The organism is Stenotrophomonas sp. CC22-02 (assembly GCF_004365115.1).
In the GTDB taxonomy this organism is placed as follows: Bacteria; Pseudomonadota; Gammaproteobacteria; order Xanthomonadales; family Xanthomonadaceae; genus Stenotrophomonas; species Stenotrophomonas forensis.
Genome location: NZ_SOCO01000001.1, coordinates 621905 through 678091, shown reverse-complemented (window position 1 = coordinate 678091; position 56187 = coordinate 621905). Strand labels below are relative to the sequence as shown.

General features: G+C 66.5%; 53 protein-coding genes. 22 read left to right on the top strand and 31 right to left on the bottom strand.

The genetic code is table 11. The features are described 5' to 3' along the window. Nucleotides 1-133 precede the first annotated feature (133 nt). The gene (locus N440_RS03255; protein WP_133934067.1) at nucleotides 134-1108 is read left to right on the top strand and encodes a LysR family transcriptional regulator; all 975 of its coding nucleotides are present in this window, start codon (nucleotides 134-136) and stop codon (nucleotides 1106-1108) included. Between the two features lie 3 nt (nucleotides 1109-1111). Here N440_RS03255 and N440_RS03250 read toward each other — a convergent pair whose 3' ends face one another. The 6 genes from N440_RS03250 to N440_RS03225 all read right to left on the bottom strand — a co-directional run bounded on the left by N440_RS03250 (nucleotide 1112) and on the right by N440_RS03225 (nucleotide 7362). Continuing rightward, on the bottom strand, nucleotides 1112-1612 hold the full coding sequence (locus N440_RS03250) for a GNAT family N-acetyltransferase (RefSeq protein ID WP_133934066.1): 501 nt from the start codon (nucleotides 1610-1612) through the stop codon (nucleotides 1112-1114). A gap of 13 nt (nucleotides 1613-1625) precedes the next feature. Beyond that, entirely contained in the window at nucleotides 1626-2063 is a 438-nt protein-coding gene (locus N440_RS03245; protein WP_133934065.1) for a hypothetical protein, read from the bottom strand. A gap of 70 nt (nucleotides 2064-2133) precedes the next feature. Beyond that, complete coding sequence (locus N440_RS03240) at nucleotides 2134-3876, bottom strand: GGDEF domain-containing protein (protein WP_133934064.1); 1743 nt, start codon at nucleotides 3874-3876, stop codon at nucleotides 2134-2136. A 160-nt stretch (nucleotides 3877-4036) separates the two neighbouring features. Further along, the gene (locus tag N440_RS03235; RefSeq protein ID WP_053449071.1) at nucleotides 4037-5062 is read right to left on the bottom strand and encodes an AI-2E family transporter; all 1026 of its coding nucleotides are present in this window, start codon (nucleotides 5060-5062) and stop codon (nucleotides 4037-4039) included. Nucleotides 5063-5143: 81 nt separating this feature from the next. Continuing rightward, nucleotides 5144-6211, bottom strand: coding sequence for a sensor domain-containing diguanylate cyclase (locus N440_RS03230; protein WP_049458899.1), 1068 nt, complete (start codon nucleotides 6209-6211; stop codon nucleotides 5144-5146). A 116-nt stretch (nucleotides 6212-6327) separates the two neighbouring features. Continuing rightward, the gene (locus tag N440_RS03225) at nucleotides 6328-7362 is read right to left on the bottom strand and encodes a LacI family DNA-binding transcriptional regulator (RefSeq protein WP_133934063.1); all 1035 of its coding nucleotides are present in this window, start codon (nucleotides 7360-7362) and stop codon (nucleotides 6328-6330) included. Nucleotides 7363-7457: 95 nt separating this feature from the next. On the opposite strand from N440_RS03225, the gene N440_RS03220 reads away from it, so the two are divergent. The 5 genes from N440_RS03220 to N440_RS03200 are packed head-to-tail and all read left to right on the top strand — an operon-like array spanning nucleotide 7458 to nucleotide 12093. Then, nucleotides 7458-8510 carry a sugar phosphate isomerase/epimerase family protein gene (locus N440_RS03220; RefSeq protein WP_133934062.1) on the top strand — a complete coding sequence of 351 codons (1053 nt, stop codon included), beginning with the start codon at nucleotides 7458-7460 and terminating at the stop codon, nucleotides 8508-8510. A 27-nt stretch (nucleotides 8511-8537) separates the two neighbouring features. Then, the gene (locus N440_RS03215; protein WP_133934061.1) at nucleotides 8538-9755 is read left to right on the top strand and encodes a nucleoside permease; all 1218 of its coding nucleotides are present in this window, start codon (nucleotides 8538-8540) and stop codon (nucleotides 9753-9755) included. A gap of 12 nt (nucleotides 9756-9767) precedes the next feature. After that, nucleotides 9768-10892: a Gfo/Idh/MocA family oxidoreductase gene (locus N440_RS03210; RefSeq protein ID WP_133934060.1), complete on the top strand. Its 1125-nt coding sequence runs from the start codon at nucleotides 9768-9770 to the stop codon at nucleotides 10890-10892. A gap of 19 nt (nucleotides 10893-10911) precedes the next feature. Further along, a complete protein-coding gene (locus tag N440_RS03205) occupies nucleotides 10912-11778 on the top strand; it encodes a sugar phosphate isomerase/epimerase (protein WP_133934059.1) in 867 nt (288 codons plus the stop codon). An 18-nt stretch (nucleotides 11779-11796) separates the two neighbouring features. Further along, nucleotides 11797-12093, top strand: a complete 297-nt coding sequence (locus tag N440_RS03200) for a cytochrome c (protein WP_040008546.1) — start codon at nucleotides 11797-11799, stop codon at nucleotides 12091-12093. Between the two features lie 30 nt (nucleotides 12094-12123). Here the strand turns inward: N440_RS03200 and N440_RS03195 are convergent, their stop codons facing one another. The 6 genes from N440_RS03195 to N440_RS03170 all read right to left on the bottom strand — a co-directional run bounded on the left by N440_RS03195 (nucleotide 12124) and on the right by N440_RS03170 (nucleotide 18177). Further along, nucleotides 12124-12897, bottom strand: a complete 774-nt coding sequence (locus tag N440_RS03195) for a DUF1080 domain-containing protein (protein ID WP_133934058.1) — start codon at nucleotides 12895-12897, stop codon at nucleotides 12124-12126. Then, the gene (locus N440_RS03190) at nucleotides 12882-13457 is read right to left on the bottom strand and encodes a gluconate 2-dehydrogenase subunit 3 family protein (protein WP_133934057.1); all 576 of its coding nucleotides are present in this window, start codon (nucleotides 13455-13457) and stop codon (nucleotides 12882-12884) included. Before N440_RS03190 ends, N440_RS03195 begins: the two co-directional genes overlap by 16 nt. Next, entirely contained in the window at nucleotides 13457-15142 is a 1686-nt protein-coding gene (locus N440_RS03185) for a GMC family oxidoreductase (protein ID WP_053449062.1), read from the bottom strand. Before N440_RS03185 ends, N440_RS03190 begins: the two co-directional genes overlap by 1 nt. A gap of 27 nt (nucleotides 15143-15169) precedes the next feature. After that, nucleotides 15170-16066, bottom strand: coding sequence for a TIM barrel protein (locus tag N440_RS03180; RefSeq protein ID WP_208322778.1), 897 nt, complete (start codon nucleotides 16064-16066; stop codon nucleotides 15170-15172). A gap of 218 nt (nucleotides 16067-16284) precedes the next feature. Next, a complete protein-coding gene (locus N440_RS03175; RefSeq protein WP_133934056.1) occupies nucleotides 16285-17088 on the bottom strand; it encodes a hypothetical protein in 804 nt (267 codons plus the stop codon). Nucleotides 17089-17595: 507 nt separating this feature from the next. Beyond that, nucleotides 17596-18177, bottom strand: coding sequence for a single-stranded DNA-binding protein (locus N440_RS03170; RefSeq protein ID WP_133934055.1), 582 nt, complete (start codon nucleotides 18175-18177; stop codon nucleotides 17596-17598). A 292-nt stretch (nucleotides 18178-18469) separates the two neighbouring features. Between N440_RS03170 and N440_RS03165 the strand changes: the two genes are divergently transcribed. Continuing rightward, nucleotides 18470-19501, top strand: a complete 1032-nt coding sequence (locus N440_RS03165; protein ID WP_053449060.1) for a LacI family DNA-binding transcriptional regulator — start codon at nucleotides 18470-18472, stop codon at nucleotides 19499-19501. Between the two features lie 44 nt (nucleotides 19502-19545). On the opposite strand, the gene N440_RS03160 is transcribed toward N440_RS03165, so the two are convergent. The 6 genes from N440_RS03160 to N440_RS03135 form a co-directional block, all read right to left on the bottom strand. After that, the gene (locus tag N440_RS03160; protein WP_133934054.1) at nucleotides 19546-19839 is read right to left on the bottom strand and encodes a hypothetical protein; all 294 of its coding nucleotides are present in this window, start codon (nucleotides 19837-19839) and stop codon (nucleotides 19546-19548) included. After that, the gene (locus tag N440_RS03155) at nucleotides 19836-20096 is read right to left on the bottom strand and encodes a hypothetical protein (RefSeq protein ID WP_133934053.1); all 261 of its coding nucleotides are present in this window, start codon (nucleotides 20094-20096) and stop codon (nucleotides 19836-19838) included. Before N440_RS03155 ends, N440_RS03160 begins: the two co-directional genes overlap by 4 nt. A 71-nt stretch (nucleotides 20097-20167) precedes the next feature. Then, nucleotides 20168-20554 carry an SseB family protein gene (locus N440_RS03150; RefSeq protein ID WP_133934052.1) on the bottom strand — a complete coding sequence of 129 codons (387 nt, stop codon included), beginning with the start codon at nucleotides 20552-20554 and terminating at the stop codon, nucleotides 20168-20170. A gap of 137 nt (nucleotides 20555-20691) precedes the next feature. Continuing rightward, the gene (locus tag N440_RS03145) at nucleotides 20692-22407 is read right to left on the bottom strand and encodes an alpha-amylase family glycosyl hydrolase (protein ID WP_133934051.1); all 1716 of its coding nucleotides are present in this window, start codon (nucleotides 22405-22407) and stop codon (nucleotides 20692-20694) included. After that, nucleotides 22407-23894, bottom strand: a complete 1488-nt coding sequence (locus N440_RS03140; protein WP_133934050.1) for an MFS transporter — start codon at nucleotides 23892-23894, stop codon at nucleotides 22407-22409. The genes N440_RS03145 and N440_RS03140 overlap by 1 nt, the downstream gene beginning before the upstream one ends. After that, nucleotides 23891-26089, bottom strand: coding sequence for a Six-hairpin glycosidase-like protein (locus N440_RS03135; protein ID WP_133934049.1), 2199 nt, complete (start codon nucleotides 26087-26089; stop codon nucleotides 23891-23893). Before N440_RS03135 ends, N440_RS03140 begins: the two co-directional genes overlap by 4 nt. A gap of 237 nt (nucleotides 26090-26326) precedes the next feature. Between N440_RS03135 and N440_RS03130 the strand changes: the two genes are divergently transcribed. Further along, a complete protein-coding gene (locus N440_RS03130) occupies nucleotides 26327-28378 on the top strand; it encodes a glycoside hydrolase family 97 protein (protein WP_133934048.1) in 2052 nt (683 codons plus the stop codon). Between the two features lie 251 nt (nucleotides 28379-28629). Beyond that, complete coding sequence (locus tag N440_RS03125; protein ID WP_133934047.1) at nucleotides 28630-31398, top strand: TonB-dependent receptor; 2769 nt, start codon at nucleotides 28630-28632, stop codon at nucleotides 31396-31398. A 97-nt stretch (nucleotides 31399-31495) separates the two neighbouring features. Here N440_RS03125 and N440_RS20310 read toward each other — a convergent pair whose 3' ends face one another. From N440_RS20310 to N440_RS03115, 3 genes are all read right to left on the bottom strand, one after another. Then, the gene (locus N440_RS20310; RefSeq protein WP_166671533.1) at nucleotides 31496-31642 is read right to left on the bottom strand and encodes a hypothetical protein; all 147 of its coding nucleotides are present in this window, start codon (nucleotides 31640-31642) and stop codon (nucleotides 31496-31498) included. An 18-nt stretch (nucleotides 31643-31660) separates the two neighbouring features. Further along, nucleotides 31661-32464 (bottom strand): hypothetical protein, encoded by an 804-nt coding sequence (locus N440_RS20410; protein ID WP_243831279.1) that lies wholly within the window; start codon nucleotides 32462-32464, stop codon nucleotides 31661-31663. A 155-nt stretch (nucleotides 32465-32619) separates the two neighbouring features. Then, a complete protein-coding gene (locus N440_RS03115; protein WP_133934046.1) occupies nucleotides 32620-34233 on the bottom strand; it encodes an alpha-glucosidase in 1614 nt (537 codons plus the stop codon). Between the two features lie 214 nt (nucleotides 34234-34447). Between N440_RS03115 and N440_RS03110 the strand changes: the two genes are divergently transcribed. Further along, the gene (locus N440_RS03110; protein ID WP_008266913.1) at nucleotides 34448-35446 is read left to right on the top strand and encodes a polyprenyl synthetase family protein; all 999 of its coding nucleotides are present in this window, start codon (nucleotides 34448-34450) and stop codon (nucleotides 35444-35446) included. Nucleotides 35447-35557: 111 nt separating this feature from the next. Here the strand turns inward: N440_RS03110 and N440_RS03105 are convergent, their stop codons facing one another. Then, entirely contained in the window at nucleotides 35558-36343 is a 786-nt protein-coding gene (locus N440_RS03105; protein ID WP_133934045.1) for a dienelactone hydrolase family protein, read from the bottom strand. Between the two features lie 132 nt (nucleotides 36344-36475). On the opposite strand from N440_RS03105, the gene N440_RS03100 reads away from it, so the two are divergent. Next, nucleotides 36476-37069 carry an SMI1/KNR4 family protein gene (locus N440_RS03100; protein ID WP_133934044.1) on the top strand — a complete coding sequence of 198 codons (594 nt, stop codon included), beginning with the start codon at nucleotides 36476-36478 and terminating at the stop codon, nucleotides 37067-37069. Between the two features lie 60 nt (nucleotides 37070-37129). Here N440_RS03100 and murD read toward each other — a convergent pair whose 3' ends face one another. The 3 genes from murD to N440_RS03085 all read right to left on the bottom strand — a co-directional run bounded on the left by murD (nucleotide 37130) and on the right by N440_RS03085 (nucleotide 42543). Next, complete coding sequence (murD, locus tag N440_RS03095) at nucleotides 37130-38539, bottom strand: UDP-N-acetylmuramoyl-L-alanine--D-glutamate ligase (RefSeq protein WP_133934043.1); 1410 nt, start codon at nucleotides 38537-38539, stop codon at nucleotides 37130-37132. Further along, a complete protein-coding gene (murL, locus tag N440_RS03090) occupies nucleotides 38520-39872 on the bottom strand; it encodes a UDP-N-acetyl-alpha-D-muramoyl-L-alanyl-L-glutamate epimerase (protein ID WP_133934042.1) in 1353 nt (450 codons plus the stop codon). Before murL ends, murD begins: the two co-directional genes overlap by 20 nt. Nucleotides 39873-39948: 76 nt before the next feature. Then, nucleotides 39949-42543 (bottom strand): bifunctional aspartate kinase/diaminopimelate decarboxylase, encoded by a 2595-nt coding sequence (locus tag N440_RS03085; RefSeq protein WP_133934041.1) that lies wholly within the window; start codon nucleotides 42541-42543, stop codon nucleotides 39949-39951. Between the two features lie 75 nt (nucleotides 42544-42618). Here N440_RS03085 and N440_RS03080 point away from each other — a divergent pair, with 75 nt between their 5' ends. Both N440_RS03080 and N440_RS03075 read left to right on the top strand, forming a co-directional pair. Then, nucleotides 42619-43494, top strand: coding sequence for a PhzF family phenazine biosynthesis protein (locus N440_RS03080; protein ID WP_133934040.1), 876 nt, complete (start codon nucleotides 42619-42621; stop codon nucleotides 43492-43494). Nucleotides 43495-43615: 121 nt separating this feature from the next. Next, nucleotides 43616-44494, top strand: coding sequence for a PhzF family phenazine biosynthesis protein (locus tag N440_RS03075; RefSeq protein WP_133934039.1), 879 nt, complete (start codon nucleotides 43616-43618; stop codon nucleotides 44492-44494). Between the two features lie 71 nt (nucleotides 44495-44565). Here N440_RS03075 and N440_RS03070 read toward each other — a convergent pair whose 3' ends face one another. Then, nucleotides 44566-44997: an OsmC family protein gene (locus tag N440_RS03070; protein WP_133934038.1), complete on the bottom strand. Its 432-nt coding sequence runs from the start codon at nucleotides 44995-44997 to the stop codon at nucleotides 44566-44568. Nucleotides 44998-45367: 370 nt separating this feature from the next. Here N440_RS03070 and N440_RS03065 point away from each other — a divergent pair, with 370 nt between their 5' ends. The 4 genes from N440_RS03065 (at nucleotide 45368) to N440_RS03050 (ending at nucleotide 47612) form a co-directional block, all read left to right on the top strand. Further along, nucleotides 45368-45766 carry an HU family DNA-binding protein gene (locus N440_RS03065; protein ID WP_008264591.1) on the top strand — a complete coding sequence of 133 codons (399 nt, stop codon included), beginning with the start codon at nucleotides 45368-45370 and terminating at the stop codon, nucleotides 45764-45766. A 253-nt stretch (nucleotides 45767-46019) separates the two neighbouring features. Then, nucleotides 46020-46328 carry a DUF3861 family protein gene (locus tag N440_RS03060; RefSeq protein WP_049456991.1) on the top strand — a complete coding sequence of 103 codons (309 nt, stop codon included), beginning with the start codon at nucleotides 46020-46022 and terminating at the stop codon, nucleotides 46326-46328. A 56-nt stretch (nucleotides 46329-46384) separates the two neighbouring features. After that, nucleotides 46385-46933: a hypothetical protein gene (locus N440_RS03055; RefSeq protein WP_133934037.1), complete on the top strand. Its 549-nt coding sequence runs from the start codon at nucleotides 46385-46387 to the stop codon at nucleotides 46931-46933. 82 nt (nucleotides 46934-47015) lie between these two features. Continuing rightward, nucleotides 47016-47612 (top strand): DUF1439 domain-containing protein, encoded by a 597-nt coding sequence (locus N440_RS03050; protein WP_133934036.1) that lies wholly within the window; start codon nucleotides 47016-47018, stop codon nucleotides 47610-47612. A 13-nt stretch (nucleotides 47613-47625) separates the two neighbouring features. Here N440_RS03050 and N440_RS03045 read toward each other — a convergent pair whose 3' ends face one another. Together N440_RS03045 and N440_RS03040 are read right to left on the bottom strand one after the other, a co-directional pair. After that, nucleotides 47626-48168, bottom strand: coding sequence for a type 1 glutamine amidotransferase domain-containing protein (locus N440_RS03045; protein ID WP_040008584.1), 543 nt, complete (start codon nucleotides 48166-48168; stop codon nucleotides 47626-47628). Nucleotides 48169-48331: 163 nt separating this feature from the next. Beyond that, nucleotides 48332-48799, bottom strand: a complete 468-nt coding sequence (locus N440_RS03040) for an SET domain-containing protein-lysine N-methyltransferase (RefSeq protein ID WP_012479369.1) — start codon at nucleotides 48797-48799, stop codon at nucleotides 48332-48334. Nucleotides 48800-49009: 210 nt separating this feature from the next. Between N440_RS03040 and N440_RS03035 the strand changes: the two genes are divergently transcribed. The 5 genes from N440_RS03035 (at nucleotide 49010) to N440_RS03015 (ending at nucleotide 54311) form a co-directional block, all read left to right on the top strand. Then, a complete protein-coding gene (locus N440_RS03035) occupies nucleotides 49010-49465 on the top strand; it encodes an SUF system Fe-S cluster assembly regulator (RefSeq protein WP_008264567.1) in 456 nt (151 codons plus the stop codon). Nucleotides 49466-49482: 17 nt separating this feature from the next. Beyond that, a complete protein-coding gene (gene sufB, locus N440_RS03030; RefSeq protein WP_006423171.1) occupies nucleotides 49483-50958 on the top strand; it encodes a Fe-S cluster assembly protein SufB in 1476 nt (491 codons plus the stop codon). Nucleotides 50959-51031: 73 nt separating this feature from the next. Continuing rightward, a complete protein-coding gene (sufC, locus tag N440_RS03025; protein ID WP_008268735.1) occupies nucleotides 51032-51796 on the top strand; it encodes a Fe-S cluster assembly ATPase SufC in 765 nt (254 codons plus the stop codon). Next, complete coding sequence (sufD, locus tag N440_RS03020) at nucleotides 51796-53058, top strand: Fe-S cluster assembly protein SufD (RefSeq protein WP_133934035.1); 1263 nt, start codon at nucleotides 51796-51798, stop codon at nucleotides 53056-53058. The genes sufC and sufD overlap by 1 nt, the downstream gene beginning before the upstream one ends. After that, nucleotides 53055-54311 carry a cysteine desulfurase gene (locus N440_RS03015; RefSeq protein WP_008265245.1) on the top strand — a complete coding sequence of 419 codons (1257 nt, stop codon included), beginning with the start codon at nucleotides 53055-53057 and terminating at the stop codon, nucleotides 54309-54311. The genes sufD and N440_RS03015 overlap by 4 nt, the downstream gene beginning before the upstream one ends. Before the next feature lie 317 nt (nucleotides 54312-54628). Here N440_RS03015 and N440_RS03010 read toward each other — a convergent pair whose 3' ends face one another. From N440_RS03010 to N440_RS03000, 3 genes are all read right to left on the bottom strand, one after another. Then, nucleotides 54629-54904 carry a hypothetical protein gene (locus N440_RS03010; protein ID WP_133934034.1) on the bottom strand — a complete coding sequence of 92 codons (276 nt, stop codon included), beginning with the start codon at nucleotides 54902-54904 and terminating at the stop codon, nucleotides 54629-54631. 482 nt (nucleotides 54905-55386) lie between these two features. Next, nucleotides 55387-55686: a hypothetical protein gene (locus N440_RS03005; protein WP_133934033.1), complete on the bottom strand. Its 300-nt coding sequence runs from the start codon at nucleotides 55684-55686 to the stop codon at nucleotides 55387-55389. Between the two features lie 186 nt (nucleotides 55687-55872). After that, the coding region (locus tag N440_RS03000; protein WP_208322777.1) for an RHS repeat-associated core domain-containing protein at nucleotides 55873-56187 on the bottom strand (315 nt) is incomplete at its 5' end.

The window sequence follows — 56187 nt, the reverse complement described above, 5'->3', positions numbered from 1 at the left end:
CGGCAGGGCGACCGGTGTCGCCGTTGCAAGCACGATAGACCCGGGATTGGGAGCAGAAAAGACGCCAATCTCAACCACAGTAGTAAGCTGTGATTACCAGAATGCGACGGGCGTGGCGCCCGACCGAGCCCCCATGAGTGCCCCCACCGCGATCAACCCGGCCCTGCTGCCGCAGCTGGCCTGGTTTGCCCACATTGCCCACCATCGCAGCTTCACCAAAGCGGCCGAGGAGATGGGTGTCTCGCGCCCCGCGCTGTCGCAGAGCCTGAAGACGCTGAAGAAGCAACTGGGCGTGCGCCTCCTGCACCGGACCACCCGCGAGATGTCGCTGACCGAGGAAGGCCAGCGCCTGTTCGACGCAGTGCAGCCATCGCTGAGCACCATCGACAGCGCAGTACGCGACCTGCGCGCCAGCCATGACGCCCCCTCCGGCCTGCTGCGCATCAACACCGCACGCCTGACCGCCAAGACGCTGATCGAACCACACCTGCCTGAATTCTTCGCGCGCTACCCCGAGCTGCGCGTGGAGCTGGTGATGGACGATGGCCTGTCCAGCATCGTCGCCGATGGCTGCGACGCCGGCATCCGGCTGGGCGAACGGCTGGCCGAAGGCATGATCGCCGTGCCGGTAACGCCGATGCTGGAAATGGTGGTGGTCGCCTCGCCGGCCTACCTGGCCCGGCATGGCACACCCAGCACGCCCGCCGAACTGGCCGGGCACGAGTGCCTGGGCTACCGCCAGACCGGCAGCGGCACGGTCTATGCCTGGGAGTTCAGCACGCCCGGCCAGCCCGGTCATGATTTTGAAGTGGAACCGCGCGGGCGCTATGTCACCAACGACGATGAGGGCATGATCCGCGCCGCACTGCAGGGGCTGGGCGTGATGCAGCACATCGACCTGTCACTGCAGCCGATGCTGGCCGATGGCCGCCTGCTGCGGTTGATGCCGGAATGGTCCGCGCCGTTCCCCGGCTTCTACCTGTACGTGCCATCGCGCGAGCAGATGCCTCCCCGCGTGCGCGCGCTGATGGAATTCCTGATCGAGAAGCGCGAAGGCGTCGCCAACGCGCTCGGCCGCACCGTGCAGGCACCGGCCACCGGCGGCTAGGCGTCAGCGCAGGTAACGATAGACCAGGTCAACGGCATCACTGCGCACGGCCTGTTCGTCGAGCACGCCGCCCAACCGCTGCGCAACGGCCTGCGACGCCAGGTTGTCGGGCGCCATGTAGCTGACCAGGGTCGGCAGCTGTGCCACCACGAAGGCCCAGTCGCGCAGTGCCCCGGCCGCTTCGGTGGCGAAGCCCTGCCCTTCGTGGCCGTCATACAGCAGCCAGCCCAGCTCCTTTTCCGGGAACAATGGGCCATGGTTGATGCCGACCTGACCGATGCACATGCCGGTATCGCTGCGTTCGATCATCAGCGCACCATGGCCGAACAGATGCCAGCTCGCCAGGTCATGGCAGAACTGGCCCCACGCGGCAACCTCATCGAATGGACCGCCCATGCCGCGCGCGCGCGACGACGCCAGGAACGCGGCATAGATGCCGAAGTCATCCAGCTGTTGCGGACGCAGCCGCAGGCGCGCGGTGTGCAGGGTGGGGATATCGAGCATGCTGCCGGTCGGCTCAGTACACCGCCAGGTGACCGCAACCACGTCGCTGCGGTTGCCCTTCCATCGTCACCTGCACGCTGGCCAGGGTGTCGACACCTTCGGCATTGCGGCACGACTCGCGCTTGATCTCGACAACGGCGGGCTGCCTGTCCAGCTCACCATTGAGCACGATCAGCGAACTGGGCGCATCGGCCGGCTGCCCGAGATAACGCAACGTACCCTTGTGGGTACGGCCATCGACGCTGAGGCTGGCATCGTGGTTGCCGTTGCCGGTGGACGCGATCTCGATGCTCCACCCTGCCCCACCACCGGTGAACGCAGGCACCGGACTCATGCCGGCCGCGATCGAGGGAGGGCGCGGTTCATCGGCCGTGGTCTTCGATGCGGGGCTGGCACAGCCGGCCAGCAGGCCCGCAAGCAGCGCGGCGATGGCAATGGGACGCACGGTCATGGTGGACTCCTGCAGCGATCGGGCGGCCAGTGTAGGGCGCGCCACGTGCGCCGGCGATGAACATGACCGGTCAACGTGAGGCGCGTGCCCCACCGGCTACCCGCACACGGTCACGGCCCTGCGCCTTGGCCTGGTACATCGCCGCATCGGCCGCGCGCAGCAGGGTGCGCCAGCCCAGTGCGTCGGTACCGCCCTCGGCCACGCCGAAGCTGGCGGTCACCCGCAGCGTGCTATCGCCGCCCACCACGATGTCCAGCTGCTGCAGCGCCAACCGCAGCGATTCGGCCAGCCGGCGACCGGCATCCAGATCGCCATCGGCCAGCAGCACCAGGAATTCTTCGCCACCGTAGCGGGCGATGCTGTCGCTGCGGCGCAGGTGGCGCTGCAGGAGCTGCGCGACCTGCACCAGTACCTCGTCGCCGGCATCATGCCCATGGCCGTCATTGATCGACTTGAAGCGGTCCACATCCAGCAGGATCACCACCGCCGCCGCAGCGCCCTCGGCATGGCGCTGCTGCACCCGCTGGTCCAGCGCGCGGCGGTTCAACAGCCCGGTCAGTTCATCGGTACCCGCCAGCTGCCGCAGCTCACTGGTCAGCGCCGAGCGTTCGCGCGAGGTCTCGCGCAGGACTTCGATCGCATCGAACAGGCGCTGCATTTCCGCCAGCGGATGGGTGACGTGCTGCTCCGGCCCCGGCGCGTCGGAGGCGATCTGGATCACCTGCCGCTGTGCCTGCAACAGCGGGCGCAGGATCTGCACATGGGCGATGCGCAGCGCCACGCCCAGCACCAGCAGCGTACCCACGACCGTCGCCACCAGCACCGCCAGGCGCATGGCCGCGCGGTTGCGGGTATGTTCGAAGCGGGCAATGGCAACGCTCAGGTAGCCATCGCGCAGCGCCTCCAGCGACTGCAGCGTCGGCACATAGCGCTGGGTGAACTCGGCGGCGGTCCAGGGCGGGGGTACACCGCGACGGCCATCTTCGATCAGCTGCTCGACCATCGGCAACGATTCACCGAAGAACTGCCGCCGCGCCATGTCCCAGTGCCAGGACAACGCCGGGTCACTGCGGAACACTGCCTCGTGGCTGCCGGCCAGCCGCCACAGCTCCAGCAGGCGGCCCTCGGTCTGCAGCGCCGCGCGTACCTGCTCGTTGCGCCACGCACCCGGCACCGCCACCGGCGCCATCACGTTGGACGCCAAACGCCCGCCGTGCTCGCGCAGGTCGATCAGCACCTGGCCCTGCATCGCCGGGATCGCTGCCTCGCGATCGGCGCGGACCAGTACGTTGATCTGTGCGGACGTCAGCAGGTGCAGGCGGTCGACTACCGCGAACATGCTGCTGATCGCGCGCTCCACGTCTTCGACCCGGCGTGCGTCCTGCGGCTGCGCCGCCACCCGGTCCACGCTGGCGCGTGCCGACTTCAGGCGGCGTTGCGCATCGGCCAGCATCGCGTGCGCATCCACCTCGCCCGGATGGGCCTTGAATGCGGTGTCCAGCTGCAGCATGGCGGCGTCGACCCGCCGCCGCACCACGGCCAGCTGCATGGCCAGCCGCGCCTGCTCGGCGCCTTCGTCCGCGCGCGCGCCGAGCAGGCTGTTGGCCGGGCCGCGTTCGGAGGAGACCAGGTTGGCCAGATCAAACGTCTGCCGCAGCTGGCGCAGGCTGACCAGATTGTCCTCGGCGGCGGCATAGCGCATCGTGCCCTGGACCAGGGCGATGACCATCAGCGGCAGGGTGCAGACCACGAACAGTCCCGCCAGGATCCAGACCCAGGTCCGCAACCCGATGGGCGATACCTTGCCGGCCATTCAACTTTCCCCTGACGTGCGGATCACTGTACTGAGCGGCCCCGGCAGTGCCAAGCCAGCACTACGCGGCCCCTGCCCCTGCATATACCCCAGTCATCGCGAACGTGCCGCCAAGAGGCGGCGCCCGGCTCACCGAAACAGATCCGTCACGTCACCTGCTTCAGATCCAGCGTTGATCCACCAGTTCCCGCTTCACATAGGCATAGAACACCGGCGCGGCCACCAGGCCCGGCAGTCCGAATGCCGCCTCCATCACCAGCATGGCCAGCAGCAGTTCCCAGGCGCGCGCCTGGATCTCGCCACCGACGATGCGCGCGTTGAGGAAATATTCCAGCTTGTGGATGACGATCAGGTACAGCAGCGCCGCCACCGCCACGTAGAACGACACCGACAACGCGACGATGGTGATGATGGTGTTGGAGATGATGTTGCCCACCACCGGCAGCAGGCCGGCGATGAAGGTGATCAGCACCAGCGTCTTCGACAACGGCAGGTGCACCCCGAACAAGGGCAGCACACCCAGCAGGAAAATCGCGGTGAACACGGTATTGAGCAGCGAGATCTTCACCTGCGCGAACACCACCTGGCGGAACGCAGTGGCCAGGCGGCTGGTGCGGCCGATCAGCTCCTGCGCCAACGGCCCCATCTTCGGTAGCGGCAGTTCGTCATACAGCGCGATCATCGCGCCCAGCACCATGCCGATCAGCACACGCACGCCCACCTGCACCACCGAGGTGCCGGCCACGCCCAGCTGGCGCTGGTGCTCGGCGGCCCAGTCGTTCAGCGCTGCGCGCAGCGCCGGCATGTCTTCGGGAATGTAGGGCTGCAACAGCGCCGGCACCTGGTGCCGCGACGAATTGAGGATCTCCATCAGCCGTGCCAGCAGCGCGTCCGGCCCGCCGGTTTCGTTGCGGAAGAACGAGGCCACGCCGATCCCGGCCAGTACCAGCGCGCTGATGATGACCGCCGACAGCACGATCACCGCGATCGCCCGCGCCCGCCCCGGTGGCAGCCGGCCTTCCACGGTGGAGGCCAGCAGGTGGGTCAGCTGGAACACCAGCAGGCCCGACAGCAGGGTCACCACCAGGCCCAGCTTCAGCGCCAGCCACATGCCCAGCAGCATCATCAGCCAGGCCGCGATCCTCGGAACGGGGGGCTTGGGCTGCACAACGAGGGCGTCTTGCATGGGGGCACGTCCGGGCGGGGTGGCCCATGGTAGAGGATTGGCCGTGCGATTCCGTGTGCAGGATGAACGGCCGTTACGCCGTCATTGGGCGGCGCCGTGTTCGCCGTAGCTGGCGTTGTTCTTGCCCTGACGCTTGGCGTGGTACAGCGCCCGGTCGGCCTGTGCCAGCCAGTCTTCCACACTGCCGCCGCGCGGCGTAGCGGCAATGCCGATGCTGACGCTGAACTCCACGCCCGGGGTGGCCTGGCGGGCCGCCTCGAGCAGGTGCAGGCGCACCCGCTCGGCCACATGCATCGCATCCACCGGCGCGCAGTCGTGCAGCAACACCACGAACTCGTCGCCGCCGAGGCGGGCCGGGGTATCGCCGGGCCGGGCAAACGCGCGCAGGGTCGAGGCGATGTGCCGCAGGACTTCATCGCCGGCGCGATGGCCATGCGAGTCATTGATGCGCTTGAAATCATCCACGTCCAGCATCAGCAGGCAGGCAAAGCCGCCCTGCCCCTGCGCCTTGTCCAGCGCCTGCTGCGCACGCAGGATCAGGAAGCCGCGGTTGGCCAGCTCGACCAGCGGGTCCATCCGGCTCAAGCGCTGCAGCTGCCGGTTCTGCGATTTCACCCGACGCGCCAGCTGCCAGCTGAGGATGCTCAGACCGATGCCGTAGACGAACAGGAACGGCACGCTGAGCACGATCGTGCGCTGCGAGGTCACCGGTTGGTAGGGAAACCCGAGCGCCCACCAGGTGATCGCAAAACCCAGCACCAGTGCCAGCGTGGCGCGCATCGCCAGGCGCACGCCGCCAGCCGCGATCTTGTCCGCAACCAGCAGCGCCGCGAACAGTGCACTGGGCACTGCGCTCAACCCCATGAAGGCGATCCAGCCACCGCCGAACAACGAATCGGCCACCATGCAGCGGAACTGGACCACGGCAGGCTGCCGGGAGCGGTGGGTCAGCAGCAGCGCGAGCGCGGGCCAGGCCAGTGCATTGAGCAGCAGCAGGACCCAGGCCAGCGCACCGTCCTGGCGTTCCAGGATGATCGAGGCGATCGGGATCGCGCCCAGGCCATTGCCCACGAAGCGCATCCAGCCGATGCGCCGCGCCGCGCCGATGCCTTCGACCGCGACCTCGGTCGAGTCAGTCAAGAACGGCATTGCCGACCCCCTTGCGCGATCGCAGGTCCCATCTCAGAACTCCACCCCAGCACTCCAGCCCGGCATTCCACCTCGACGCGTGCCGGGCTGCCTGGCGTGAGTCTGACAGCTCCGCGTCAATTCGGGATCAAGGGATCAAGGTCGCGACCTGGCCTGGGCGCCGCCGTCGAGCCCCGCAGCATCAGGCTGAAATCCAGCGTCTGCTGGAGCGGCACATCGGCATGCTCGATGATCGCCAGCAGCAGTTTGACCGCGCGCTCGCCGATCTCGCGCATCGGCTGCCGGATGGTCGTCAACGGCGGCGTGAGGTAACGCGAGGACGCCAGGTCGTCGAACCCGACGATGGACAGGTCATCCGGCACGCGGACACCGCGCTCACGGCAGGCCGCCAGGGCGCCCAGCGCCATCTGGTCGCTGAAGCAGAAGATCGCGGTCGGTGCTGGTGCCACGTCCAGCAACGCCATCGCCGCCGCATGGCCGGATTCCACGGAAAAGTCGCCTGGCACGATCCGCTGCTGGCGCAGGCGTCCGCGCGCTTTGCCCGCGGCCCGGACACCCTGCAGCCGCTGCTGGTGCAGGGGGTTGTCGGGCGGCCCGCCGACCACGGCGATCTGCGCGTGACCCAGTCCGTAAAGGTGTTCCATCACCGCGCGTGCAGCCGCCGCGTTGTCGATGTGGACGCTGGGAATGCCCAGCGCAGGGTCGAACTCGCATCCGTTGACCACCGGCGCGGTGACGCCGCGTTGCTGCACGATCTCGCGCGCCGTTGGCGGCAATCGATGCCCCAGCACGATCATGCCGTCGGCCTCGTTGCGCCGGAGCATCTGCGCGTAGCGCTCCTCGCGGTCGGGTTGATGCTGGGTATCGCCCAGCAGCACCGCGTAGCCGACTGCCTGTGCCGCCTCCTCCGCGCCTTGCAGGATCTGCGCGAAAAATGGATTGGCGATATCCGGCACGGTGACCAGGATCTTGCCGCTGCGCTGGGTCTTGAGTGTCCGGGCCACCGTGTTGGGCACGTAGCCGAGCGCGGCAGCCGCCTGCTCGATGCGCGCGCGCGTGGCGGGCAGCACCTTGTCAGGCCGGGAAAGCGCCCGCGACACCGTGCCGGCAGAGACGCCCACGTGCTTGGCGATGTCGTAGATGGTTGCCATGGTTTCAGCTCTTGTTTCCGCTGTGCACTGCACAACGGGTCTGCGGGAGGCCCATGCTAGGGTAATGCAATCGATTGCATCGAGGGCGAATCACCTTGAAGACGCTCAAGGGTCCGGCGCTGTTCCTGGCGCAGTTCATCGGCGACAAAGCTCCTTTTGATCGGCTGGACACGTTGGCCGGATGGGCCGCGGGGCTGGGCTATTCTGGCGTACAAGTACCCACCACGGCGCCCCACCTGTTCGATCTTGCCCAAGCGGCGCGCAGTCAGAGCTACTGCGACGATGTGGCCGGCATGCTGGCCGGGCACGGTGTACAGATCACCGAACTGTCGACCCATCTGCAGGGACAGCTGGTCGCGGTCCACCCCGCCTATGACAGCCTGTTTGACGGCTTCGCACCGCCTGCGGTGCACGGCAACCCCGCCGCCCGCCAGGCCTGGGCGGTCGATCAGCTGATGTTGGCGGCCAAGGCCAGCCAGCATCTGGGACTGACCGCGCACGCCACCTTTTCCGGTGCGCTGGCCTGGCCGTACTTCTATCCCTGGCCGCAGCGCCCGCCCGGCCTGGTGGACGAAGCCTTCGCCGAACTGGGCCGCCGCTGGCGCCCGATCCTGGATGCGTTCGACGCCTGCGGCGTGGACCTGTGCTTCGAGATCCACCCCGGCGAAGACCTGCACGACGGCGCCACCTTCGAGCGCTTCCTCGACGTGGTGGATCATCACCCGCGGGCGAAGATCCTGTACGACCCCAGCCATCTGCTGCTGCAGCAGATGGACTACCTGGGCTTCATCGACCGCTATCACGACCGCATCGGCATCTTCCACGTCAAGGACGCCGAGTACCGTGCGAGCGCCAGCAGCGGCGTGTATGGCGGCTACCAGGACTGGATCGATCGTCCGGGCCGGTTCCGCTCGCTCGGCGATGGCCAGGTCGACTTCAAGGCGATCTTTTCGAAAATGGCGCAGTACGACTTTCCGGGCTGGGCGGTGCTGGAGTGGGAGTGCTGCCTGAAACACCCGGAGGACGGCGCGCGCGAAGGCGCTGCCTTCATCCGCGACCACATCATCCACGTGACCGAACGCGCCTTCGATGACTTCGCCGACAGCGGCACCGACGCCGCATCACTGCACCGCATGCTGGGAATCTGAGTCATTACCGCCCCGGGAGGGCAAGCCATGACGCACGCCATGTCGCGCTTGGGCGCGATGATGTTTCTGCAGTTCTTCATCTGGGGAGCGTGGTTCGTCACCCTGGGCACGTACCTGGTGCAGGGCCCGCTGCAGGCCAGTGCAAGCCAGGTCGCGACCGCCTTCCTCAGCCAGTCGATCGGCGCCATCGTCGCGCCCTTCCTGGTCGGCCTGATCGCCGATCGCTACTTCGCGGCGCAGCGCATCCTCGCGGTCCTGCACCTGGCCGGTGCGGTGCTGTTGTGGCTGGCGTCCACCGCGACGGACTTCACCACGTTCTCCGCCTGCGTGATGGGCTACATGCTGCTGTTCATGCCGACGCTGGCACTGGCCAACAGCGTGGCGATGCGGCACATGCAATCGCCTGAAAAACAGTTCCCGCTGGTGCGGGTCGCCGGCAGCATCGGCTGGATCATCGCCGGCGTGCTGATCGGCTGGATGGGCTGGGAGCAGGCACACCGGCTCGAGCTGACCTTCCAGATGGCCGCGCTGGCGTCGCTGCTGCTCGGCCTGTATGCCTTCACCCTGCCGCACACGCCGCCGCTGGCCCGGCAGCGCGACGCCGGGCTGGGGCAGATCCTCGGGCTGGATTCACTGCGGCTGCTGAAGTCGCGTTCCTATCTGGTGTTCTTCCTGGCCTCCATCGCCATCTGCATCCCGCTGTCGTTCTACTACAACTTCACCAATCCTTATCTCAACAATCTGGGCGTGCGCGGCGCCGCGGGCCTGCAGTCGCTGGGCCAGGTTTCGGAAGTGCTGCTGATGCTGGCCATGCCGTTCCTGTTCGTGCGGCTGGGGGTCAAGACGATGCTGGCGGTGGGCATGGCAGCGTGGGTCGTGCGCTACGGCATGTTCGCCTTCGGCGATGCCGGCAGTGGCTTCTCGCTGCTGGTGATCGGCATCGTGCTGCATGGCATCTGCTACGACTTCTTCTTCGTCACCGGCCAGATCTACACCGATGCCCATGCCGGCCCCGACGCGCGCAGCAGTGCGCAGGGCTTCATCACCCTGGCCACCTATGGCGTGGGCATGCTGATCGGCACCTTCCTGTCCGGCGCGGTGGTGGAGCACTACACCACCGCCGCAGGGCCCGACTGGCAGCAGATCTGGCTGTTCCCGGCCGGCGTCGCGCTCATCGTGCTGATCGCCTTCCTGCTGCTGTTCCGCGACCGGCCGGTGGTTGCGGCCGCAGCGTCCACGCCCTGAGGACCGCAGCCAATGCCCAAGCCTGGAATCGCCATCATCGGTACCGGCATGATCGCAGCCGTGCATCGTCGCGCCGCCTTGCTGGCCGGTGCCGAAATCCGTGGCGTGGCCGCCTCTTCCGCGCAACGCGCCGCCGATGTGGCGCAGGCGTGGGGTGTCCCGCGCGGCTATCGGGATATCAAAGAGGTGGTCGCCGACCCGCAGGTGCAGGTCGTGCACGTCTGCACGCCCAACCACCTGCACCGGCCCATGGCCGAAGCTGCACTGCGGGCCGGCAAGCACGTGGTCTGCGAGAAGCCGCTGGCAACCACGCTGGAAGACGCGCAGGCGCTGGCCGCATTGGCCAGCTCGAACGGACTGGTCGCCACGGTTCCCTTCGTCTACCGCTACCACCCGGTGGTGCGGGAAGCCCGCGCGCGCATCGCCGCAGGCGACATCGGGCCACTGCACCTCATCCATGGCAGTTACCTGCAGGACTGGCTGCTGGACCCGGCCAGCAACAACTGGCGCGTCGATCCCGTGCTGGGCGGCACCTCGCGCGTGTTCGCCGACATCGGCTCGCACTGGTGTGACCTGGTGGAATGGGTCAGCGGCGAGCGTTTCGCCGAAGTCAGCGCGGCGTTTGACACGGTGATCGCCGAGCGCGGCACCGCGGGTGGGCAGAGTTTCAGCCCCCCGGCAGCCGGTGGTGCGATGCAGTCGGTCGCCAGCGAGGACGTGGCGGCGGCGATGTTCCGCACCGGCAACGGCACGCTGGCATCACTGACGGTCAGCCAGGTCTCTGCCGGACGCCGCAATCGTCTCTGGTTCGAGATCGATGGCGCCAGGGCCAGCGTGGCGTTCAACCAGGAAGATGCCGAGCGGCTGTGGATCGGGTGGCCCGACCAGCGCGAAGAAACCTTCGTACGTGGGCCGGGAGCCGGCAGTGCCGAACAGCGCCGGTTGTCGGTGTTGCCGGCCGGGCACGCACAGGGTTACGCCCAGTGCTTCGAGGCCTTTGTCGCCGACACCTACCGCGCCATCGACGGCGAGCGACCCGAGGGGCTGCCTACCTTCGACGATGGCCTGCGCTCGGCGCTGATCGTCGACCGTGTCATCACATCGGCCAGGACACGCGCCTGGACCACCATCGCTTGAAACCCGGGAGGATCTCTTGATGAAAGCCCCTGTCCGCAGGACCGCAAGCCTCGTTCTGCTGCTGCTCGCCGCCCTGCCGGCCTTCGCAGGCGAAGCTGCAGGCACGCAGAAGCCGATCGCGGTGCAGATGTATACCCTGCGCAATGCCGGATCGCTCGAGCAGCAGTTGAAGATCGTCCACGACGCGGGCGTGCATGCGGTGGAAACGGTCGGCACGCAGAACACCAGCGCGGCAGACCTCAAGCAGCTGCTGGACCGCTATTCGATCAGGGCGATTTCGTCGCACGTGCCATTGGCCGAGCTGCGCAACAACCTGGACGGCGTGGTGACCTTCAACCGCGCGATCGGCAACAGCACGCTGGTGGTGCCCTACCTGGACCAGAAGGACCGGCCGGCCGATGCCGCAGGCTGGACCGCATTGGGCCAGGAACTGGGCCGCATCGCCAAACAGGTGCGGGCCAAGGGCATGCGCCTGGCCTACCACAACCACGACTTCGAGCTGGCCGACTTCAACGGCAGGACGGGACTGGAACTGCTGTTCGCCGCCGCCGGTCCCGACCTGCAGACCGAGCTGGACCTGGCCTGGGTCGCGCGTGCCGGCCTGGACCCTGCGGTGATGCTGGGCAGGTTCCGCGGGCATGTCTTCGCGGTTCACGCCAAGGACAATGCCCTCAAGGGCCAGGCCGAAGACGAGGGCGGATTCGCCGCGGTCGGCCAGGGCGTGCTGGACTGGAACGCGATCCTGCCGGCCGCAGCGGCCGCTGGCGTGCACTGGTACATCGTCGAACATGACCAACCACGCGATCCGGCCAAGGTCATCCAGACCGGCGCGGACTACCTGCGTGAACACCTGTCCGTCAGCGTACCCAGCCGTGCAAAGCACTGACGCATGAAGGAGCCCCACATGAAAATGATCCTGGCAATGGCCGTGGCCCTGGGCGGCCTGGGCTCTGCAACGGCCGCCTGGTGCAAGGACGACCCGGCCGCGGGTGCAAAGCTCTACACCGCGAACTGCGTAGCCTGCCACGGCGCCGATCGTGCCGGCATGCCGGGCGCATTCCCGGCGCTCACCGACATCGGCAAGCGCATGGCACCGGCACAGATCAAGGAAAAGATCAGCAAGGGCGGTGGGCTGATGCCGCCCTTCTCCCAGCTCTCGCAGCAGGAAATCAACGACATCGCCAGCTACCTGGCGAAGTAAGCGGCCGGCGACCACGCCGGCCGTGTGCCACTACAGTTCGCGCACCCAGATGTTGCGGTAGCTGACCCTGGAATCATGTTCCTGCAGATAGAGCGGTGCGCACGTGTGTGGCGCATAGGAAGGTGCACCGATGTACTCGGTCCTGCCCGCCAGCACGGTGTCGTCCTGCACCAGCACGCCGTTGTGCAGCACGGTGATGCGCGCGGGCGACACCAGCCCACCGCCCGCCGAGAAGCGCGGTGCCTTCCAGAGGATGTCGTAGGCCTGCCACTGGCCCGGCGCGCGCGAGGCATTCACCAACGGCATGGCCTGCTTGTAGATCGAGCCCGCCTGGCCGTTGGCATAGGTCGGGCTGTTGTAGCTGTCCAGTACCTGCAGCTCATACAGCTCCTGCAGGAAGATGCCGCTGTTGCCGCGGTTCTGTCCATCGAAGCCCTTCGTGTCGATGGGGGTGCGCCACTCGACATGCAGCTGGACGTCGCAGAAGCGTTGCTTTGTGCGAATGCCCTTGCTGCCGGGCACGACAGTCATCGCGCCATCAGCAACCTTCCAGGGCACGCGCCCACCCTGCTCGGACTCCCAGGCCGAGACATCCTTGCCATCGAACAGCACGATGGCATCGGACGGCGCCTTGCCTGGCGGCGTGGCCACGATTGCAGGCGCCGGCGTCCACACCTCGGTCTTCTTCGGATCGCGCGCAGGGTCGGCGCCCTCCTGTGCGAACGCGGAGCCGGCGGCCAGTACACCGGCCGCGATCAGCAGCGGCCTGATCATCATGCAGCGCTCCATCAGCTGGTCCCCCATGCAGGCGTGCCGGCAACATAGGCCAGGTCGCCCTCGTAGCGACCTGGTACCGCAACGTACTGCAGCACTTCGGTCGCGCCCACCTTCGAAGTGAAGAAGCCGAAGATGGCCAGCTGCTTGAGCATCGTGAAGTAATGCGGCATCGCCTCGCCCTCTTCCGGAGTGCCCGTCTCGGTCACCTCGGCCGTGCGTGCCTTTGCCTCCGCATCCAGCGTGCGCAGCAGCGTGGTACGGGCGTCTGGCGTGAGCGATGCGAAACGGCTACCGGAGCGCGCGTCGATATCGGCGAGGCCGGCGCGGAACGTCGCCTGCTGCCGGGCGGTGTAGCAGTCGGTGACGAAGGTCGCCATGAACCGGCCGGCACCGGCATCCTTCGCTCCAGGTGTTTTCGTCCGTGGCAGGATCGTCTCGGCGATCTCGTCCAGCAAAGCGATGTCGGCGTCGGAGAAGGCAGGCATCGCCCCGGCAGCCGGTGCCTTGCCCTGCACCAGCGCAGGCAGACCGACCATGGCCGCACCGGTGGCAGCGACGATCATCTTCAGCAGTTCGCGGCGATCCATCAGAGGTTCCCCGCTTTCAGTTCGCGCACGGCATGGTCGGCGGCGCGGGCGGTCAGCGCCATGTAGGTCAGCGACGGATTCACGCAGGCGCTGGAGGTCATGCAGGCACCGTCGGTGACATAGACGTTGGGTGCATCCCAGACCTGGTTGTGCTGGTTCAGTACCGAGCTCTTCCGATCACGGCCCATGCGCGCGGTTCCCATTTCATGGATGCCCTTGCCCGGCGCGTAGTCGTTGTCGTGCATCTTCACGTCCTTGACCCCGGCCGCCTCCAGCATCTCGGCGGCATCGGCGGCCATGTCCTTGCGCATGGCCAGTTCGTTGGCGCGCATGGCAACGTCCATCGCCAGCACCGGCAGCCCCCACTTGTCCTTGCGCTCGCGGTCCAGGCGGATCGTATTGTCGTGGTGCGGCAGCATTTCACCAAACCCGGTCATGCCGATGCGCCAGTCACCGGGCACGGTCAGCGCATCCTTCAGGTCGGCACCGATGTTCAACTCGGCGATCTCGCGCGACCAGCCTGTGCGGCTGGCGCCACCCTGGTAGCCGAACCCGCGCAGGTAACCGCGCTTGTCGGCGGCAACGTTGCGGAACCGCGGAATATAGAAACCGCACGGACGACGGCCGAAGTAGTACTTGTCTTCGTAACCCTCGACGCGGCCGGAAGCGCCTGCTCCGAAATGATGGTCCATCACGTTGTGGCCCAGTTCGCCGGACGAGGAACCCAGGCCGCCCTCCCAGACATCGGTGGCCGAGTTCATCAGCAGCCAGGTCGAGTTGAAGGAGGAGGCGTTGAGGAAGATGACCTTGGCAGTGTACTGGTAGGTCTGGCCGGTCTCGGCATCGATGACCTCCACGCCGCGCGCACGCTTTCGATCCTTGTCATAGAGCACTTCCTTGACGATCGAGAACGGCCGCAACGTCAGATTGCCGGTCTTCATCGCCGCCGGCAGCGTCGCCGCCTGGGTCGAGAAATAGGCACCGAAGGGACAACCCAGGATGCACTTGTTGCGGTACTGGCAGTTGACGCGCCCCTGCTCGGGCATCGGCTGGGTGATGTTGGCGGTGCGCGAGTGGATCATGTGGCGGGTGCCGCCGAAGGCCTTCTTGATCCGCGCGGCCACGTCCTTCTCGACGATGTTCAACGGGATCGGCGGCAGGAATTCGCCGTCCGGCAACACGTCCAGGCCTTCGCGCGTGCCGGCGATGCCGGCGAATTTCTCCACATGGTCGTACCACGGCGCGATGTCGGCGTAGCGGATCGGCCAGTCGGTGGCGATGCCGTCCTTCAGGTTCGCCTCGAAATCCAGATCGGAGAAGCGATAGCTCTGCCGCCCCCACAACAATGAGCGGCCACCGACGTGATAGCCGCGGAACCAGTCGAAGCGCTGGGTCTCGATGTAGGGCGAGTCCTGTTCGTTGGCCCACATCCCTTCCAGGTTCTCGGCCAGGCCGTAGTCGCGCATCAGCACCGGAAAGTCGGCCTTCATCGCCTGCGTCGGCCGATTGCGATGCGGGAAGTCCCACGCCTCCTTCATCGCGTTCACGTAGTCCTTGACGTGCTCGATGTTGCGCCCGCGTTCCAGCATCAGGACCTTCAGTCCCTTCTCGGTCAGCTCCTTCGCCGCCCAACCGCCACTGATTCCCGAGCCAACAACGATGGCGTCGTAGTGATTATCTGCCATGGGTTTCTCACCTGGGTGGATATCGTTTCAGACGTCGCAGAGGCGGATCGCCTCGCGCAGAGAGTTGATGGGGTCTGGCGCCGCAGGCGTGAATTCCTGCGCCAGATAGCCCTCGAAACCGGTATCGCGGATCGCGCGACAGATGGCCGGATACTGGAGTTCCTGCTGGTCTCCGATCTCATTCCGGCCGGGCACGCCTGCGGTGTGATAATGCTTGAACCAGGCGTGATGCCTGCCGATGGTGGCGATGATGTCGCCCTCCATGATCTGCATGTGGTAGATGTCGTAGAGCAGGCCGAAGTTGTCCGAGCCAAGCCGCTGGCACAGCTCCACACCCCACGCAGAGTGGTCGCACAGGTAGTCGTGATGATCGACCCTGGAATTCAGCAGCTCCATCACCAGCACCACGCCGCGCTTCTCGGCATGGCCGAGGATGCGCTTGAGGCCGGCCTCGGCATTGGCCATGCCGTCCTGCGGGTCCATGCCGTTGCGATTTCCGGAGAAGCAGATGAGATTGCGATAGCCGGCATCGGCGACCAGGTCGATGTGCCGCGTGTAGCGCTCCACCAGTTGATCGTGGAACTGGCGGCCGGCAAAGCCCTGGGTCAGGCCCAGCTCTGCGCCATTGCACATCGAGCTGTACACGTCATGGGCCTTCAGCGTCGGCCAGTCCTCCGGCCCGACCAGGTCGATGGCGGAGAAGCCGATGCCCTTCACCGTGCTGCAGAGCTGGGCGACCGACAGCTGCGGGAAGGTCCAGCGCGCGACGGAATGCTTCAGGTGGCCCTTGAGCGGTGCATCGGCGGCGAAGGCAGGGAGCACGCCTGCCGCCCCCAGGCCGATTCCACCGGCAACCGCAAAGCGCAACGCATCGCGCCGCGTGAGGCCCGTCGCCGGGGCCGGTCTGATCGAATGGATGGACATCCACCTTCCGGCCTCCCAACCGGTATCAAACGCAACGATTCGCAGCAATGCAATCGATTGCACCATAGGGGAGGAAATTGTCTTTTTGCAAGTTGCGCTGCAAGAAATTCAATGCTGCGAGGCACAACTCCGTAGGAGTCGCGGAAAAAGAAAAGCCCCGCATGAGCGGGACTTTCGTTCTGCCTGGAAACGAGCGTGGCAGCATTCATTGGCTGGATCTAAGGCGCTGGCCGCTTCGCCATTTTCCTCATGGTGGCGTGAAGCTGTGACACCAGCTTCGGATTGCCAGCGGGTGATTTCGCATCGTAGTCAGCCATCAACGTCTCTGCCCGCCGATCCCCCAGTTCTGCAGCCATCGCCATGGCAGCGGGTATGGGCTCCGGGCTTCCCGTCGCGGCGGAGAAGGCGACTCCGTACTGATAGGCGGTGAAGGGCGTTGGCCCCTCCGAGAAAACATCTGCAGAGCGATTGAGTACCTCCAGCCGATCCTTGTCCACGGAGGGTCGCTCTGCCTCTGGCAGGGCTTTCACCACCTCCAGGTAGTTTTCCGCGCCGGCTTGCGCGGTAACTGCGGCCATTTTTGCCAGCAGCCGATCAACAAGAAATATCTCGGCTTTATGGTCTCCGCGATCGCTCATTGCTCTCAGCTCAGCTTCACTCATACCTTTTGCTGCCAGCCACTCCTCAGGAAGTGGGAAGCCCAGCCTGAGCAACGCTTCGCGATCTTCCGCGCCCGAAAAATGCACCGTTCCAAAGTAACGATCTGATATGTCCTCCAAGTACCTTCGGTCATCCTGATGCAAGCTCCGCAGGTACAGGTCCCAACTTGCTGTGCCTGAGTCCTTAGCACCGTCGAACAGCGCGTAGGCTCCGAGTTTCCCGCTCGCCTGTAGGTCCATGGTACGTTCGGAGGTCAAAGCGACTGCAGGCACGGATTCAATTCCCGCTCCATCGTTCTGGCAACCGATCACGGTCACAGGGGTCATTGCGAACAACGCTATGGAGAGAAGCGCATTCTTCATCACTTGGGGCACCCGTTGATAGTCATGTCATACGTGCAAGCAGCGCATATTTCTCGCGGCATCACCGCATCCAGATACTGAGAATCCGTTGTCACAACCTGGATCGTCGCCATATCAGCAGTCGTTGATGGTACTCCCAGCCTGTAGTGCAGCAATGACAAGGCGTGCAGGCGCCAGGTTCTTCCGCATATTCCATTCCTTGGATCCGTAGGTAATCTCTGCCCTGCATCTATTTCGCAGCCTTGTGGAACGCAGAGAGCAATGCGGCCTTTACCGTCTGCCCAGGTGGCTATCGCGTCTTGAGCGTTCTGCCGATCCTTGAAGAAGGCCTTGATCGGACTCTTTTTCTCCCCCGGGAAGATACTGCGCGGCCCTGAAGGAAGCGGTACACGCCGGGTGTCTACCTGGCTCCGCCGTTGCCAGCGCCGAGTCCCCTGTGCATAGAAGAAAGGGCCCGCAACCACATGGTTACGAGCCCCTTTTACACACGCATCAATGCGTTGTCTGTCAGAACGGAATATCGTCGTCAGCGAAGTCGTCCATCGGCGGCGCCTGCTGCGGCTGCGGGCGCTGGTTGCCACCCTGGTTGCCGTAGCCGCCGCCCTGATTGCCGCCCTGGTTGCCATAGCCACCACCCTGGCCGCCGCGCTGGCCACCGCCACCACCGCCGCCGTACTCCTGGCGCGGCGCCTGCTGGCGCTGCGGGCGATCGCCGCCGTAGTTGCCACCACCACCACCGCCGCCACCGCCTTCGCCGCGGCCGCCCAACATCTGCATTTCATCGGCGATGATATCGGTGGAGTACTTCTCCACGCCGTCCTGGCCGGTGTACTTGTCGTAACGCAGGCTGCCTTCGACGTAGACCGAGCTGCCCTTGCGCAGGTACTCGCCGGCAATCTCGCCAAGCTTGCCGAAGAACACCACGCGGTGCCATTCGGTGCGCTCCTGCTGGTTGCCATCCTTGTCCTTGCGGACGCTGGTGGTGGCCAGGCTGATGCGGGTGATCGCCATGCCGCCCTGGGTGTACTTCACGTCCGGGTCGTTGCCGAGATTGCCGACCAGGATGACTTTGTTGATGCCGCGCGCCATAGGTACCTTCGTCCGTTGTCCAGGGGCAGACCGCCAGTGATAGCACAGCCCCGGGCGGGGGTGCAGTACGCTGGGCCGCCCCTGTTGAAATTTGGGGGAATGCGAGAACGAGGCATCTTAGCATTGCCGCCGCCATCCGCCCGATCAGAAGAGCCCCGGCTGGCCGAAAGATTGGACTGATTTCCTTGTCCGGCAATGACTTACCGCCATCCTGCCGACCTTCCGCAGGGGCATTCGCGTCTGCGCATGGCATCATGCCCAGGCACCTTCCACCCGGCCCCTTCCGCGCCCCATGATCATCAAAGGCAAAGCCACCTCCCTGGACATCGCCCACCTGGCCGGGGTCTCCCAGCCCACCGTGTCGCGGGCCCTGCGTGGCAGCCCGATGGTCAACGCCGAGACCCGCGAGCGCATCCTGCGCATCGCCCGCGAGCTGAACTACAAGGTCGACAAGAACGCCTCCAGCCTGCGCCTGCGCAATGCCGGCACCCTGGCCCTGCTGTTCTTCGAGGACCCGACCAACGACGATTCGCTGATCAACCCGTTCTTCCACTCGATGCTGGGCTCCATCACCCGCGCCTGCGCGCTGCACGGGCAGGACCTGCTGGTCTCGTTCCAGCAGCTCTCCACCGACTGGCAGGCCGATTACGAAGACAGCAACAAGGCCGATGGCATCATCCTGCTCGGCTATGGTGACTACCACGAATCGCGCGACCGCCTGCAGCGGCTGGTCGAACAGGGTACGCACTTCGTGCGCTGGGGCGCCGCCCTGCCCGGCCAGCCCGGTGTGTCGATCGGCAGCGACAACTTCCAGGGCGGGCACGACATCACCACCCACCTGCTGCAGCAGGGCTGCCGCCGCATCGCCTTCCTCGGCCATGCCTCCAGCCATTACCCCGAATTCCAGGAGCGCTACCGCGGCCATGTGGCGGCGCTGCAGGAGCGCGGCCTGAGCGCCGAGCCGGCGCTGCAGCACGACGCCATCACCACCGAGGCCTCCGGCCAGCAGGCCTGCCAGGCGCTGCTGGCGCGCGGCGAACCGATCGATGCGATCTGCGCGGCCAGCGACCTGATCGCCATCGGTGCGATGCGGGCCCTGCGCGAGGCAGGGCTGCGGGTGCCGCAGGACGTGGCGGTCACCGGCTTCGACGACATTCCGCTGGCGGCCTCGGTGTCGCCGGCGCTGACCACCGTGCAGCAGGACACCAAGCAGGCCGGCCAGCTGCTGGTGGAGCGCCTGCTGGCGCTGATCGGCCGGCAGCCGGTGGACAGCCAGAGCATCCCGGTGAAGCTGGTGGTGCGCGATTCGTCACAGCGCGGGTAGCGTCGAGCCATGCTCGGCACGTTGTCCGCGATAACCGCGAAGGTTCAGCGCACCTGAGACTTGGGCCCAAGCACCGCCAACAGCACGAAGACCACGATCGAGGCAACGGTGCCGAGCGCCGCCGGCAAGCCGAACGCCCAGGCCGAGCGCCCCTGCTGGCGCGCCCATTGCGCCAGATGCCAGGCCGCGCCCAGGTTGATCAGCCAGGCAATGACGAACACCGGCCATAGCACCATGCCCACCGCACGCAGCAGGGGCATGGACACCAGCGCAGCGACGATGGCCGTGACCAGGAAGATCAGTGCGGACCTGGAATGGCGCGTCGCGTGCATGCTCATGAAGACAGCCTGCGCACCATCACCAGTACGCGATACTTGCGGTTGTCGGCCTGATGCAGGGGCATCTGCGGGAAGCCATCGGCATCCTGCGCTGGGTTGAGCCGTTGCAGTTCCTGTTCCAGAGACAGGCCGGCGTCGCGGCCCCATTGCGCGTGATACCACCGGGCCAACTGCTGCCGTTCCGGCGCCCCGGCGGGTAATACCCTGAATTCCATGGCCATGCCTTGATGGGGAAGCGTTCTGTAGCGTCGAGCCATGCTCGACTGATCTGGCATTTTGCGAAATGCAGTCGAGCATGGCTCGACGCTACAGAATGCGCGGCGGCGGTTCAGCCCTGGGCGAAGTCCTTCAGGATCTCGCCGACGCCGCTGGCGGAAATCTCGAAGCCCAGCGGGGTACCGGGGTTGATCACCACGCCGTAGCCACCCGGCACGCGGCGCAGCACGTCCAGCATCAGCCAGCGGATCTGGTGCGGGGCCTGCTGGCTGTAGATGCCGACCCGCGACGGATCGGTGAACACGGCCACGTGCAGGGTGCCCTGCTTGTCGAACAGCAGCGGGTCGAAGCCGCTGCCGTCGGGGGTGACCAGACTGCCGGTCAGCAGCACCACCTCGGAGGCGACGAAGGCCTCCATGAAGGCGCGGATCGGCACCGCCCCGTCCATCGCCGCCTTCAGCAGGGTTTCGATCGGGGTCTGCGGGGCGAGGTCGGTCATGGCGGTACGGCAGGCTGCGGGGGGCCTATTGTAGAGTCGACCTTGCTCGACTGCTCGAAAGGCGTGCCAACCAAGGTTGGCACCCACCAGAGCGGTAGGCGGGTGCCAGGAATCCGGGGGCCGGCCAGCGGCCGGCACTACCGCCCCAGCCGCTGGTCCCGTGCCCGTTGGTCGGCCATCGCCTTGTCCAGCTCGGCCTGCAGCGCCGGCTGCTGTACGGCGGCCTCCAGCACATACACCTTCACCCCGTGCGCCGGCACTTCCACCGTCAGCGCACCCTTCACCTTCAGCTCGCCGCCGTCCAGCGCATCGCGCCAGCGCCCGGCCTGAACGAAGCGCGTCACGCTGAAAGCCTTGGCCCGGTCGCCCTTGTTCAGCAGCACCAGCGCGGTCTGCGCCACGTCGCCGTGCTGCAGCACGCGGAAGAATACCGCCTCGTCACCCAGCAGACGCTCGTTGACCTGCAGGCCGCGCTGCAGTGCCGGGGTGGCCTCACGCAGTCGGGCGATGCGCTGCAGCGGCGCGAAGATCGGGCTCTGCGGCGCGGCATCCACGCGCGGCTGGCCGAAGTAGGCACGGTTGCCGGCGTGCTCGGCGCGGCCGCGCATGAAGCCGGTTTCCGAGCCGTAATAGACCACCGGGATGCCGCGTGCGGTGAACAGCCAGTTATGCGCGTCGATGAAGCCGTTGTCGCTGGCCTGCAGGCGCGGCATGTCGTGGTTGTCGTAGAAGCTCATCAGCTCGTACGGGTTGGCATACGGCCCGCCAGTCAGGTGCAGCGGCTCGGCCAGGGTCTCAAAGCCCTTTCCTGCAGTGCCGAAGGTCTGCTCCAGGGCACCGCGCAACGGGAAGTCGAGCACGCTCACATTGGCGTTGGCCGGCCAGGTGTGCTCGGCGATGCTGGCCGCGTTGTAGTCGAAGGCCTCGCCGAACATGAACATGCCCGGGTGCTCGGCGCGGATGCGTTTGACGAAGGCATGCCACCACGGATGCGGCAGCCAGCCGATGGTGTCGATGCGCAGCGCGTCCACGCCCTGCGCGGTCCACTGCAGGTAGGCGCCGACCAGGTAGTCCATCACCGCCGGATTGTCCTGGTTGAAGTCGGACAGTTCGGCGAGGTTGCCGTCAAAGATCGAACCGTCCTTGCTGTCGACCGGACCGATGCTGTTGTAGAACGCGTGCAGCGGATTGTGCTTCGGGTCCAGCTTCTGCGGCGGCAGGTTCTGGTGGTCGGCGATCAGCTTTCCATCCTTGTCGAAGATCTGGCCAAACTGCGGCTGCCGCGTCGGCATGGTCCAGGCCGGCGAGCCATGGTTGCCGACGATGTCCAGCACCACCTTCAGGCCGGCGCCGTGCAGGCCCCTGGTCAGCCCGGCGAAATCCAGGTCCTTGCTGGGGAGGTGCTCATCGAGCTTGTAGAAGTTGATGCCCCAGTAGCCGTGGTAGCCGGTCTTGCCACGGTCGGTCAGCGTGCTGGTGCAGCTGATCGGCTTGCTGCCGGTGAAGGCTTCATCGGGGTTGTCGACGATCGGTGTGATCCACACCGCGCCGAAGCCGAGGTTGCGGATGTACTGCGCATTGTCGAGCACGCCACGGAAATCACCGCCGAGATAGCCGATGTTGCCGTCCACCTTGTCCGGGCACGGCACCGGGATATCGAAGGTACGATGCGTGCCGCCCTGGTCGCGATGATCGTTGGATGGGTCGCCGTTGACGAAGCGGTCAGTCACCACGAAGTACACCGCATCGCTGGCGAACGGCTCGGTGGTACCCACGTAATCCGGACGCGGCGCAGCCGCCGCATGGCCGGCCAGCAGCACCAGGGAAACAGCAACAGACAGCGCACCACGCATCACACCACCTCCGGACGGGACGGGACCCGCAGCACGCACAGGCCGGCGACGAACAGGCTGCAGCCACCCAGCACCAGCACATGCATTGGCTGGCCACCCAGCCAGGTACGCAGGGCAAAGCCAAGCGCACTGGCCGCGACCAGCTGCGGGATCACGATGAAGAAATTGAAGATGCCCATGTACACGCCCATCTTCGACGCGGGAACGCTGTCGGACAGCAGCGCATACGGCAGCGACAGGATCGATGCCCAGGCGAAGCCGACGCAGACCATCGACAGCAGCAGCCAGTGCGGATCGCGGATGAACATCAGCGAGACCAGCCCGGCACCGCCCAGCCACAGATTGACCAGGTGGCTCCAGCGCAGGCCGATCATCCGCACCATCGGCGGGATCAGTACCGCAGCCAGTGCGGCGAAACCGTTGTAGGCACCAAACAGCACGCCCACCCAGTTGGCGCCTTCGTTGTAGGCCACCGACTGCGGATCGGTCGAACCGAAGTGGGTACCGGCCACCGCGGCGGTGGTGTAGATCCACATTGCGAACAACGCGAACCACGAGAAGAACTGCACCCACGCCAGGCGACGCATGGTCACCGGCATCGCGCGCAGGTCGCCGACGATGGCCGCCAGCATGTGCGTGCCTGGCAATGCGCGCGTCAGTGCCAGCAGCAGTCCGTAGCCGGCGCACAGGCCGGCCAGCACGTACAGCATCCTGTCGCCCTGGCGCCAGGCAATCAGCAGCGCAAGCAGCACGCCGATTCCCAGCCACAGGGCCACCTGGCCCCACGGTGCGGGCCCGATGACTGCGGTGCCGGCATGGTGCGCCGGTGGCTCGGCATCCTCGAAACCGGCCAGCTCCGCGGGCGAGTACTCACGGGTGCTGACCACCGTCCAGGTGATCGCCGCCAGCAGCACCACCGCACCAAAGTAGAACGCATAGCGCACCGTATCCGGTACCTCGCCCGCAGCAGCGGTGTTGGCCACGCCGAAGTGGGCCAGGAGGAACGGCAGGAAGCTGGCCACGATGGCGCCGACGCCGATGAAGAAACTCTGCATCGCGTAGCCGGCTGGACGCTGGCGCGGCGCCAGCTGGTCACCGACGAAGGCGCGGAACGGTTCCATCGACACATTGATCGAGGCGTCCAGCACCCACAGCGTACCGGCGGCGATCCACAGCGTCGGCGAATTCGGCATCACCAGCAGCGCCAGCGTGGTCAGCACCGCACCGATCATGAAGAACGGACGGCGGCGGCCCCAGCGCGTCCAGGTGCGGTCGGACAGGTAGCCGATCACCGGCTGCACCAGCAGACCGGTCAGCGGCGCGGCGATCCACAGCCCCGGTACCGCGTCCATGTCCGCGCCCAGGGTCTCGAAGATGCGGCTGGCATTGGCATTCTGCAGCGCGAACCCGAACTGGATGCCGAGGAAGCCGAAACACATGTTCCAGATCTGCCAGAACGACAACTGTGGCTTGGCAGGACGGTTCATCGTGTGTCCTCTTCCGTTGCGACCTGGGCGACCTTCAGCGCCTTCACCTGGGCCTGGTTGAGCACGCCCTCGCGGCCGCCCTTGCCCCCGGTGTAGTGCGCGAAGTGCTGCAGCGCGCTCATGTTGAAGCCCTCTTCAAGCGTGACCATGCACTGCCCCTTGGGCACCGTGAACGTTGCCGAGGTCGAATCCTGTACGGCCACGCTGTGTGGCAGCGCGACCGTATGCCGCTGCTGGGCAATGCCCGGGCATTGCAGCACCAGCTGCTTCACCGCCGCGGTGACGCCGGTGTTGATCGGCCCGTTCGGGTTGCTGTACTGCAGGCGCAGGCGCACCTGCCCGGCGCTGGCCGAAGTGAACTGCCAGCGCTGCTCGCCCTCCAACAGCTGCTGCGGACCGACGCAGACCGTCGGGCCGTGCAGTGATTCCAATGTGCCTTCGCGCCGGGTCAGGCTGAGGCAATGTTGCAGGCCATCGTCGCTGACGCGCACCTGGCCATTGCTGGTAGCGACCTGCTTGCCGTCCATCCACAGCCGCTGATCGGCCGCCACCGGCACGATCCAGCCGGCGCCGGCGCGCGTGGCCTGCGGTGCGGGCGGCGTGGCGGGCGCACGGGCATTGGCATCGGCGGTCATGCCATCGGTCCTGGCCACGGCCGTAGCCGGTGCGGCCAGCAGCTGCACCGTGGTCGTGTTGCCGTGGGTCTGCGTGCTGCCGGCTACCAGCAGGCCAGTGCCCAGTGTTGCCGGGCGCTCCAGCACATAGCGCTTGCCGCCGGTTTCCAGGCTGATGCGACGCTGCGTGCCGAACAACTCCGGCACCAGCACCGCCGGCAGCTTGGGCTGCACGCGGCCATCGTCCTGCACGCCGAACACGCCCTCGATCACCATCGACAGGTACCCCGCCACCGACCACAGCTGGCGCTCGGAGTTGACCACCGGCCCACTGAGCGTGCCTTCATCGACATGCACGGCCTGGCTGACCAGTTCGTAGTTCTCCATGTTGGAACCGGCCAGCGCCGCGCCCCGCATCAGCGAACGGATCTCGGCGGCAATGCGTGGCGCATCGTCCAGCTGGCGCGCGGCACGCAGCGAGTAGGCGCTGACGAACGGCCAGATCGCGCGGTTGTGATAGATCGGCTGCTGCGCCTCCTGCGGCCACACCACCGGGCTGCCGGCCGGCCCCATCGGGTACGCCGCCAGCGCGCGGCGCGCGCGCCCGGCCGGCAATACGTCGGCGAGGATGCCCAGCGACAGGCCGAGCAGATCGGCCTTGGCATACTGCACCGGGTGCGCAGCTTCGCCGATGTAGCTCATGTACTGGCCGATATCCTCGCGCCAGAAGCGCGCATCGATCTGCTTTGCCAACGCATCGGCCCACGCCCTGTAGTCGGACGCACGCGCATCGCCGCGCTGGCCAGCCAGGCGCTCGGCCAGGCGCAACGCCTGGTAGTGCAGCACGTTGGTGGACAGTGCGTACGAATCACCGATGAAGCGCACGTCCTCGCGCGTCCAGTCCGGATAGGTCTGCTCGCGCCAATCGAGGAACGAAGTCTCGCCACGGTACAGGCCCATCTGCGCGTCGAACACCATCGCGCGGTCCTGCGCCAGCGTGCCCTGCAGCGCCTGCCAGACCTGGTCGGCAAACGCGGGATCGTCCAGCAGGTGGCGTGCGGCCAGGAACCACACCACGCGGTCGCTGCTGATCGGCCAGCTGCCGCCGGACCCGGTGTCCTGCGCGACGAACAGGCCGGGCGTATGCCCATCGCGCGCGGCCGACAGCTTGAACTGCAGCGATTGCCGGGTGCGCTTCGGGTCCAGCCGTGCCAACGCCAGGTCGGCGGCGAAGCTGACATCGCGGGTCCACACATAGGGCCAGCGCGCGCCGGTCTGGAAGCACTCGCAGGGCACCGGTCGGCCCTCGTCGAATGCGGGATCGCGGATCGCACCCACGCGATCCTGGTCCATCTCCTGCTGGGCCAGCGCGAACAGTGCATCGAACATCACGCTGCCGGTCTGGCTGCGCATCGGTGCGACTGCGATCTGCACTGCGCCGTTCGGCGCATGCAGCACGAAGCTGCCGCTGGCAGCGGCTTCGGCGCGCGCCTGGCGGCCGTCGAATTGCAGGTCGGCCGCCTGCGCGGTCGAACCCAGCGCTGCCCCCAGGGCAGCGGTCAGGCAAATGATCTTCAGCATCGAAGCGGCGGACCGGCTTGCGCCCATCGGCCTCCCTCCCTCTCTGCACGCGTTGTAGGTCCGCACCGCAGTTGCCAGCGGGCGGGCGCGGCGCCTCCCTCAAGGTGCCTTGGCCCCATGGTAGACGCGGGGCTGTCGGCTGCGTCCGGCTGCATACGTATTCATGGCGTCGTGCGGTAGCGCACCCGTCGCACTGGCTTATGGTCCGGGTCTGCCAACGGCGCCTTGGGAGGGGAAATGCCGATGTCACCCACTGCTGTACGCGCGGTGTTCGCGCACGTGCTCGGGCTGGTCCTGCTGGGCCTGGCCGCGCTCGCAAGCGCCGCGCCGCAGGTCGTCAGCGTCGAATCGCCGGGCAAGGTGCTCAAGGCCAGCCTGGTGCTGGACGGCGGCACCGCCCGCTACCGCGTCGAGCGCTTCGGCGAGACCGTGGTGGAGGATTCCAGGCTCGGCTTCGCCCTGCGCGACGGCCGCCTGGACCGTGATTTCACCGTGCTCGGCCAGCAGCGGCGCAGCGTCGATGACCGCTGGGAGCAGCCGTGGGGCGAACGCCGGTTCACCCGCAACCACTTCAACGAGCTGACCGTGCAGCTGGCCGAGACCAGCGGCAGCAAGCGCCGGCTGGATGTGGTGTTCCGCGTCTACGATGATGGCCTGGGCTTCCGCTACGTGTTCCCCGAACAGCCGAACCTGCGCGAGGCGATCATCGATGACGAGTTGACCGAGTTCGCCATTGCGCAGGAATCGACTGCCTGGTGGATTCCCGCTGGCGAACCGATCCACTACGAATACCTGTACCAGCGCACGCCACTGAATCAGGTGCCGCTGGTGCATACGCCGATGACCCTGCGCAGCCGCGATGGCCTGCACGTAGCGATCCACGAGGCCGCGCTGGTGGACTACGCCGGCATGTGGCTGCGCCGCACCGAGGGCCAGCGCCTGCGCGCGCAGCTTTCGCCGTCGGCCGAGGGCTGGAAGGTACGCCGTGCCCTGCCCTTTGCCACGCCGTGGCGCACGCTGCAGGTCGCTGACCGTGCAGGCGGGCTGGTTGAGTCTGATCTGATCCTCAACCTCAACGAACCCAATGCGCTGGGTGATGTCAGTTGGGTGAAGCCAGCCAAGTACCTCGGCGTGTGGTGGTCGATGCACCTGGACAACGAGAGCTGGGCGACCGGCCCGAAGCATGCGGCCACCACCGCCAAGACGAAGAAGGTGATCGACTTCGCCGCTGCGCATGGCTTCCGGGGCGTTCTGGTGGAAGGCTGGAATCCCGGCTGGGATGGCAACTGGGTCGGCAACGGCTACGACTTCGACTTCACCCGCGCCACGCCGGACTTCGATATCGAGGCGCTCTCGGCTTACGGCCTGAAGAAGGGGGTACACCTGATCGGGCACCACGAAACCGGCTGTGCCATCGAACACTACGAAGACCAGCTGGATGCCGCGCTGGACCTGTACGCACGGCTGGGCGTGGACCAGTTCAAGACCGGTTACGTCTGCGATGACGGCCAGGTTGACCGTCGCAATCCGAGCGGCGGCCCGCTGTGGCGTGAGTGGCACGACGGGCAGTTCATGGCCCGCCACCACCTGAAGGTGGTGCAGGAGGCGGCGCGCCGGCACCTGTCGGTGAACCCGCATGAGCCGATCAAGGACACCGGCCTGCGCCGCACCTACCCGAACTGGATCTCGCGCGAAGGCGCGCGCGGCATGGAGTACAACGCCTGGGGCCAGCCGCCGAACCCGCCCGAGCACGAGGTCAACCTGGTGTTCACCCGCATGCTGGCTGGGCCGATGGACTACACCCCCGGCATTCTCAGCCTGAAGGGCCGCCACGGCCAGGCCATCCCCAGCACGCTGGCGCGGCAGCTGGCGCTGTACGTGGTGCTGTACAGCCCGATCCAGATGGCCGCCGACCTGCCCGAGCACTACCTGCAGCACCGCGAGGCGTTCCGCTTCATCGAGGACGTGGCGGTGGACTGGGAACAGAGCCGCGTGCTTGATGGCGAAGTGGGCGACTACGTGACGATCGTGCGCCGCGACCGCAACAGCCGCGACTGGTTCCTCGGCAGCATCACCGACGAGCACGGCCGCGTGCTGCCGGTGTCGCTGGGATTCCTTGAGCCAGGCGTGCGCTACCGCGCCGAGATCTACCGCGATGGCGGGGGCGCCGACTTCCGCGCCAATCCGTTCGCGTTCGTGCGCGAAACCCGCGAGGTGACCAGCGCCGATGCCCTGACGTTGGTGCTGGCGCCGGGAGGTGGACAGGCCATCCGCTTCACTCCGCTTTGAATGCCCCGGTAGTGCCGGCCGCTGGCCGGCAACCCGATGAACGTGATTGCCGGCCAGCGGCCGGCACTACCGCAAGTGCTGTCTGAAAGCGATTACACCCCTGCAAACGCCATTGAATACGTATGCAGGGTGATTCCCGCGAAGAACGCGCTGCCTACCATAGCGGCGACGACAGCGGCCACCGCGTCGCACGTCCACGGTCACTCCGGGACGTTCACGAATCGATCTGCAACATTGCCTGGGAGGGGAAAATGTTGAACCACAAGCGCAGTGCGCTGAGTCTCGCGCTGGCCGTTGTGCTGGCGCCGACGCTGGCGTCGGCACAGTCCACGCAGAGCACCACCACGCCGGCCGGCACCGCCGCCACCAACCTGGATACGGTGCAGGTCACCGGCATCCGCCGTGGCATCGAGAACGCGATCGCGGTCAAGCAGGACGCCACCTCGGTGGTCGAAGCGATCTCCGCCGAAGACATCGGCAAGCTGCCCGACGTCAGCATCGCCGAATCCATTTCGCGCCTGCCCGGCCTGGCCGCCCAGCGCGTGGCCGGCCGTGCGCAGGTGATCAGCGTGCGTGGCCTGTCACCGGACTTCGCCACCACCCTGCTCAACGGCCGTGAAGTGGTCAGCACCGGCGACAACCGCGGCGTCGAGTTCGACCAGTACCCGTCCGAACTGGTCAACGGCGTGACCGTGTACAAGACCCCGGATTCCGCACTGGTCGGCCAGGGCCTGTCGGGCACCATCGACATGCAGACCGCACGCCCGCTCAGCTTCGGCGAACGCGTGATCGCGGTCAGTGGCCGCTACCAGAAGAGCTCTCTGGGCCGCGCCGCCAACGTTGATCCCTACGGCAACCGCTTCAGCGCCAGCTACATCGACCAGTTCCTGGACAAGACCCTGGGCATCGCCATCGGCTACGCGCACAGCGACATGCCGATCCAGGAAAACCAGGTCGGTTTGTACGAGCCGTGGACCACCGAACACACCGACAAGGGCGAGCGGCGCGGAATCGCGCCGGGCACCTACTTCACCGATGGCATCAAGGCGCTGCGCCGCACCGGCAACAACAAGCGCGATGGCGTGATGGCCACCATCCAGTTCCGGCCGAACAACAGCTGGACCAGCACCTTCGATGCGTTCCACACCGAAGCCGAGCAGATCGATACCGCCAACCAGTTCGAGCTGAGCCTCAGCGGCAACGGCGAGGACAGCAACAACCCCAATGCGGTCCTGCCGGTATTCAGCAATGTCGGCCGCAACGCCGATGGCAGCTTCACCGGCGGCACGATCAACAATGCGTACCCGCTGGTGCGCGGCATGTACAACAAGCGCAAGGACAAGATCGATGCGTTCGGCTGGAACAACGAGTTCAACGTTGGTGGCGTGAAGCTGGTTGCCGACCTGAACTACTCCAAGGCCACCCGCCGCGAGATCAACCTGGAGAACAACCTGCAGCTGGTGCCGCGACCGCAGTTCGACACGATCGGTGTCGTCGTGAACAGCGATGGTTACTCGCAGATCAGGCCGGGCCGGGACTACTCCAACCCGGAGAGCCTGTTCCTGACCAACACCATCTATGGTTCCGGCTACGGCAAGGTGCCGGAGGTGGAGGACCGCCTGAAGGGCGCCAAGCTGGCGGCGACGTTGCCGGTTCCCGAGGCCATGTCCAGCTGGTTCTCCGATGTGGACGTGGGCGTGAACTACGCCGACCGTCGCAAGCAGAAGGCGCAGGCCGAAGGCAACATCCTGCTCGGTGCGCAAGGCGAATCCACCATCGCCCCGGACCTGCAGTATCGCCCGGTCAATCTCGGCTTCGCCGGCATCGGCTACATCCCATCGTGGAATGTGCCGGCTGCGGTAGGGCGCTACATGACCTTCAACCCGGTCGACAATCTGGACTACCTGATTCCCAAGTCCTGGACGGTCGAGGAGAAGATCACCACTGCGTGGGCGCGCCTGAACATCAACACCGATATCGGCGTGGTCGGGGTGCGCGGCAACGTTGGCGTGCAGATGCAGCACACCGACCAGAGCTCGGATTCACGCTACTGGGACAGCTCGCAGCCAGCGGGCAGCAACATCCAGCCGTTCTCCGCAGGGAGGACCTACAAGGATTGGCTGCCGAGCTTGAACCTGGTCTTCATGTTCCCGCACCAGCAGACGCTGCGCTTCGCCGCTGCCAAGCAGGTGGCACGCCCGCGCGTGGACCAGATGCGCGCCGGCCTGGAGTTCGGCGTGGATACCAACAATGGCCGCCCCGGCGGCAGTGGCGGCAACCCGCTGCTGGACCCCTGGCGTGCCACCGCACTGGACCTGTCCTACGAGAAGTACTTCGGCGAGAAGGCCTACGTGGCTGCGGCCATTTTCTACAAGGACCTGAAGAGCTACGTCTACACCCAGTCGGTGGACAACTACGACTTCAGTGGGCTGCTTGGCAACTACGTACCACCGCCGGGCATGACCGCGCCGGTACAGACTGTCGGCACGTTCTCGACCCCGCAGAATGGCAAGGGCGGCACGTTGAAGGGCCTCGAACTGACCGCGTCGTTCCCGCTGGACATGCTGACCGACAGCCTGCGCGGCTTCGGCGTGCAGGCCAGCGCGACGTTCAACAAGAGCGACATCACCATTCTGGATCCGGAGAGTGCGTCCAGCGTGGGCACCGATCCGATCAGCCTGCCGGGCCTGTCCAAGCGCGTGTACAACTTCACCGCCTACTACGAGCGCAGTGGCTTTGAAGCACGCGTGAGCCAGCGCCGCCGTTCGGACTTCATCGGTGAAATCGGCAACTTCAACGGCAACCGCACCCTGCGCTACGTGGTGGGCGAGAACGTGACCGATGCGCAGGTGAGCTATACCTTCAGCGACAGCAGCGCCCTGCGTGGCCTGACCCTGCTGCTGCAGGGCAGCAACCTGACCAACGAGCCGTACCGCACCTATGCCGGCAGCAAGGACCGCCCGCTGGAGTACATCGAGTGGGGCCGCACCTACATGCTGGGCGTGAACTACAAGTTCTGATCTGGACAAGGTAGTGCCGGCCGCTGGCCGGCAACACAAGGGGAGCAGGACCGGAAACCCGCTGCGCAGGCAGCGGGTTTCCTTTTGTGCAGACGCTTCATGCTGCTTCGCAGGAGACCAGCACGGCGCAGCTGATCGCGATGACCAGCATCAGCGCCAGCAGGATCCACCCACTGGATCGGCCAAGGGCGTGGCCAACAGGGTTCAGCGCAACGGAGATGATCTGGCCCAGCAGTTCCCACATGGCAGAACCGGTCCCTGCTCAGAACTCACCCGATGCCAGTTCGATGAACGAACGCTGGCGACTGGCGGCGGTGATGACGCAGGAGCGATAGACCCGATGCCCGGAGACACCCGTGACATAAGCAACGATCTGGACTGACATCTGGGCGACACAGGACCAGCCAGGCACCCATCCCACCGGCTTGGGCACGAGGCTGAAAGCAGCAGAGCAGTCCATGATGTGTTTGGTTGCCTCACCAAGAACGTGCCCCACCTCGGTGTTCATGTTCCAACCTGATGCCAGTTCGGCAGACCAGATCGCGGCTGCCACCGACCTCATGGCGGCCTGCTCTTCCACGCCTGGCAATGCCAGGATCGATGCAGGGGCGCGCTCTTCCAACGGACGCTCGGTGGAACGCGAATGGCCAGGAGGCAGCTCAAATCGCTTCGCCCAGATCAGCAGCACGCGTTGCTGAAGCTCACCGGACGTCGAGAAATAGCGTACCCGCTTGTCTTCAGCGTTGTAGTAAGCCGCGTGCAGGGTGCCATCGGGGTAGACCACGACCGCCGCAGCATGATGCCCGGGGAACCCCAACCGCCACCCATCAAGCAGCAACCCTCCATCTTTCAGCAGCACCGGCACCGCCGACTCATCGAAATTGCGCCGGAACGCGCCGTATTCCGGTCCGAGCAACTGCTTCAGGCCGGGCACCACATCGGAGCCCTCAAAGGCATCCTCCAGCGCGGGGCCCACGGTCACGATGGGCGTGGCGCAGGCAGGGTGGGCGACAGACAGCGCCACGGCCAGCGCCAACAGGCGCACCAGGGAAGTGAAGATACGCATCGGAGTTCCGCCGTGCAGGGAGGGCAATCAGTGTTTCTGCCTGCCCCGCCCGGCGCCATGCCAGAAGTTGGAAAGTCGTCGCCACCGGTGGTCCACAAAAAAGGGACGGGGCGCTTCGGCCCCGTCCCCGCAAGTACCGCCACCGGAGAAAACGGTCAGCTGCGTCGGGCGCAATACACCGCACGCGGCGGCAGCTGGAGTTCATTGCCCTGCACCGTGCCCGCATCCGGGCCCGGCACCGCCACCTGCTGCCAGTTGCCCGGCGGCAGCGGATGGCTCACCGTCTCGGCCGACAGGTTGAAGGCCAGCAGGAGGGTTTCATCTGCAAGCATACGCTCGAACAGCAGCACTGGCTCGGCACTTTCGATGAATCGGATGCTGCCGTGCAGGAGCGCCGGCTGGCCACGCCGCCAGGCCAGGAAGGCCCGGAACGCCGCCAGCACCGAGTGCGGGTCGCGCTCCTGCACCGCCACCGCCGCGGCGCGGTGCTCGGCCGGGATCGGCAGCCAGGGCTTGCCAGAAGTGAAACCGGCCAGAGGCGCATCAGTCCAGGGCAGCGGGGTGCGGCAGCCATCACGGCCCTTGAAGTTCGGCCAGAAGGTAATGCCGTAGGGGTCCTGCAGGGCCTCGAACGGCACCTCGGCCTCGGCCAGGCCCAGCTCCTCGCCCTGGTACAGGCAGACCGAGCCACGCAGCGAGCACAGCATCGCCACCAGCATCCGCGCCAGGCGCGGGTCGGCCGGATGGCCGCCCCAGCGGCTGACCGCCCGTTCCACGTCGTGATTCGAAACCGCCCAGCACGGCCAGCCTTCGGTCATCGCCGCTTCCAGGCGCGAGACCGTGTCGCGGATGTAGGCCGCGCTGTAGTCGTCCACCAGCAGCTCGAAGCTGTAACCCATGTGCAGGCGCCCGTCACGGGTGTACTCGGCGGTGGTGGCCAGCGAGTCCTCCGAGGAGATCTCGCCGAGGCTGACTGCCCCCGGGTACGCGTCCAGCAGCGCGCGCAGGCGTTCCAGGAACGGCAGGTTCTCCGGCTGGGTGTTGTTGAAGTAGTGGTACTGGTAGGCGTACGGGTTGTCCGGGCTGAAGCCGCGGCCCACCCGCTTGTCGGCCGGCTTGGGCGGATTGTCGCGCAGCTGCGCATCGTGGAAGCAGAAATTGATCGCATCCAGGCGGAAGCCATCCACGCCGCGGTCCAGCCAGAAGCGCACGTTGTCCAGGGTCGCCTGCTGCACGTCCGGGTGATGGAAGTTCAGGTCCGGCTGGTCGACCAGGAAGTTGTGCAGGTAGTACTGCTCGCGGCGCGGCTCCCACTGCCAGGCGCCGCCGCCGAACAGCGACAGCCAGTTGTTGGGCGGCGTGCCATCCTCGCGCGGGTCGGCCCAGACGTACCAGTCCGCCTTGGGGTTGCTGCGGTCCTGGCGGCTCTCGCGGAACCAGGCGTGCTCGATCGAGGTGTGGCTCAGCACCTGGTCGATCATCACCTTCAGGCCCAGGCCATGGGCCTTGGCCAGCAGGCGGTCGAAGTCGTCCAGGCGGCCGAACAGCGGATCGACGTCGCGGTAGTCGGCGATGTCATAGCCGAAATCGGCCATCGGCGACTTGAAGAACGGCGAGATCCAGATCGCATCCACGCCCAGCGTGGCGATGTGGTCCAGCCGCTCGATGATGCCCGGCAGGTCGCCGACCCCATCGCCGTTGGCATCGAGGTAGCTGCGCGGGTAGATCTGGTAGATGACGGCTCCGCGCCACCATGGATAGTGCGACATCGACAGCCCCCCTCCGGGCATGCGTGACCCGCCGGAAGCGGGCCGAAATCCTGTTCCGGCAAGCTTAGCGGTGGCCTCCACGGCATGGCGCAACCTGCATACGTATTCACGCAGGCAGCCGGCCGGGCCGGCCCAGGCCTGCCGTCCGCCCCGGTTTGCGCCCGAATTCACAGCCAGCGCCTATAATCGGCGGTGAGCCTGAAAGCCTGATCGCATGACCATCACCGAAGACACCCGTCCCGCCCTGGGCCTGCCCCAGATCCAGTCGCTTGCCGCGGCCGACATGGCCGCCGTCGACGCCCTGATCCGGCGCCGCCTGTCCTCGGACGTCGTGCTGATCAACCAGATCGCCGACCACATCATTTCCGCCGGTGGCAAACGCCTGCGCCCGATGCTGGTGATGCTGGCCGGCCACGCGGTCGGCCACGCCGGCCCGGACCACCACCAGCTGGCGGCGATCATCGAGTTCATCCACACCTCCACCCTGCTGCATGACGACGTGGTGGACGAATCCAACCTGCGCCGCGGCCGCAGCACCGCCAACGCGCTGTGGGGCAACGCGCCGAGCGTGCTGGTCGGTGACTTCCTGTACTCGCGCAGCTTCCAGCTGATGGTCGAACTGGAACGCATGCCGGTGATGCAGATCCTGGCCGATGCCACCAACCGCATTGCCGAGGGTGAAGTGCTGCAGCTGCTGCACGTGCACAACCCGGATACCGACGAAACCGCCTACCTGCGCGTGATCGAGCGCAAGACCGCGGTGCTGTTCGCCGCCGGCACCCGCCTGGGTGCGCTGGCCAGCGGTGTGGACGAGGCGACCCAGCAGGCCCTGTTCGACTACGGCATGCACCTGGGCTACGCGTTCCAGATCGCCGACGACGTGCTGGACTACTCGGCCAACGCCGACGAGCTGGGCAAGAACCTCGGTGATGACCTGGCCGAAGGCAAGGCGACGCTGCCGCTGATCCATGCGATGGCCCACTCCGACGACGCCACCCGCGAGCGCCTGCGCGCGATCGTGCAGGACGGCGATGCCTCGGCGATGCCGGAAGTTCTGGCTGCGATCCGCGCCACCGGTGGCCTGGAGTACAGCCGCCGTCGCGCCGAGGAATACGCTGAAGCCGCCGAGCGCGCGCTGGACGGCCTGGCCGACAACGATGCGGTTGCCGCACTGCGCGGCCTGGCCCGTTACGCGGTGCAGCGCTCGCATTGATGCAGGCGTGCCGACCAACGGTCGGCACCTACCGCCGCTGTGGGTGGGTGCCGACCGTTGGTCGGCACGGAAACATCGGTGGGTGCCGACCGTTGGCCGGCACGCCTTTCTTTACAGGAAACGCTCCTCGAAGAACTCATCCAGCGCCTTCCACGCCCGCTTTGCCGCCCGTTCGTTGTACTGGCAGCCCGGCGGGCTGTTGGCATCGCGCTCGGCGAAGCAGTGCACCGCCCCGCTGTAGTTGGTGAACTCCCAATCGACCTTGGCCGCGGTCATCTCTTTCTGGAAGCCGGCAATGTCCTCGGTGGTCACGCTCTTGTCGTCGGCGCCGTTGAGCACCAGCACCGAGGGATGGCTGCCACCGGCTTGCGCCGGCAGCGGCGAACCCAGCCCACCGTGCAGGCTGACCACACCGGCCAGCGGCGCCCCGGCACGGGCCAGCTCCAGCACCGTGGTGCCCCCGAAACAGAATCCGACCGCGCCGATCCGGCTGGCATCCAGCGGCACCTTGCCGGCCTGTGCCTTGAGCACGTTCACCGCCTCCAGCGCGCGGGCGCGCAGCAACGGCCGGTCATTGCGCAGCTTGGTCGCCACCGGCCCGGCCTCGGCATCGGTCTTCGGCCGCACGCCCTTGCCGTACACATCGGCCACCAGCACCACATAGTCATCGCCGGCCAGCTGCTTGGCCTTCTCGACCGCCGATTCGTTCACGCCTTTCCAGTTCGGCACCATCACCAGGCCCGGACGCTTATCGTGCCCGCCATCGTCATAGACCAGCACACCACTGAAGGTCGTGCCCTGGTGCTTCCATTCCACCGGCTGCGTCTTCATCGCCGCCCACGCCGGCATCGCCGCCAGCCCCAGCATCACCGCCACACCGCATCGCCAACGATTCATGCGCCTGCTCCGCAAAAAAGGGGACGGAGGGGATTAAGCCGTATTCGCCCCTGCCACGTCGCATTCTGCATTGGCGACGTGACGCAGGTGTGGTTGGATACGACTTAATCCCCTCCGTCCCCTTTTTTCTGCATGAACCTTGCTGATCGCTTTCTGTCCGGACTGATCCCGCGCCTGCCCGCCGATGATGTCCCCCAGTGGGCCCATGTCCACGGCGCCCACGCCGACGACCTGCAGCGCCTGCGCGCGCAATGGCCACAGGTGCCGGACAGCCTGGTCGCGCTGCTGTCGCGCGTGGATGGCACCCACTTCCGCGACTACCCCGGCGGCGAGGTCTGTGTACTGATGCTCGGCTCGGACGTGGAAGACGGCGGCTATCCGTACTACCTGCGCTCGGTCGCACAGATCTTCGAAGACCAGCAGCAGTGGGACGACAGCATCCGTTCGATCTACGAGGAATGGCTGGATGATGAGCCGGAAATCCTCGGCGACGGCATCGATGCCGACCTGCCGATGAATCGCCGCCTGTGCTTCTCGCACTGCATGAACAACGGCGGCACCTCGATGCTGTACCTGGATTTCGATCCCGCGCCACGTGGCTGCGTGGGCCAGGTAGTGCGCTACCTGCATGACCCGGACAGCTACGCCGTGATCGCGCCCAGCTTCGATGCGTACCTGCAGCAGCTGATCGACGGCGACTACGCGTTCATCGAAGACGAACAGTAGATCCACGCCATGCGTGGATGAATTTCCCAGTGGGTTGCCGGCCAGCGGCCGGCACTACCTTCAAGCGATGCCCAGGCCCGGAATCGCGCTGATGGTGTCCGGATCGAAGCCGGCCAGTTCGGCGAAATGGCGGCCACGCGCCACGTAATCGCGGTAGGCACCGAAGCTCGGTGCGCCCGGAGACAGCAGCACCACGCCGCCCTGCTCGCCCAGCGCCGCGCGTGCCAGCGCCATCGCCTCCGGCAGATCAGCGGCGGCGTGCAGGCCGAAGCGGCCGGCATCGGCCAGCGGTTGCAGCATCGCGTGGATGCGCGGGCCATTGCTGCCCATGGTCACGATTTCCACCGGCGGCACGTCATGCGCCATGTGCTGCATGAAATCGGTCCAGTCCAGGCCACGGTCGTGCCCGCCCACCAGCAGCGCGATGCGCTGGCCGGCAAAGCATTCCAGCGCCGCCAGGCTGGCATGCGGCGTGGTGCTGATCGAATCGTTGACGTAGGTCAGGCCATCGGCCACACCGATGCGCTGCAGGCGGTTCGGCAGTGGGCGGAAATCCTGCACCGCCGGTGCCAGCGCCACCGCATCCAGGCCCAACGCTTCCAGCGCGGCCAGCACCGCGCACAGGTTGCCGCGGTTGTGCCGGCCCGGCAGTGGCGTGTTGCGGGTATCGAACACGGGCTGTTCGCCGCGATGCACGACATCGCCGCGCATGTGCCAGCCCTGCGGCTGGTTGAACCAGACCACCTCGCTGTCGGGCAGCGACAGCGCGGCCAGGTGCGGATCGGCGGCATTGAGCACGGCAATGCGCGGCGCGGCTTCGGTGACCAGCCGCAGCTTGTCTTCGATGTAACGCTGCTCGCTGCCGTGCCAGTCCAGATGCTCCGGGAACAGGTTCAGCACCACCGCCACCTGCGGATGCGCGCCACTGCGCGCCACTTCGCCGGTCTGGTAGCTGGACAGCTCGACAGCCCAGTACTCGGGCGCCGGTTGCGGATCCAGCACTTCCAGCAGCGGCAGGCCGATGTTGCCGACCAGGCCGGTGCGATGCCCGGCCGCACGCAGCAGGTGCGCGACCAGCGCGGTGGTGGTGCTCTTGCCCTTGGTGCCGGTCACGCACACGGTGTCGTGCACGATGCCGTCGTCGGCCGCGTGTTCGGCAAACCACAGCGCGGTGCCGCCGATGAAAGACGTGCCCTGCTCCGCCGCTGCCAGCGCGATCGGCTGGTAAGGGCTGATGCCGGGCGACTTGATCACCACATCGAACGCTGCCAGCGCTTCCGCCGAGGGCTCACCCCGCACCTCCAGCGCGCCCTGCGTTTCCGCATGCGCCGCGTCGACTTCGCCTGCCGGGCAGAACAGGCTCAGCGGCAGCGACGGCAGGCGCTCACGCAGCACGGCGAACGCCGCACGGCCCTCACGACCCCAGCCCCACAGCGCAACGCGCTTTCCTTCAAGCTTCGAAATCTTCACGCACCCGTTCCCACAGCGCAGCCGGGACACGATGCTCGCCCTGCAGCTGCAGCAGCGGCGCCAGTTCCAGTTCGGCGGCGTCCAGCTGCGGCTGGATCTCGTTGCAGAAGCGCTTCACCAGCACGTCTTCCTTCCATTCCGGGCGCTGCGCCAGCGTCGCCATCGCCGCACGCGATTCGCGGCCTTCGCCCACGCACTCGAACGGCTTGTGGTCCTGGAATTCCAGCAGCGCGTCGAAGCCACCGGCCTGCTCGGCATCATCCAGCAGGTTGCGGCCGAAGATGCGCACCAGGCGCGTCTTGGGCATGAACGGGGCCAGCGCCAGGAACACGAAGTGGCACTTCGGGCAGACGCCGCACCAGCGGTTCACCGGGCGCTCGCCGAGGATGTGGAAGTTGCGGTTGCAGCTGGAGAAGTGCGCGTCGTAGAAATCGGTCTTGGCGAACTGGCGGGCCACCGCCAGCTCCGACATCGGGCGCAGCAGCGAGTAGTAATGCAGGTCCGCGGCGACGTGCGCCTGCACATGGTTGCCGAACGCCAGCTCGAATGCCCAGCCCTTGGACCACTGGTGGTTCACTTCACCGGTGCCCGGAATCTGGCTGCCGTAGCTGGCCGAGCGTTCGTTGGAGAACACCACCTGGTCCACGCCCTGCAGCAGCGCGGCCAGCACCATGATCGCCGAGTTCACCGCCGTGACCGGGATATGACCGTTCCAGGCGCCCTGGCGGTTGAGTTCGAACAATTCCGGCGCCAGCGCGCGGCCCAGGTTCAGCGTCGGCAGGCCGGTACGCTCGGCACAGGCGCGGATCAGCTGCGAGCCCCCGATCCAGGTCACCGTCTCGTCCACGCCGGCACGGCGCAGCGCTTCGATGCTGACCAGCGAATCCTTGCCGCCACCGATCGCCACCAGCGCGTGCGGCTGCAGGCCCAGTGCCGGCGCCTGCACCGCTTCGCCCTGTACCGGCAGGCGGAAACGCCCGCGCAGGTTCAGGCCGTTGCGGTAGGCGAATTCGCCCAGGCCGTTGAGGTAGACCGTCTCCACCAGCGCCGCGGTATCGGCATCGATGGCGTAGCTGTCGATGCTGACCGTCTCCGGCACACCCGCCTTGTAGTAGCTGACACCGGCAATCAGGTGCAGCAGCTGCAGGGCACGCTGCACGGCAGCGGCACGCGCCTCGTCCAGCACGAACGGCGCGCCGGGCACGGTGATGGTTTCCACCATCTCCGGGCCGTCATCGAAGGCGTAGACCAGCCTGGCCACGCCGGTCTCCGCAGCGAATTCGCAGCGGACGAAGCGGAAGCGGGAAACCTGGTGTTTGTCGAAAGCAGTCATGGTGTATCCGGTCAGGCACGGGCCCGCGCGATGGCGCGGGGCGTGTCGGTGGGCGGGTGCAGTGCGCGGGTGGCGATCATTCGATCACGTCTTCGCGCGGCATCGCCCGCTGGTTGTAGGTGTTGGACATCACATAGCCGTAGGCACCGGCATCGGCGATCAGCATCACATCGTCCGGTGCGGTCGATACCGGCAGCTTGCGGCGCTTGCCGAACACATCGCTGGATTCGCAGATCGGGCCGACCACATCGAACGCGGCCTCGGCATAGCCGCCCTGGCGGCTGAGATTCTCGATGTCGTGCCAGGCGTCGTACAGCGCCGGGCGCATCAGGGTGTTCATGCCGGCGTCCAGGCCGACGCGGCGCACGCCGTCCTTCTCCACCACCTGGGTGGCATGGGTCAGCAGCACACCCGATTCGGCCACCAGATAGCGGCCCGGCTCGATCGCCAGGCGGAATGCCGGATGCAACGCCTTGACCTCGGCCAGGCCCTCGGCCCAGGCATCCAGATCGAACGGCTCGTCTTCGTCGCTGTACGGAATGGGCAGGCCGCCGCCGATGTCGATGGTCTGCACGCTGCCGATGCGGCGGGCGAAACCGGCCAGCTCATCGCACATCAGGCGCCAGTGCTGCGCGGTCTCCACGCCGCTGCCCAGGTGCGCATGCAGGCCGACCACGCGGCTGCCCAACTCGGTGGCCGCGCGCACGAACTCGTCGACGCGGGCGATCGGCAGGCCGAACTTGGAGTCCTTGCCGCCGGTGCGGACCTTGGCATGGTGGCCTTCGCCACGGCCGAGATCGACGCGCAGCCACAGCTCGCGGTTGCGGAACAGGTCCGGCCAGCGCTGCAGTGCTTCGACGTTGTCGACGGTGACGGTCACACCCAGCGCAAACGCGGCTTCGTACTCGCTGCGCGGGCAGAAGCTGGGGGTGAACAGCACGCGCTTGGGCGACAGCTCCGGCAGGTGCTGGAACACGTGCTTCAGCTCGCCGTGCGAGACGCATTCCAGGCCGAAACCTTCCGCCTCCAGCAGCTGCAGGATGGCCGGGTGGCTGTTGGCCTTGATCGCGTAGTAGCGCTGGTCGATCGGCTTGATCGCGGCCAGCGCGCGGGCACGCGCGCGCACGGTCGGCAGGTGGTAGACGTAGCGCGGCGTACCGGCGTCGGCCAGCTGCAGCAGGTGCGCACGCTGGCCCCGCCACCACGGCGTGCCACGCGGGCGCACGGTGCCGGCGATCTCGCGCCAGCGCGGGCCGAACACTTCGGTCTCTTCCACCGGCATCGCGCCGCTGTCGATCAGCTCGGCATGCAGGATCGGCAGCAGGCCATCGGCATCGGCTTCGTCGATGACGAAGGTCAGGTTCAGGTCGTTGGACGACTGCGAGATCATGTGCACACGCTCGCGGCCGAAGGTGGCCCACACGTCCGACAGCTTGTGCAGCAGCGAGCGCATACCGCGACCAACCAGCGTGATCGCCGCGCACGGCACGATCACCTTCACCTTGCAGATCTGCGACAGGTCGGCCGACAGCGCGGCCAGCACATCGGTGTTGACCAGGTTCTCGGACGGGTCCAGCGACACGGTGACGTTGGTCTCGGCCGAACCGATCAGGTCCACCGACAGGCCATGCTTCTTGAACAGGTTGAACACATCGGCCAGGAAGCCGACCTGCTGCCACATGCCGATGCCTTCCATCGACACCAGCACGATGCCGTTGCGGCGGCTGATCGCCTTCACGCCCGGGACCGGTGCAGCGCTGCCATCGATGCTGGTGCCCGGCAGCTGCGGGCGCTCGGTATCGAGGATGGCCATCGGCACGCCGGCGTCACGGCACGGCTTGATCGAGCGCGGGTGCAGCACCTTGGCACCGGTGGTGGCGATTTCCTGCGCTTCGTAATAATCCAGCCGGGTCAGCAGGCGCGCGTCCGGCACGTCCTTGGGGTTGGCGCTGAACATGCCCGGCACGTCGGTCCAGATCTCCACGCGGCTGGCGCCGAGCAGCGCGCCGAAGTACGCCGCCGAGGTATCCGATCCACCACGACCGAGGATGGCGGTGCCGCCATCGGCATGCCGCGAGATGAAGCCCTGGGTGATCAGCAGGCGGGTCGGCTGCGCGCGGAAGCGCTGCATCCAGTCTGCGTCCGCGCGCCACTGGCAGTTCACCGACAGCCGCTGCGACCAGTCGCTCTGGTTCGGCTGCGGCGGCATCGCATCCAGCCATTGGCGGGCATCCATCCAGCCCATGTCCAGGCCGGAGGCGTGCAGATAGGCCGCGCCCAGCGTGGAGGACAGCAGCTCGCCCTGGCCCAGCACGTCGGCCTGCCAGTCCAGCGGGCGGGTGGCCGCACGCGGGTCATCCAGCAGGGCCTGCAGCGCGGCGAGGCGCTCGGCCAGCACCGCGCGGCCCAGGCCCAGCTCGGCCAGGAAACCCTCGTGGCGCTCGACCAGCGCCGCCACGCGATCGCGGCTGTCCGGCGCACCGTCGGCGATCGCGGTCAGTTCGTTGGTGACCCCGGACAGCGCCGAGACCACCACCAGCACGCGCGAACCGGTCTCTTCCGCACGTTTTTTCGCCAGCTTCCCGATCGTGTCCCAGCGGTGGCGACGCGACACCGAGGTGCCGCCGAACTTCAGTACGATCCAACGATCGACAAGGGGGGAAGCTGACATGGATAGGCTATGTGTAATGTGGGGGAGCCGCCCGAGGGGGCGGAACCTTCGATTCTAAGCCCAATGGACCCGCCGATGGCCGCCTTCCGCTACCTGCAGCTCGATGTCTTCGCCCCCCACCCTGGCAGCGGCAATCCGCTGGGCGTGGTACTGGGCGCCGATGGGCTCTCCAGCGCCCGCATGCAGGCCCTTGCCGCCTGGCTGAACCTGTCCGAGACGGTGTTCTTCCTGCCGCCCAGCGCCCCGGGCGCCGACTACCACATCCGCATCTTCACCCCGAACAGCGAACTGCCATTTGCCGGCCACCCCAGCGTGGGCGCGGCCTGGGCTGCAGTCACCTGCGGCCTGGCAACCCCGCGCGACGGTGGCGCGCTGGTCCAGCAATGCGCCGCCGGCCTGCTGCCGGTGCGGGTGAGCGGTGCCGCCGCTTCTCCAACCATCGAACTGGCCAGCCCGCCGGCACAGCACCTGCCGACCGACCCGGGCCAGGTGCCCGGACCGCTGTTGGCGCTGGCCGCCGCCGGGCATGCGCCCGAACTGTGGGACAACGGCCCGCGCTGGTGGCTGCTGCCGCTGCGCGACGCCGTCGCCGTGCGCGGGCTGGCCCCGGACATGGCCGCCCTGCGCGACTGGACCAATGCCACCGGCGCAACCGGCGTCGCGGTATTCGCCGACGAAGTCGCCACGGACCATGCCCGCGTCGTGCGCGCGTTCTGCCCCGGCGATGCGGTGAACGTGCCCGAGGACCCGGTCACCGGCAGCGCCAATGCGCTGATCGGTGCCTGGTTGCGCGAGCGCGACGTGCTGCCCGGCGGCAGCGGCGCCTATGTCGCCAGCCAGGGCCGCGAAGTCGGCCGCGACGGCCGCGTCCACGTGCGCGTGGATGCCGACGGCACGGTGTGGATCGGCGGCCAGGTGCAGCCGGTGATCGACGGCCAGATCAGCTGGTAACGCCGAAAAAAGGGGACGGAGGGAATTAAGTCGTTTGTGGCACAAGCGACTTAATTCCCTCCGTCCCCTTTTTCGTGTGCCGCGCTACCCTATGCCGCCTGTTTACTGGAGTTCCTGCCTGATGTCCGCACGACGTTTCCTGCAGCTGGATGTGTTCTCCCCGCGTGCCGGCGCCGGCAATCCGCTGGCCGTGGTGCTCGATGCCGAAGGCCTGGACGATGCCAGCATGCAGGCCATCGCACGCTGGACGCGCCTGCCCGAGACCACCTTCGTGTTCCCGGCGCAGGCAGCCGGCACCAGCTACCGGCTGCGCATGTTCAGCCCGCAGAAGGAAGTGCCGTTCGCCGGCCATCCCAGCGTCGGCACCGCGCATGCGGTGCTGCAGGCAGGCCTGGCAGCGCCGGTCGACGGCGTGCTGGTGCAGGACGGCATCGCTGGCGCCCTGCCCCTGCGCGTCAGCGGCGAAGGCGCGCAGCAGCGCATCGCCATCCGTACCCCGCGGGCACAGCTGGCCGAGACCACCGAAGCCAGCGATCCTCGCCTGCAGGCCGCGCTGAAGGACTGGCCGCTGGGCACGCTGCCGCCGGCCCGCATGCAGGGCGGTCGCAGCTGGTGGGTAGTGCAGGTGGCCGATGAAGCCGCGTTGCGCGGCCTGCATCCGGATTGGGATGCGGTAGCCGCGCTGGCCGAATCCACCGACAGCATGGGCGTGTTCGCCTATGCGTTCGCCGATGGCAACGAGGGGTTCGATCTGGCCGTGCGCGCCTTCGTCGGCAATGGCCGTCGCTTCGAGGATGCGGCCTCGGGCGCCGCCAACGCGGTGCTGGCGGCATGGCTGGACCTGCGCGATGCGCTGCCGCAGGGCCGCGCACCGTTCGAAGTCAGCCAGGGCCGCGAAGTCGGCCACGATGCGCGCCTGACCCTGCGGGTCGATGAAGACGGCGAGGTCTGGTCGGGGGGCCAGGTGCAGACGGTGATTGCCGGCACCATTGATTGGTAGAGCCGGCCGCTGGCCGGCTGTTACCTGGCCCTTGACATCATGCGGTTGCCGGCCAGCGGCCGGCACTACCCTCAGCCCAGCTCGGCTTCCAGACTGATCGGCACTGCGCTCAGCGCCTTGGACACCGGGCAGTTCTGCTTGGCGTCATCGGCGATGGCGCGGAACTTCGCGGCGTCGATGCCCGGCACCACCGCCTTCACCTTCAGCCGGATCTGCGACAGCTGCGGACCGCCTTCCAGCGACAGGTCGACCTTGGCTTCGGTGTCCAGCGAGGTCGGGGTGAAGCCCGCTTCGCCCAGCTTGGCCGACAGCGCCATGGTGAAACAGCCGGCATGCGCGGCGGCGATCAGTTCTTCCGGATTGGTCCCTTTCTCGTCGCCAAAACGGCTGTTGAAGCCGTAGCGGGTCTTGTCCAGCAGCCCACTCTGCGGCGTGCTCAACAGTCCCTTGCCCGACTTCAGATCGCCTTCCCAGTGCGCGGTGGCGTGTCGCGAGATTCCCATGTGCTGCTCCTGTGTGGCGGTGATGAACGATCACCCTCGCACGGACCGTGTTATCCCTGCGTCGCTCCGCCGCATGCCAATCGTCCGCCCGAAACCGGATCGCTGGACACTTCCTCACCAGCCCGGCCTGCATTTTTCCCTTGATTTCAGTGGTTTCGCGCAACACCCGATGATCGAGGCGCGGCTGCCAGGCATGCCAGGACGGCCCCATTCCCCACCACCGGCCATGTACTGAATCGGCCTGGATATGAAAAAACATGCACTTTCCGCGCTTCGGGCTATTGGCGGCGCCCGAGAGTTGCCCTACATTGCGCTTGCCGACGGGGTTCGGCGCCGACCAAACAACCAACCGTTCACGGAACAGGAAACCATGGCAAAGACCGCTAAGAAGGCTGCCCCGAAGAAGGCAGTGAAGAAAGTCGCTACGAAGGCAGCCGCCAAGCCGGCCGCTCCGAAGCCGATCAAGGAAGTGCTGACCAAGTCCGGCCTGGTTGCACACATCGCTGAAGCCTCCGGCGTCGTCGCCAAGGACGTCCGCGCTGTGCTGGCCTCGCTGGAAAGCGCCGTCGCCTCCTCGGTGCACAAGAAGGGCGCAGGCTCCTTCACCCTGCCGGGCCTGCTGAAGATCACCACCGTCAACGTGGCAGCCAAGCCGAAGCGCAAGGGCATCAACCCGTTCACCAAGGAAGAGCAGTGGTTCGCTGCCAAGCCGGCCACCACCAAGCTGAAGGTGCGTCCGCTGAAGAAGCTGAAGGACGCCGCGCTGTAAGCGCGCGCCCCAACGCGGACTCCGACGGGACGGCTCTGGCCGTCCCGTTTTTTTTGCACTGCCCCGCGCCCGCAACACAGCGTTGCCGGATCCCGGGAAATACGCGCCCAGGCCCGTCGTCATTGACCGGACGCGGTCGGGTCCAGGCCCGGAACGTACCGGGTGGAACACTGCGTGCAGCGCCGGCCGTCGCCGTCGGCCGCAGGCTTGCCTATCGTGGGCACATCCTCCACAGCTACGGCGAGCACCCCTCATGGCCAGCCCCTCCACCCGCTACCGGATCTCGGTGACCCCCATCGAAAAGGACGGGTTGCAGTGCACCGGGCGCTGCACCATCGAACTGGAACATCGTGCCAGCCGCGACCTGATGCGCCTGCTGGAAGCTGCGCCGCGCACGGCGGGCATCAGTGGCGACGAGCGCGCCACCCTGGTGATCGCCAGCCAGCTGCTGCGCGACATCGTGCAGCGTCACGCCGAGACCGACGGCCACGCGCTGGCAGCCATCGCCGCACAGGTGCTGCCGGCACTGGACGCGCTGGACCAGCTGCCTTCCTCGCGCTGACCGCCGCGCACTCGATACACTGGCACTCTCACGGTTGCCTCGGGGAGGAGGCAGGCATGCGCCGTATCCTGTTGTTGATTGCGCCCCTGGCGCTGCTGGGCTGCTCGCGGCCGGCAGCCGCACCGGATGCGGCACCTGCCGCGATACCGGCCAGCACCGATCAGCCGTCGAGCGCGTCGCCAACGGCAGTGCCCGGCGGCGACCCACCGGCTGCGCAATCGCCTTCGGTCGACCCGTTGTTCGCTGCAGTGGCCCCCGATGCCGAGCCACCCTCGGTGATGCTCAACCGCTACGTGCGCGCACTGCTCAATCGCGATCGTCGCGCCAGTGATGCGGCGTGGACCTTCCCTCCTGGCGACGCCCGGCATGCCGACGACGCCGCGCTGCGGCAGCTGCAGCAGGTGCGCACGCTTCACCTGCGCAGCAGCACGCCGATTGCCCGCAGCCCGGCACAGCCCGCGCAGCTGCTGGAGGTGCCGGTGCAGGTGCGTGCGGTCACCGCCAACGGCACCTTCCATTTCAGCGGCTGGTACCGCGTGCAGCCCAGCAGCGACGGCCGCGCCTGGCAGATCCAGTCGGCGCGCCTGCAGCCAACGCTGGACTGAACCGTTGCAGCCGCATGCACGCACGATTCAGCCGGCGCGGCTACTCTTTCTTCCATCCATTCCAGAGCCACCGGTCACTGCCATGCGCCTGCGTTCCCTGATGACCCGCCTCGCCGCCTCCACCGTGCTGATCGCTGCCGCGATCGGTGCACAGGCCGCCCCCTCCATTTCCGGCCGCGAACTGTCGGTGGGTGCCAACGACGTGCAGCAATACCTCGACGGCAGCTTCCCGCGCACCCAGGACGCGCTGGGCGGCCTGATCGCCCTGACCATGAGCCACCCGCAGCTGAGCCTGCCGGCCGGCGAACGCTTGAACCTGGGCATGGACGTGGCACTGGCCACCGCCGGCGGCAACCCGGCCAAGCTGGGCACGGTGAAGCTCAGCAGCGGCCTGCGCTATGACGCGCAGACCCAGGGCTTCCACCTGCAGCAGCCGAGCGTGGATGACTTCACCCCGGCCAACCAGGGTGGCCGTCTCGATTCGCGCACCCGTGGCCTGCTCAATGCCTGGCTGAGCGACTACGCCCAGCGCGAGCCCATCTACAAGCTGGACCCGGCCATGGCCGGCGTGCTGGGCACGCTGCAGGTGCAGTCGGCGCAGGTGAAGAACGGCAAGCTGGTGGTCACCTTCAACCAGAACCTGGGCAACCTGGTGCCGGCCGGCATCCTCGGCAAGTAAGGCAGGGCCGGCCTCACGCCACCAGCGCTTTCACTACCGCCTCGCTGAAAGCCGGAATGTCATCCGGCTTGCGGCTGGTGATCACATTGCCATCCACCACGACCTCGGCGTTGCGCCACTTGGCGCCGGCATTGGCGAGGTCCTGCTGCAGGGATGGCCACGAGGTCAGCTCGCGTCCATCGGCCAGGCCGCTGTTGATCAACAGCCACGGACCATGGCAGATGGCCGCTACCGGCTTGCCGGCCTCGGCGACGCTGCGGATGAATCCCAGCGCCGCCTCGTCGGTGCGCAGCGTGTCCGGGTTGATGACACCACCGGGCAGCACCAGGGCATCAAAGCGACCGGCATCGGCCTCGTCCAGCGGCAGGTCTACTGCCACCACGCCACCCCAGTCCTTGTCTTTCCAGCCCTTGATGGTCGCCTCCTTCGCAGGCGATACCACGCTGACCCGTGCGCCCTCCGCCTCCAGCAGGCGCTTGGGTTCGGTCAGTTCGGACTGTTCGAAGCCGTGCGTGGCAAGGATGGCAATCTGCTTGCCGCTGAGACGCTGAGCCATGTCGGATGCTCCATCGAAAGGAGCGGACAGCGTGCGCGAGGAGCCATTGAACGGCGGTGACCCGACCGTGCACGGCAGGTGGAGACTCATGCGGTAGTGCCGGCCGCTGGCCGGCACAATCATCACATCAGTGCCGGCCAGCGGCCGGCACTACCCGCAGCGGTCAGCGCTTGGGCTGCAGCATGGTGCCGGTGCACTTGGGCGAACCGCAGCGGCACTCCCAGATCTTCTTCAGCTTCGCGGTGTGGCGCTCGGCCAGGGTGATGCCGTAGTTGTAGGTCAGCTCTTCGCCGGCCTTGATATCGCGCAGGGCCTCGATGAATACCTTGTCGCCACGGCTGTCGCCGTCCTCGTCTTCCTCGATCACCGCCTCGCAGTTCGGGTCGCAGCTGTGGTTGATCCAGCGTGCGTCGTTGCCCTTGTAGTTGGCGTCGATCACCCAGTCATCGTTGAGGGTGAACAGGAAGGTATGGCCGCTTTCGACGTCGCCGCTGTCATCGGCATCGACGTCGCCGTGGCTGCGCAGCAGGCCCTTGTACTGGATCACGCGCTCGCCCTGCTTGATCGGGGCCACGGCGAACACGCCGTTGCCATGGATGGCGGACTTGCGGGCTTGGATCTTCTTCGGCATCGGCACGGGCTGTTTGCAGCGAATGGAACGGGGATTCTCGCCCATTCCGGGTGATTGCGAAAATCACCCCATTGGCGCAGCATTGCGCCCTGGCAACGGCCCCGGTGTCTCCCTCCCGGCCTGGCCCCAGCGCCGGCTGAATGCCCGGGTTGGATGGCGGCGAATAAAAGCGTACAATTTCAGTCCGCTTTAAGAACCACTCGCATCCCCATGTTGCGCGTCACCAAACTCACCGATTACGCCACCGTCGTGCTGACCGTGCTTGCCGCCCGTCCGGGCGAGGTACTCAGTGCCACCGAGCTGGCCGAATTCACCGGTCTGGAGCCGCCCACCGTCAGCAAGGTGCTCAAGCCGCTGGCCCAGGCCGGCCTGGTCGAGGGCCTGCGCGGTGTCCGCGGTGGCTACCGCCTGACCCGCCCGGCCCTCGAGATCTCGCTGTTCGAAGTGGTCGAGGCAATGGAAGGGCCGCTGGCCCTGACCGAATGCAGCCACGACCACCACCAGTGCGGCATGGCGCCCAAGTGCGGCGCGCGCAGCAGCTGGCGGCTGATCAACGACGTGGTCTCCGAGGCCCTGCGCGATGTCACCCTCGCGCAGATCCTGCCCCCTCTCCCCCTTGCCGATGACGAACAGCGCCGCACCATCGCTGTCGACGTCGTCTCCTGATCCGTAGGCAGCCCCCCATGGCCACCGAAACCATCGAAAACGTCGCCCACGACGACACCCCCAACCGCGAGATCCACGAGCAGCTCGGCCGCAAGTATTCGGCCGGCTTCATCACCGAGATCGAGTCGGACTCCCTGCCGCCGGGCCTGGACGAGGACACCATCCGTGCCCTGTCGGCCAAGAAGGAAGAGCCGGAGTGGATGACGCAGTGGCGTCTGGACGCCTACCGCCACTTCCTGACCATGCCGATGCCGGACTGGGCCAAGCTGGAGATCGCGCCGATCGACCTGCAGGCGCTCAGCTACTACTCCGCGCCGAAGGGCCCGAAGTACGCCTCGCTGGATGACGTGCCCAAGGAACTGCTCGACACCTACGACAAGCTGGGCGTGCCGCTGCACGAGCGCGCCAAGCTGGCCGGCGTGGCGGTGGACGCGGTGTTCGACTCGGTGTCCGTCGGGACCACCTTCCGCAAGGAACTGGCCGAAAAGGGCATCATCTTCTGCTCGATGTCCGAGGCCATCAAGGAACACCCGGAACTGGTGCGCCAGTACCTGGGCACCGTGGTGCCGGTCGGTGACAACTACTTCGCCGCGCTCAACTCGGCGGTGTTCTCCGATGGCAGCTTCGTGTTCATTCCCAAGGGCGTGCGCTGCCCGATGGAACTGAGCACCTACTTCCGCATCAACGCCGGCCACACCGGCCAGTTCGAGCGCACCCTGATCGTGTGCGAGGACAAGGCCTACGTGTCTTACCTGGAAGGCTGCACCGCGCCGATGCGCGATGAGAACCAGCTGCACGCTGCGGTGGTCGAGCTGGTGGCGCTGGAAGATGCCGAGATCAAGTACTCCACGGTGCAGAACTGGTACCCGGGCGACGAGAATGGCGTCGGCGGCATCTACAACTTCGTCACCAAGCGTGCCGAATGCCGTGGCGCGCGCAGCAAGGTCACCTGGACCCAGGTCGAGACCGGCTCGGCGATCACCTGGAAGTACCCGTCCTGCGTGCTGCTGGGCGACGATTCGGTGGGCGAGTTCCACTCGGTGGCCCTGACCCACCACCGCCAGCAGGCCGACACCGGCACCAAGATGATCCACGTCGGCAAGCGCACCAAGAGCAAGATCGTCAGCAAGGGCATCAGCGCCGGCCGCGGCCAGAACACCTACCGTGGCCTGGTCAAGGTCGACCGCAACGCCGATGGCGCGCGCAACTACACCCAGTGCGATTCGCTGCTGATAGGCAAGCAGTGCGGTGCCCACACCTTCCCCTACATCGAGGTGAAGAACCCGGGCGCCACCGTCGAGCACGAGGCCACCACCTCCAAGATCTCCGACGACCAGCTGTTCTACTGCCGCGCCCGTGGCATCAGCCAGGAAGACGCGGTGTCGATGATCGTCGACGGCTTCTGCAAGCAGGTGTTCCGCGAACTGCCGATGGAATTCGCAGTGGAAGCCAAGAAGCTGCTGGAAGTCTCGCTGGAAGGCTCGGTGGGCTGACCGCCCGCCCCGCTCCTCGCAAACGCATTCTCTTTACCGGCGGGCTGCGGCCCGCCCCACGGAAACCCCCACCATGCTGAAGATCGACAACCTCCACGCCCGCATCGGCGACAAGGAAATCCTCAAGGGCCTCTCGCTGGAAGTGAAGCCCGGCCAGGTGCACGCCATCATGGGCCCCAACGGCGCCGGCAAGTCCACCCTGGGCAATGTCCTGGCCGGCCGCGACGGCTATGAAGTGACCGAAGGCAGCGTGCAGTTTGAAGGCACCGACCTGCTGGATCAGGATCCGGAAGCGCGCGCCGCTGCCGGCCTGTTCCTGGCGTTCCAGTACCCGGTGGAAATCCCGGGCGTGAACAACACCTACTTCCTGCGCGCCGCGCTGAACGCCCAGCGCAAGGCACGCGGCGAAGAGGAACTCGATTCGATGCAGTTCCTCAAGCTGGTGCGACAGAAGCTGGCCGTGCTGCACCTGAAGGACGAACTGCTGCACCGTGGCGTCAACGAAGGCTTCTCCGGTGGCGAGAAGAAGCGCAACGAGATCTTCCAGCTGGCCGTGCTGGAGCCGAAGCTGGCGATCCTGGACGAAACCGATTCGGGCCTGGACATCGACGCGCTGAAGAGCGTGGCCGACGGCGTCAACGCGCTGCGCGCCGCCGATCGCTCGTTCCTGGTCATTACCCACTACCAGCGCCTGCTGGACTACATCAAGCCGGACGTGGTGCACGTGCTGGCCGACGGCCGCATCGTCAAGAGCGGCGGCCCGGAACTGGCGCTGGAACTGGAAGCGCACGGCTACGATTTCCTCAAGGATCGCGTGGTGCGCGAGGCGGCCGTCTGATGAGCGCGCTGCTCGACTCGATGGCCCAGGCCTTCTGCGGCAGCGACGCGCGCCGCGAAGTGCTGGACGCGGCCCTGCGCGACGGCCTGCCCGCCGCCCGCAACGAAGCCTGGAAGTACACCTCGCTGCGCCAGCTGGAACGCCGTGCGTTCGCAGCGGCGCCGCTGCAGGGCCCGGCGCTGGACGCCACGCTGTTGGAGGACATTCCGGCGCCGCGCCTGGTGTTCGTCAACGGTCGCCTCGATGCCGCGCTGAGCGACGTGCAGGCCCTGCCGGCCGGCGTGCAGCTGCAGCCGCTGTCGGCCGCACTGGCGGACGGCGAGGATGCGGTGCGTTTCCTCGGCCGCCGCTACGAGTGCAGCGAGGAAATCTTCGCCCGCCTCAACGCCGCCCTGGCCGATGAAGGCGTGGTGCTGCGCGTGGACGAAGGCGTGCAGGTGGACGTGCCGCTGCAGCTGGTGTTCGCCAGCGTCGCCGGCGATACCGACCTGGCCTGGCATCACCGCCACCTGATCGAACTGCGCACCGGCGCCAGCCTCGGCGTGGTCGAGCACCGCTTCAGCGTGGGTGATTCGGCCCACCTCGACAACACCGTGCTGCACGCCCACGTCGCCCGCGATGCCGTGCTCAAGCACGCCCGCGTGCAGGCCGGCAGCGCGCGCCAGACCAGCTTCCTGCGCACCGACGCGGTGCTGGCCCGCGATGCGCAGTACCACCGCGTCGATCTGGAACTGGGTGCCGCGCTCAGCCGCCATGAACTGAACGTGCGCCTGGAAGGCGACAACGCCCAGCTGACCGCCAACGGCGTGCTGCTCGGCAATGGCCGCCGCCACGTCGAAACCCGTTTGGGCATCGACCACATCGCGCGCGATACTGCCTGCGAACTGCTGTGGCGCGGCGTTGCGGCCAACCGCAGCCGCGTGGTGTTCCATGGTGGCATCCAGATCCGCGAAGGCGCCGACGGCACCGACGCGAACCTGTCCAACAAGAACCTGCTGCTGTCGGCCGACGCCGAGATCGACACCCAGCCGACGCTGGTGATCGACGCCGATGAAGTGAAGGCCGCGCATGGCGCGACCGTCGGCCAGCTCGATGCCAACGCGCTGTTCTACCTGCGCTCGCGCGGCCTGCCGCAGGCCCAGGCGCAGGCGCTGCTGAGTGCCGCGTTCTGCCATGAACCGCTGAAGATTCTGCCGGAAGCACTGCGCGAGCAGCTGGCACGCCGCCTGGACAAGGCGCTGGTCGAGGCGGGTGTGGCATGAACCTGTCCACGCCGCGCCCGATCGAAGAACGCACCGGCGCCCCCGACTGGGACCGCGTCCGCCTCGACTTCCCGCTGCTGATGCGCGAAGTGCATGGCAAGCCGCTGGTCTATTTCGACAATGCCAACACCGGCCAGAAGCCGGTGCAGGTGATCGGCGCGGTGGACGAGTTCTACCGCCGCTACAACGCCAATGTCAGCCGCGCGGTGCATGCACTGGGCAGCGAAGCCACCGACGCCTACGAAGGTGCGCGCAACAAGCTGGCGCGCTTCCTCAACGTGCGCCCCAGCGACCTGGTGCTGTGCAGCGGCACCACCTTCGCCATCAACCTGGTGGCCTACTCGTGGGCGCTGCCGCGGCTGAAGGCCGGTGACGTGATCCTGGTATCGCGCATGGAGCACCACGCCAACATCGTGCCGTGGCAGCTGGTCGCCCAGCGTACCGGCGCGACCATCCGCGTGGCCGAGATCACCCCCGACGGCGCGCTCGACCTGGATGCGCTGCGCGCAGCGATGACCCCCGAGGTCAAGCTGCTGGCGGTCACCCACGTCTCCAACGTGCTGGGCACGGTCAATCCGGTACGCGAGATCTGCCGCGAAGCGCGCAAGCGCGGCATCATCACCGTGGTCGATGGCTCCCAGGCCGTGCCGCACCGCAAGGTGGACGTGGCCGCGATCGGTTGTGACTTCTACGCCATCACCGGCCACAAGATGTGTGGCCCGACCGGCACCGGGGCACTGTGGGCGCGCCGCGAGCACCTGGACGCGATGCCGCCGTTCCTCGGTGGCGGCGAAATGATCAAGGAAGTCAGCTTCGACGGCACCGTGTTCAACGATGCCCCGCACAAGTTCGAAGCCGGCACCCCGAACATCGCCGGCTTCATCGGCCTGGGCGTGGCCGCCGACTACCTGCAGCAGCTGGGCCAGGAAAACGTGGAAGCACGCGAAGCCGAACTGCTGGCGCACTTCACCGAAGAGCTGCGCCGCGTCGACGGCCTGCGCATCATCGGCGAAGCGCCGGAGAAGGCCGCGGTGGTCTCGTTCCTGATCGACGGCGCGCATGCCCACGATCTGGCCACCCTGCTGGATCTGGAAGGCGTGGCCGTGCGTTCCGGCCAGCACTGCGCGCACCCGCTGCTGCAGTACTTTGGCGTTGCCGCTACCTGCCGTGCCTCGCTGGCGTTCTACAACACGCACGCCGAGATCGAGCGGTTCATGACTGCGCTGACCAAGGTGCGGAAGTTGCTGGGGTGAGATACCTGGCGAAGCTCGGGATAGATGCAAACGCCACAGGAAACTGCGGCGTTTTTTGTTGCGCGCTGGACGCAGGCAAGCAGAGGCGTGACTGAGAAACGCTGAGTGATGCCAGGAACTGGCAATTTCCCGGCAATGCCGATCCATCCATCATCAATGGCCTTGAGGCACCGCCTTCTACACGCCAGAAAGCCTGGGTACCCCGCAGGCAATCAAGAACAAGTACATCATCACGACGCCCCTCAGCCTCACCGTTCATCCCACTGGAGCGCCCACGCCTTGAAGCTACAAAAAAATGCAGACATCAACTAATTATCTCAACTCACGCCCCCACCCCACTCCTCCACAATCTTCTCGACTGCCAATATCTGATCTTGCGCATAGGATCCATCCCGGAAACGGATATCAGCATCATCAAGATAATGCCATATCAAATGCGGGACATCTATTCCACAAACGCTTGACTGAAGGGTTCGCTTAAGCGCCTCGGCCCTCGCATACCAAGCAGAGACTTGTTCCGCAGAAGCAGGTTCGGATTCCAGCAACATCCGCAGGCAGGCAGCAGCGGACTTCTCTTCATCAGCAGCACTCACCGGGGCACCTGTTTCCTTATCCACCGAGGATCAAACAATACAAGATCAACAGCCTCACCGCGGCCTGCAGACTCAAGATTATTTTGCAGAATCGGAGTACTCCCACTATTGAAAGGGTGAAGTTGAAGACGCTCCACGCATCTGCGGTTCCGCGAGCGATCGGACGTGAGGCGGCCGCCAGCTTTTGGGCGCGCTGGCATTGACGACGATTGCTGCGCCATAAATCGTCCCGGCCCCCGGTACGCTCCCAGTTGAGCCCGTTGCGAGAACTTCTGTCCCGCAATGTTTCCAGTGGTACCAGGCGGCCACATCACGGGATAAATGCAAACGCCACAGGGAATTGCGGCGTCTTTCTGTTGGTGGAGCTATGCGAACACTCAGCCTGCGAAAGCCCTGCTAAGAGCCACGGACCCACGCATCGAGCACAGGATTCCTCGCATGCGCGCACCCGACATCATCGACACCCCTGGCGATATTTCCCATCACCCAACAAGCATCGAGATGCCGCAGGCCACCAAGAACACGTAGGTCGCGACAACACCCCTCAGCACCCACCGTTCACCCCGCGTGATCATCAGACCTTTGCCGGAAAGCGCAAGCAATCCAATCCCGCGCAGGCACCGAAACCACCAGTCAACCCTGATGATGCCGACCGCCTCAAGCACTTCCGGCCGCTTCCGCTCCATCTTCAGCAGCATCCGGTGCGCCGCAAATCCATTCATCCACATGCCTCCCAGAATGAAGGAAGAGCAGACAGGATAGCTCTCAATAATGCCCGCCACCTAGTCCCTCCCAGAAGGAAAATGTGAACTTCATTCAACTTCAATTACCGCCCCATACCGAATCGCAAAGCCCCACGGCGAGAAGGATCATGAAGGAAGTCATCCCCAGATGCAGGAACCGACTCGCAAGCCGGTGCGAATCGCAGACATCCTTGCTCAAGAGCACTTCATCCAAGCGCCCTTCCCTTACCGCACGCAGTTGCCTGTATGTTGTGTCGAATGATGCCAGACTTCTTCCGGACAACTCAGGGTGATCGCGCCACTAAGGAAAGCCCCTAACGCCGGATCCATGTACCGCTGCTGCATATAACTCAGCCCCGTCTCCGAGTCCGTCACATGCCCGGTATACCCCGGCCCATCCGTCAACGGCCGGTTGACCACCGCCCCATACGGCTCATACACCGTGCGCTCGATCACCTGGCCATTGGCATCGGTGATCGCCACCGGTGATCCCAGTGCATCGGTGTGGATGTACTCGACAACCTCCTGGGCGGCCGCCGG

Bases quoted from the DNA above. Each gene is read 5' to 3' on its own strand.
- N440_RS03255 (WP_133934067.1), top strand. From the start codon at position 134: ATGAGTGCCCCCACCGCGATCAACCCGGCCCTGCTGCCGCAGCTGGCC.
- N440_RS03250 (WP_133934066.1), bottom strand. From the start codon at position 1,612: ATGCTCGATATCCCCACCCTGCACACCGCGCGCCTGCGGCTGCGTCCG.
- N440_RS03245 (WP_133934065.1), bottom strand. From the start codon at position 2,063: ATGACCGTGCGTCCCATTGCCATCGCCGCGCTGCTTGCGGGCCTGCTG.
- N440_RS03240 (WP_133934064.1), bottom strand. From the start codon at position 3,876: ATGGCCGGCAAGGTATCGCCCATCGGGTTGCGGACCTGGGTCTGGATC.
- N440_RS03235 (WP_053449071.1), bottom strand. From the start codon at position 5,062: ATGCAAGACGCCCTCGTTGTGCAGCCCAAGCCCCCCGTTCCGAGGATC.
- N440_RS03230 (WP_049458899.1), bottom strand. From the start codon at position 6,211: ATGCCGTTCTTGACTGACTCGACCGAGGTCGCGGTCGAAGGCATCGGC.
- N440_RS03225 (WP_133934063.1), bottom strand. From the start codon at position 7,362: ATGGCAACCATCTACGACATCGCCAAGCACGTGGGCGTCTCTGCCGGC.
- N440_RS03215 (WP_133934061.1), top strand. From the start codon at position 8,538: ATGACGCACGCCATGTCGCGCTTGGGCGCGATGATGTTTCTGCAGTTC.
- N440_RS03210 (WP_133934060.1), top strand. From the start codon at position 9,768: ATGCCCAAGCCTGGAATCGCCATCATCGGTACCGGCATGATCGCAGCC.
- N440_RS03205 (WP_133934059.1), top strand. From the start codon at position 10,912: ATGAAAGCCCCTGTCCGCAGGACCGCAAGCCTCGTTCTGCTGCTGCTC.
- N440_RS03200 (WP_040008546.1), top strand. From the start codon at position 11,797: ATGAAAATGATCCTGGCAATGGCCGTGGCCCTGGGCGGCCTGGGCTCT.
- N440_RS03195 (WP_133934058.1), bottom strand. From the start codon at position 12,897: ATGGGGGACCAGCTGATGGAGCGCTGCATGATGATCAGGCCGCTGCTG.
- N440_RS03190 (WP_133934057.1), bottom strand. From the start codon at position 13,457: ATGGATCGCCGCGAACTGCTGAAGATGATCGTCGCTGCCACCGGTGCG.
- N440_RS03185 (WP_053449062.1), bottom strand. From the start codon at position 15,142: ATGGCAGATAATCACTACGACGCCATCGTTGTTGGCTCGGGAATCAGT.
- N440_RS03180 (WP_208322778.1), bottom strand. From the start codon at position 16,066: ATGTCCATCCATTCGATCAGACCGGCCCCGGCGACGGGCCTCACGCGG.
- N440_RS03175 (WP_133934056.1), bottom strand. From the start codon at position 17,088: ATGAAGAATGCGCTTCTCTCCATAGCGTTGTTCGCAATGACCCCTGTG.
- N440_RS03170 (WP_133934055.1), bottom strand. From the start codon at position 18,177: ATGGCGCGCGGCATCAACAAAGTCATCCTGGTCGGCAATCTCGGCAAC.
- N440_RS03165 (WP_053449060.1), top strand. From the start codon at position 18,470: ATGATCATCAAAGGCAAAGCCACCTCCCTGGACATCGCCCACCTGGCC.
- N440_RS03160 (WP_133934054.1), bottom strand. From the start codon at position 19,839: ATGAGCATGCACGCGACGCGCCATTCCAGGTCCGCACTGATCTTCCTG.
- N440_RS03155 (WP_133934053.1), bottom strand. From the start codon at position 20,096: ATGGCTCGACGCTACAGAACGCTTCCCCATCAAGGCATGGCCATGGAA.
- N440_RS03150 (WP_133934052.1), bottom strand. From the start codon at position 20,554: ATGACCGACCTCGCCCCGCAGACCCCGATCGAAACCCTGCTGAAGGCG.
- N440_RS03145 (WP_133934051.1), bottom strand. From the start codon at position 22,407: ATGCGTGGTGCGCTGTCTGTTGCTGTTTCCCTGGTGCTGCTGGCCGGC.
- N440_RS03140 (WP_133934050.1), bottom strand. From the start codon at position 23,894: ATGAACCGTCCTGCCAAGCCACAGTTGTCGTTCTGGCAGATCTGGAAC.
- N440_RS03135 (WP_133934049.1), bottom strand. From the start codon at position 26,089: ATGCTGAAGATCATTTGCCTGACCGCTGCCCTGGGGGCAGCGCTGGGT.
- N440_RS03130 (WP_133934048.1), top strand. From the start codon at position 26,327: ATGCCGATGTCACCCACTGCTGTACGCGCGGTGTTCGCGCACGTGCTC.
- N440_RS03125 (WP_133934047.1), top strand. From the start codon at position 28,630: ATGTTGAACCACAAGCGCAGTGCGCTGAGTCTCGCGCTGGCCGTTGTG.
- N440_RS20310 (WP_166671533.1), bottom strand. From the start codon at position 31,642: ATGTGGGAACTGCTGGGCCAGATCATCTCCGTTGCGCTGAACCCTGTT.
- N440_RS20410 (WP_243831279.1), bottom strand. From the start codon at position 32,464: ATGCGTATCTTCACTTCCCTGGTGCGCCTGTTGGCGCTGGCCGTGGCG.
- N440_RS03115 (WP_133934046.1), bottom strand. From the start codon at position 34,233: ATGTCGCACTATCCATGGTGGCGCGGAGCCGTCATCTACCAGATCTAC.
- N440_RS03110 (WP_008266913.1), top strand. From the start codon at position 34,448: ATGACCATCACCGAAGACACCCGTCCCGCCCTGGGCCTGCCCCAGATC.
- N440_RS03105 (WP_133934045.1), bottom strand. From the start codon at position 36,343: ATGAATCGTTGGCGATGCGGTGTGGCGGTGATGCTGGGGCTGGCGGCG.
- N440_RS03100 (WP_133934044.1), top strand. From the start codon at position 36,476: ATGAACCTTGCTGATCGCTTTCTGTCCGGACTGATCCCGCGCCTGCCC.
- murL (WP_133934042.1), bottom strand. From the start codon at position 39,872: ATGACTGCTTTCGACAAACACCAGGTTTCCCGCTTCCGCTTCGTCCGC.
- N440_RS03085 (WP_133934041.1), bottom strand. From the start codon at position 42,543: ATGTCAGCTTCCCCCCTTGTCGATCGTTGGATCGTACTGAAGTTCGGC.
- N440_RS03080 (WP_133934040.1), top strand. From the start codon at position 42,619: ATGGCCGCCTTCCGCTACCTGCAGCTCGATGTCTTCGCCCCCCACCCT.
- N440_RS03075 (WP_133934039.1), top strand. From the start codon at position 43,616: ATGTCCGCACGACGTTTCCTGCAGCTGGATGTGTTCTCCCCGCGTGCC.
- N440_RS03070 (WP_133934038.1), bottom strand. From the start codon at position 44,997: ATGGGAATCTCGCGACACGCCACCGCGCACTGGGAAGGCGATCTGAAG.
- N440_RS03065 (WP_008264591.1), top strand. From the start codon at position 45,368: ATGGCAAAGACCGCTAAGAAGGCTGCCCCGAAGAAGGCAGTGAAGAAA.
- N440_RS03060 (WP_049456991.1), top strand. From the start codon at position 46,020: ATGGCCAGCCCCTCCACCCGCTACCGGATCTCGGTGACCCCCATCGAA.
- N440_RS03055 (WP_133934037.1), top strand. From the start codon at position 46,385: ATGCGCCGTATCCTGTTGTTGATTGCGCCCCTGGCGCTGCTGGGCTGC.
- N440_RS03050 (WP_133934036.1), top strand. From the start codon at position 47,016: ATGCGCCTGCGTTCCCTGATGACCCGCCTCGCCGCCTCCACCGTGCTG.
- N440_RS03045 (WP_040008584.1), bottom strand. From the start codon at position 48,168: ATGGCTCAGCGTCTCAGCGGCAAGCAGATTGCCATCCTTGCCACGCAC.
- N440_RS03040 (WP_012479369.1), bottom strand. From the start codon at position 48,799: ATGCCGAAGAAGATCCAAGCCCGCAAGTCCGCCATCCATGGCAACGGC.
- N440_RS03035 (WP_008264567.1), top strand. From the start codon at position 49,010: ATGTTGCGCGTCACCAAACTCACCGATTACGCCACCGTCGTGCTGACC.
- sufB (WP_006423171.1), top strand. From the start codon at position 49,483: ATGGCCACCGAAACCATCGAAAACGTCGCCCACGACGACACCCCCAAC.
- sufC (WP_008268735.1), top strand. From the start codon at position 51,032: ATGCTGAAGATCGACAACCTCCACGCCCGCATCGGCGACAAGGAAATC.
- sufD (WP_133934035.1), top strand. From the start codon at position 51,796: ATGAGCGCGCTGCTCGACTCGATGGCCCAGGCCTTCTGCGGCAGCGAC.
- N440_RS03015 (WP_008265245.1), top strand. From the start codon at position 53,055: ATGAACCTGTCCACGCCGCGCCCGATCGAAGAACGCACCGGCGCCCCC.